The 46,378-nt window shown below is 39.7% G+C and carries 48 protein-coding genes, 1 pseudogene and 1 riboswitch (1 of these 50 cut by a window edge); of the genes and pseudogenes, 42 read left to right on the plus strand and 7 right to left on the minus strand.

All coding sequences use genetic code 11. From position 1 onward, the window contains the following. Positions 1-507 carry the 3' portion of a metallophosphoesterase gene (locus IFO66_RS02785; protein WP_192023636.1) on the plus strand. The gene continues 414 nt to the left of window position 1, outside the view, so 507 of the gene's 921 nt are visible here — the last part of the coding sequence; the start codon falls outside the window, past its left edge; its stop codon occupies positions 505-507. A gap of 138 nt (positions 508-645) precedes the next feature. Here the strand turns inward: IFO66_RS02785 and pdaA are convergent, their stop codons facing one another. Both pdaA and IFO66_RS02795 read right to left on the minus strand, forming a co-directional pair. Beyond that, on the minus strand, positions 646-1,467 hold the full coding sequence (gene pdaA, locus IFO66_RS02790) for a delta-lactam-biosynthetic de-N-acetylase (RefSeq protein ID WP_192023637.1): 822 nt from the start codon (positions 1,465-1,467) through the stop codon (positions 646-648). A 69-nt stretch (positions 1,468-1,536) separates the two neighbouring features. Next, the gene (locus tag IFO66_RS02795; protein WP_192023638.1) at positions 1,537-2,319 is read right to left on the minus strand and encodes a polysaccharide deacetylase family protein; all 783 of its coding nucleotides are present in this window, start codon (positions 2,317-2,319) and stop codon (positions 1,537-1,539) included. A gap of 333 nt (positions 2,320-2,652) precedes the next feature. Further along, positions 2,653-2,797, plus strand: a riboswitch (FMN riboswitch). 139 nt (positions 2,798-2,936) lie between these two features. Here IFO66_RS02795 and IFO66_RS02800 point away from each other — a divergent pair. From IFO66_RS02800 to IFO66_RS02840, 10 genes are all read left to right on the plus strand, one after another. Further along, positions 2,937-3,857: a DMT family transporter gene (locus tag IFO66_RS02800; RefSeq protein WP_192023639.1), complete on the plus strand. Its 921-nt coding sequence runs from the start codon at positions 2,937-2,939 to the stop codon at positions 3,855-3,857. A gap of 236 nt (positions 3,858-4,093) precedes the next feature. Then, a complete protein-coding gene (locus IFO66_RS02805) occupies positions 4,094-8,980 on the plus strand; it encodes a DUF7507 domain-containing protein (protein ID WP_192023640.1) in 4,887 nt (1,628 codons plus the stop codon). Between the two features lie 403 nt (positions 8,981-9,383). Beyond that, positions 9,384-9,569, plus strand: a complete 186-nt coding sequence (locus IFO66_RS02810; protein WP_186786037.1) for an aspartyl-phosphate phosphatase Spo0E family protein — start codon at positions 9,384-9,386, stop codon at positions 9,567-9,569. Positions 9,570-9,817: 248 nt separating this feature from the next. Next, entirely contained in the window at positions 9,818-9,940 is a 123-nt protein-coding gene (locus IFO66_RS24040) for a hypothetical protein (RefSeq protein WP_273014977.1), read from the plus strand. A 336-nt stretch (positions 9,941-10,276) separates the two neighbouring features. After that, positions 10,277-10,921, plus strand: a complete 645-nt coding sequence (locus IFO66_RS02815; protein ID WP_192023641.1) for a DUF2306 domain-containing protein — start codon at positions 10,277-10,279, stop codon at positions 10,919-10,921. Between the two features lie 107 nt (positions 10,922-11,028). Then, on the plus strand, positions 11,029-12,006 hold the full coding sequence (locus tag IFO66_RS02820) for a quinone oxidoreductase family protein (protein WP_192023730.1): 978 nt from the start codon (positions 11,029-11,031) through the stop codon (positions 12,004-12,006). A gap of 179 nt (positions 12,007-12,185) precedes the next feature. Next, positions 12,186-12,569, plus strand: a complete 384-nt coding sequence (locus IFO66_RS02825) for a GNAT family N-acetyltransferase (protein WP_225445433.1) — start codon at positions 12,186-12,188, stop codon at positions 12,567-12,569. Positions 12,570-12,741: 172 nt separating this feature from the next. Beyond that, positions 12,742-13,974, plus strand: a complete 1,233-nt coding sequence (locus IFO66_RS02830) for a hypothetical protein (RefSeq protein WP_192023643.1) — start codon at positions 12,742-12,744, stop codon at positions 13,972-13,974. A 50-nt stretch (positions 13,975-14,024) separates the two neighbouring features. Then, positions 14,025-14,501 (plus strand): GNAT family N-acetyltransferase, encoded by a 477-nt coding sequence (locus IFO66_RS02835; RefSeq protein ID WP_192023644.1) that lies wholly within the window; start codon positions 14,025-14,027, stop codon positions 14,499-14,501. A gap of 44 nt (positions 14,502-14,545) precedes the next feature. Continuing rightward, positions 14,546-15,100 (plus strand): GNAT family N-acetyltransferase, encoded by a 555-nt coding sequence (locus tag IFO66_RS02840; RefSeq protein WP_192023645.1) that lies wholly within the window; start codon positions 14,546-14,548, stop codon positions 15,098-15,100. Between the two features lie 140 nt (positions 15,101-15,240). Here IFO66_RS02840 and IFO66_RS02845 read toward each other — a convergent pair whose 3' ends face one another. Beyond that, on the minus strand, positions 15,241-16,590 hold the full coding sequence (locus IFO66_RS02845) for a lytic polysaccharide monooxygenase (RefSeq protein WP_192023646.1): 1,350 nt from the start codon (positions 16,588-16,590) through the stop codon (positions 15,241-15,243). A gap of 655 nt (positions 16,591-17,245) precedes the next feature. After that, a complete protein-coding gene (locus IFO66_RS02850; RefSeq protein ID WP_192023647.1) occupies positions 17,246-17,809 on the minus strand; it encodes a carbohydrate binding domain-containing protein in 564 nt (187 codons plus the stop codon). Between the two features lie 376 nt (positions 17,810-18,185). Between IFO66_RS02850 and IFO66_RS02855 the strand changes: the two genes are divergently transcribed. Both IFO66_RS02855 and IFO66_RS02860 read left to right on the plus strand, forming a co-directional pair. Continuing rightward, the gene (locus IFO66_RS02855) at positions 18,186-20,411 is read left to right on the plus strand and encodes a metallophosphoesterase family protein (RefSeq protein ID WP_225445434.1); all 2,226 of its coding nucleotides are present in this window, start codon (positions 18,186-18,188) and stop codon (positions 20,409-20,411) included. Positions 20,412-20,500: 89 nt separating this feature from the next. Continuing rightward, on the plus strand, positions 20,501-22,339 hold the full coding sequence (locus tag IFO66_RS02860) for an S-layer homology domain-containing protein (RefSeq protein ID WP_192023648.1): 1,839 nt from the start codon (positions 20,501-20,503) through the stop codon (positions 22,337-22,339). Positions 22,340-22,397: 58 nt separating this feature from the next. Here the strand turns inward: IFO66_RS02860 and IFO66_RS02865 are convergent, their stop codons facing one another. Then, the gene (locus tag IFO66_RS02865) at positions 22,398-23,834 is read right to left on the minus strand and encodes an aminotransferase-like domain-containing protein (protein ID WP_192023649.1); all 1,437 of its coding nucleotides are present in this window, start codon (positions 23,832-23,834) and stop codon (positions 22,398-22,400) included. Positions 23,835-23,964: 130 nt separating this feature from the next. On the opposite strand from IFO66_RS02865, the gene IFO66_RS02870 reads away from it, so the two are divergent. From IFO66_RS02870 to IFO66_RS03010, 29 genes are all read left to right on the plus strand, one after another. Further along, the gene (locus tag IFO66_RS02870; RefSeq protein WP_192023650.1) at positions 23,965-24,915 is read left to right on the plus strand and encodes a DMT family transporter; all 951 of its coding nucleotides are present in this window, start codon (positions 23,965-23,967) and stop codon (positions 24,913-24,915) included. A 147-nt stretch (positions 24,916-25,062) separates the two neighbouring features. Beyond that, on the plus strand, positions 25,063-25,497 hold the full coding sequence (locus IFO66_RS02875) for an SRPBCC family protein (RefSeq protein ID WP_192023651.1): 435 nt from the start codon (positions 25,063-25,065) through the stop codon (positions 25,495-25,497). A 99-nt stretch (positions 25,498-25,596) separates the two neighbouring features. Next, the gene (locus IFO66_RS02880) at positions 25,597-26,103 is read left to right on the plus strand and encodes a hypothetical protein (RefSeq protein ID WP_192023652.1); all 507 of its coding nucleotides are present in this window, start codon (positions 25,597-25,599) and stop codon (positions 26,101-26,103) included. A gap of 101 nt (positions 26,104-26,204) precedes the next feature. Beyond that, positions 26,205-26,567, plus strand: a complete 363-nt coding sequence (locus IFO66_RS02885) for a hypothetical protein (protein ID WP_192023653.1) — start codon at positions 26,205-26,207, stop codon at positions 26,565-26,567. 105 nt (positions 26,568-26,672) lie between these two features. Continuing rightward, entirely contained in the window at positions 26,673-28,427 is a 1,755-nt protein-coding gene (locus IFO66_RS02890) for a M28 family peptidase (RefSeq protein WP_192023654.1), read from the plus strand. 572 nt (positions 28,428-28,999) lie between these two features. Next, positions 29,000-29,371: a hypothetical protein gene (locus IFO66_RS02895; RefSeq protein ID WP_192023655.1), complete on the plus strand. Its 372-nt coding sequence runs from the start codon at positions 29,000-29,002 to the stop codon at positions 29,369-29,371. A 288-nt stretch (positions 29,372-29,659) separates the two neighbouring features. Continuing rightward, on the plus strand, positions 29,660-29,923 hold the full coding sequence (locus IFO66_RS02900; protein ID WP_192023656.1) for a MafI family immunity protein: 264 nt from the start codon (positions 29,660-29,662) through the stop codon (positions 29,921-29,923). A gap of 239 nt (positions 29,924-30,162) precedes the next feature. Continuing rightward, positions 30,163-30,669 (plus strand): hypothetical protein, encoded by a 507-nt coding sequence (locus IFO66_RS02905; protein WP_192023657.1) that lies wholly within the window; start codon positions 30,163-30,165, stop codon positions 30,667-30,669. A gap of 165 nt (positions 30,670-30,834) precedes the next feature. Continuing rightward, positions 30,835-31,560 (plus strand): hypothetical protein, encoded by a 726-nt coding sequence (locus tag IFO66_RS02910; protein WP_192023658.1) that lies wholly within the window; start codon positions 30,835-30,837, stop codon positions 31,558-31,560. Positions 31,561-32,024: 464 nt separating this feature from the next. After that, on the plus strand, positions 32,025-32,582 hold the full coding sequence (locus IFO66_RS02915; protein WP_192023659.1) for a hypothetical protein: 558 nt from the start codon (positions 32,025-32,027) through the stop codon (positions 32,580-32,582). A 181-nt stretch (positions 32,583-32,763) separates the two neighbouring features. After that, positions 32,764-33,321 carry a hypothetical protein gene (locus tag IFO66_RS02920; RefSeq protein WP_192023660.1) on the plus strand — a complete coding sequence of 186 codons (558 nt, stop codon included), beginning with the start codon at positions 32,764-32,766 and terminating at the stop codon, positions 33,319-33,321. A 359-nt stretch (positions 33,322-33,680) separates the two neighbouring features. Further along, on the plus strand, positions 33,681-33,863 hold the full coding sequence (locus IFO66_RS02925) for a hypothetical protein (protein ID WP_192023661.1): 183 nt from the start codon (positions 33,681-33,683) through the stop codon (positions 33,861-33,863). Further along, positions 33,851-34,135, plus strand: coding sequence for a type II toxin-antitoxin system RelE/ParE family toxin (locus IFO66_RS02930; protein ID WP_192023662.1), 285 nt, complete (start codon positions 33,851-33,853; stop codon positions 34,133-34,135). The genes IFO66_RS02925 and IFO66_RS02930 overlap by 13 nt, the downstream gene beginning before the upstream one ends. A 234-nt stretch (positions 34,136-34,369) precedes the next feature. Continuing rightward, on the plus strand, positions 34,370-34,768 hold the full coding sequence (locus IFO66_RS02935) for a hypothetical protein (protein ID WP_192023663.1): 399 nt from the start codon (positions 34,370-34,372) through the stop codon (positions 34,766-34,768). A gap of 265 nt (positions 34,769-35,033) precedes the next feature. Next, positions 35,034-35,483, plus strand: a complete 450-nt coding sequence (locus IFO66_RS02940) for a VOC family protein (RefSeq protein ID WP_192023664.1) — start codon at positions 35,034-35,036, stop codon at positions 35,481-35,483. Between the two features lie 119 nt (positions 35,484-35,602). Further along, positions 35,603-36,388 carry an HAD family hydrolase gene (locus tag IFO66_RS02945; protein WP_192023665.1) on the plus strand — a complete coding sequence of 262 codons (786 nt, stop codon included), beginning with the start codon at positions 35,603-35,605 and terminating at the stop codon, positions 36,386-36,388. Positions 36,389-36,738: 350 nt separating this feature from the next. Next, positions 36,739-37,311 carry a hypothetical protein gene (locus IFO66_RS02950; protein WP_192023666.1) on the plus strand — a complete coding sequence of 191 codons (573 nt, stop codon included), beginning with the start codon at positions 36,739-36,741 and terminating at the stop codon, positions 37,309-37,311. A 142-nt stretch (positions 37,312-37,453) separates the two neighbouring features. Further along, positions 37,454-37,906: a hypothetical protein gene (locus IFO66_RS02955; RefSeq protein ID WP_192023667.1), complete on the plus strand. Its 453-nt coding sequence runs from the start codon at positions 37,454-37,456 to the stop codon at positions 37,904-37,906. Between the two features lie 13 nt (positions 37,907-37,919). Next, a complete protein-coding gene (locus tag IFO66_RS02960; RefSeq protein WP_192023668.1) occupies positions 37,920-38,222 on the plus strand; it encodes an antibiotic biosynthesis monooxygenase family protein in 303 nt (100 codons plus the stop codon). 105 nt (positions 38,223-38,327) lie between these two features. Then, positions 38,328-38,873: a GNAT family N-acetyltransferase gene (locus IFO66_RS02965; RefSeq protein ID WP_192023669.1), complete on the plus strand. Its 546-nt coding sequence runs from the start codon at positions 38,328-38,330 to the stop codon at positions 38,871-38,873. A 301-nt stretch (positions 38,874-39,174) separates the two neighbouring features. Then, positions 39,175-39,624, plus strand: coding sequence for a CPBP family intramembrane glutamic endopeptidase (locus IFO66_RS02970; RefSeq protein ID WP_225445471.1), 450 nt, complete (start codon positions 39,175-39,177; stop codon positions 39,622-39,624). Positions 39,625-39,799: 175 nt separating this feature from the next. Further along, entirely contained in the window at positions 39,800-40,360 is a 561-nt protein-coding gene (locus tag IFO66_RS02975) for a hypothetical protein (RefSeq protein WP_192023670.1), read from the plus strand. A gap of 155 nt (positions 40,361-40,515) precedes the next feature. Next, entirely contained in the window at positions 40,516-40,983 is a 468-nt protein-coding gene (locus IFO66_RS02980) for an NUDIX hydrolase (protein ID WP_192023671.1), read from the plus strand. Between the two features lie 528 nt (positions 40,984-41,511). Continuing rightward, positions 41,512-42,195, plus strand: a complete 684-nt coding sequence (locus IFO66_RS02985) for a hypothetical protein (RefSeq protein WP_192023672.1) — start codon at positions 41,512-41,514, stop codon at positions 42,193-42,195. A gap of 586 nt (positions 42,196-42,781) precedes the next feature. After that, on the plus strand, positions 42,782-43,321 hold the full coding sequence (locus tag IFO66_RS02990) for an AAA family ATPase (protein ID WP_225445472.1): 540 nt from the start codon (positions 42,782-42,784) through the stop codon (positions 43,319-43,321). Continuing rightward, positions 43,318-43,890: a hypothetical protein gene (locus IFO66_RS02995; protein WP_192023674.1), complete on the plus strand. Its 573-nt coding sequence runs from the start codon at positions 43,318-43,320 to the stop codon at positions 43,888-43,890. Before IFO66_RS02990 ends, IFO66_RS02995 begins: the two co-directional genes overlap by 4 nt. A 33-nt stretch (positions 43,891-43,923) precedes the next feature. Next, positions 43,924-44,469, plus strand: coding sequence for a GrpB family protein (locus IFO66_RS03000; RefSeq protein WP_337912556.1), 546 nt, complete (start codon positions 43,924-43,926; stop codon positions 44,467-44,469). A 130-nt stretch (positions 44,470-44,599) separates the two neighbouring features. Next, a complete protein-coding gene (locus tag IFO66_RS03005; protein ID WP_192023676.1) occupies positions 44,600-45,052 on the plus strand; it encodes a hypothetical protein in 453 nt (150 codons plus the stop codon). Positions 45,053-45,081: 29 nt separating this feature from the next. Next, a complete protein-coding gene (locus IFO66_RS03010) occupies positions 45,082-45,738 on the plus strand; it encodes a GNAT family N-acetyltransferase (RefSeq protein ID WP_192023677.1) in 657 nt (218 codons plus the stop codon). 10 nt (positions 45,739-45,748) lie between these two features. On the opposite strand, the pseudogene IFO66_RS03015 reads toward IFO66_RS03010, so the two are convergent. Further along, a pseudogene (locus IFO66_RS03015) lies at positions 45,749-46,197 on the minus strand (GNAT family N-acetyltransferase). A gap of 76 nt (positions 46,198-46,273) precedes the next feature. Next, positions 46,274-46,378, minus strand: a 105-nt coding sequence (locus IFO66_RS24290; RefSeq protein WP_192023678.1) for an IS3 family transposase, incomplete at its 5' end; no start/stop codon positions are given.

Below are 46,378 nucleotides of genomic sequence, written 5' to 3' on the forward strand. Positions count from 1 at the left end.
GTATATGGTAACCACGATCGTGGTGGAGGCGGCAGCCGCAAGTATGAGGTGTACTTAGAAGAAGCGGGCTTTGAGGTGCTTGTGAATGAAACGCATCCTATCCTGTTACCTAATGGAGAAAAAATCGTGTTAGCTGGACTTGATGATGCCATGCTTGGGAAACCAGATATCCCAAATACGTTTAACCAACTGCGAGCGGAAGATTTCAACATTGCAATTGTACATCAGCCTGATTTGGCAGATGATATTGTGAAGTATCCAGTTGATTTGCAGCTATCTGGACATAGTCATGGCGGTCAAGTGCAAACACCGTGGTCGAAGCCGATTTATACACCCCCATTAGCAGTAAAATATGTAGAGGGAAAATATACAGTTCGCGGTGGGGATAAACCGATGCAGCTTTACGTAAATCGAGGCATTGGGACAACTCGATTGCCGATACGATTTATGAATGTACCTGAGTTAACAAAGTTAACCTTAGTTCGAAAGGGAGCCGCGTCCGAATGACCTAGACCTGCTTTAATTCTTGAATTTCGAATTGTATAATCTGCTTGCATACTCACAATCAACGAGTGCTGAGAAGGTAAAAGCCTCCTGCACAAAGCAAGAGGCTGTAAATAACAATGAAGTCTCGATACTGAAAAGTTACTTTGCAGGTACAGGCACAGGTGCTGGAGCGATTGGCAGCTGAGGAGGTGCCATTAGTTGGTCTAAACTTGCGAATTCATAGCCTTGTCTATGTGCTTCATCAATAATTCGGCCCAGAGCTGCTGCGTTATCTTTCGATATAGAGTGGAGCAGAAGGACTGCTCCTGGATGAAGCTGTCTAACGACATTGTCGTAGGCATACTGAGCTCCACGTTGTTGATTGACATCCCAATCTTTATAAGCGATGGACCAAAATACGTTGGTATAGCCTAGCTTATGACTAAGGGCAAGTGTACGCTCGTTAAAGATTCCGCGTGGTGGACGAAGATAGCGCATTTGCTTCTGACCGGTTACAGCTGCTACCGCGGTTTTCACTTTCTCCAACTCTTCGGTGAGACGAGTATCCGAAACTGTGGTCATATCAGGGTGGCTCCATGAATGGTTACCAATGAGATGGCCTTCGGCAATCATGCGTTTTAGCAAATCAGGTTGTGTCTCAATGTAATGGCCAGTGACGAAGAAAATAGCAGGTACTTTTTTTGATTTGAGCGTATCGAGTATGTTGGCGGTTAGTCCATTTTCATAGCCGTTATCGAAAGTAAGGTAAAGCGTTTTGGATCGAGTGTTTCCTAGGAAAACGGAGCCATGTTTTTCGATAACACCTTTAAAGCCTTCCTCATCAATGGAAGGAAGCTGACCGTTTTTGCTCTTTTTGAACCCAAAATGGAAAGTTGGGCTAGTGGCAGCTTGTACAGTAACTCCATATGCAGCAGTCAAGATGGCAATTACCAACAAAGCTGAAAAATAACGTTTTAGCATAGGTAACTCCTTACGATATAGTACCGTTATGTGCGGTTATTCTATTATTTGTAAATGGCCTGTGTTTATTCATAAACGTGGATGTTTACGACTTTCTTGGCGCTTTTGGTGAACTTTTCTTTGGGGATCCGAGTGCTTAAGCAATTCAGATACCGTTACAAACTGATAGCCTCTCCGTTTTAATTCAGGCAAAATTAATTCAAGTGCTTGTGGGGTCTGGGTGCGACCGTGTACATAATCGTGGAACAGAACAATATCGCCATTGCGTGCATTGTTCAGCACCTTGTTTTTTATTTTGTTAATGCCAGGCAGATCCCAATCTCTCGTATCTTGATGCCACGACCACATGATGCATTGCAATCCCTGTTGTTTGCTTGTAGAGACGATAAGATCATTGTAGTTCCCGCCGGGTGGTCGGAACAGAATGGCTGTTTGTCCTGTAGCGGTGTGAATGGCTTGTTGGGTCAGCTGGATTTCTTTAAGGATAACACTGTGCGATGATTTACGATTGAAATAGATGTGATTATACGTATGATTGGCGAGTTCATGACCATCTTCGACGATTTTTTTTGCAAGCTGAGGATATTTGGTTACGCGTTTGCCAAGGACGAAAAACGTACTTTTTACATCATATCGCTTCAAAATATCCAAAATAGCCACGGTCTGTTTCGGGTCAGGACCATCATCGAACGTAAGTGCCATCATTTTATGTTCTGTCTTTGCCTCCCATATAATTGAACCTTGTTGTTCATATTCGTGCCGACTTTTCTTGTTCGGAGTTGAAAATGCTGCTTGAGTGGCAATAATGAAGCAGAATAGGAGAAGGAGCCAGTACCCTGATCGTTTGCGCATGCGTATCACCTTATGTTTGATTAAGTATTAAATACCAACAACGGCATTCTTGAAATTAGATGCTTGAATTCTCCATCTATTGTGTGACCACTAGTAATCATTTAATCTGGATGATGATGGTAAGTGGTAAGTGGTAAGTGATCTGCAAGCAAAGACGTATTAAGGCAACAACGTATCAACTTGATATGGATTAGTCAAAAGTAGAGCAGGCAGCATGTTCGCTAAGGCAGAAAATGCAATAAAACGAATCATTCCCAAATCGAAAAAAATTCGTTATAATAGTGGATAGAGCTTAACGGAAAAAAGTTAAGCTACTATATATTCGTATTGAATATGGATCTTCAGGGCAAGGTGAAATTCCTTACCGGCGGTAAAGGCTGTTAGACAGCTCAAGCCCGCGACTCCCTGCGTTTACGTAGGGACTGACTTGGTGTGAATCCAAGGCCGACGGTTAAAGTCCGGATGGGAGAAGATCGCATAAGCGTTTCGCATGACCAATTGAATATTTTAGGTCTATTGTTGAGATCAGCTTATATCGAGTCATCTACTGACAGATAAGCGATGTTTGTCCTCTTCAGCTAAGATCCTATATTCAACGACCCAGGAGGTTATTGAATATGGACACGCATGCATTGGCTGATCAGCGGAGTACATTCTCAAGCAAAGGGGTGTGGCTCGTTGCACTTGGGGCCGCCTTTTGGGGATTAGGACCGCTGTTCCGCGTACTTGTGTTGGAGTATTTAACATCCACACAAATTGTATTGTTGGAGCATCTTGTATTGTTGGTGTTTGCTGCACCAATCGTGTGGAAACATCGTGCAGAGTTAAAAGGAGCCAACTGGAAACATTGGGGTGCTTTGCTCTTCATATCATGGGGAGGCTCTGTCATTGCGACTATTATGTTCACCGAAGCATTTGCGACAGGGAATGCGAACACAGTACTTCTGTTACAGAAGCTTCAGCCGTTATTCGCGGTAATACTAGCACGCTTCCTACTTAAGGAACAGCTACCGAAGCGATTTGGTTATTTATTAGTTGTAGCACTTATCGGAACGTATTTGCTTACATTTGGCTGGTCATTGCCGCAAGGCGTGATGAGTGAAGTCGTTGGTATCAGCAGTTTGCTGGCATTAGGAGCTGCATTGCTCTGGGGTGGATCGACGGTTATGGGACGGTATATGCTTGATAAAATGCAATATGAAACCGTTACGGCGTTGAGGTTTCTATTGGCGCTCCCATTGTTATTCGTCTTTACTTGGTCAGAGAATGCGAGCTGGAGCGTACCGCCTGAACAGTATGGTTCCATTACGTTCTATATTATTTTACAAGCTGTGCTGCTAGGTTTGTTCAGTATTTTGCTTTACTATCGCGGCTTGTCAGAAACAAAGGCATCCTATGCTACGCTTGCGGAGCTGTCATTCCCATTAGTAGGTATGATGATGAACTGGATTGTTTTCAACCAAATGGTTACATTTGCACAATTAACAGGCTTTGTCCTTATCTGGATTGCGTTATTCTACGTATCTAGGCAGCAATAAGGAAGCCATTAATATGGATAAATATAAACAACGAAGGAGAGCACATTGCTCTCCTTTTTTTGCATGTTCACGTAATTTATCGGATCATTCACCGTATACGGTGTAGATTGGATTTACAAAAATAAATAGATTTGTCCTTGTTTGCGGACTTGCAATTTGGAGTACTCATTTCAATATACATATAGATGATATTATGATGTTCATCGCATGAGATAGCGGTGAAAGGAGGTTTGGCGATGCCATTTGTACAGCGGTTCACCGTGACAAGTGCGGGTGCGCTCACATTCACAGGGAACGCTTTGTCTTTATCTAAAATAAACAATCAGCTGCTGCCTGGAAACTTAGATGCGTCAGGTGCTTTTATTACGACCAATACGGGGCTAACTGCTCCTGGCTGGTTCCCAGGTACAACGCTCAACTATACGCAAAACTCTTCTGCAGCTGTGTTAAGACTTCCTGCTGGGAGTACCATTGAATATGCTGAACTGATCTGGTCAGCGAACTATTCATCGGGAGTAGGCAATGTTACGCCTAATATTAATGATCCGATTCAATTCATCACTCCTCTAGGTGCTTTTACTATTTCACCAGAGACTACCTTTGACAATGTGAGTCCCTTCAATCCTACTACTAGATGGTATACACATAGTGCAAATGTAACTTCGCTCGTACAGGCCGGAGGAGCAGGGACGTATATTACGGGAAGTGTGCCTGCTTTTATATCTGCAATCGATAATCAAACAACACATTCCGGTTGGACATTGGCGGTATCCTATCGTAATTCTGCTTTGCCGTTTCGTAATAAGTCGATATTTGTAGGACAGGATTTGGTGGGTCTCAGCATAACGAATGTAGATATCACTGTATCTGGATTTTCCTCGCCTACAACCGGAAATGTAACGGGGCGGATATTGCTGTCAGCGCATGACGGAGACCCATTTGCAGGTGGGGATGTCGTACGCTTTGGACCTAATACATCTAGTTTAGTTACGTTATCTGGACCGAATAATTTAGTAAATAATTTTTTCCAAGCGCAAATCAACAATGACTCTGGTAATTTGGACACCGCAGGCACATTTGGGACGCGGAATGCAGTAGCAGGCGATCCTGGCTTCTATACGACTGGATCTCGTTTGGCCTATGATATTACCAATGTAGATGGTTCGGCAGGTTTATTTAACTCACAGACGTCGGGTGTACTTCGTATTACAACGTCTGCTGATGTTATCCTTCCGAATGGTATCGGCATACAAATTGATGTCAATCAACCTTTATTATCGATTGATAAGACGAGTAGTACTTCGACTGCACGAGAAGGGGACATTATTACTTATACTGCGGTTATTACAAACAGTGGTGCCGCTAATGCAGACAACGTTATTTTCACCGATCCCATTCCAGCGGGAACAACGTTCATTCCTAACAGCGTAACTATTGATGGTGGACCACCGCAAACAGGGCTAAGTCCTATAGCAGGCATTAATTTGGGGTCGATACCCGTTGGCGGGAGCCGGACGGTAACGTTCCAAGTACAAGTAAATACAGGTGGAGTACCGCCACAAATATCAAATACATCCAGTGCTACATTTACCTTTATAAGCGTCCCTGGAGGGCCAGTGCTTGCGGGGGATGTCGTATCGAATGAAGTAATCGTTAATTTGATTGCTGTAAGTATTACAAAGACAGCCACTCCTACGTCCGCGCTTCCAGGTCAAGATGTGCTTTATACGGTGACGGTATTTAATACGGGTGGGGCGACATTAACAAATGTGAGAGTTACGGATGCCACGTTGGGATTGAACGAAACGCTATCTATGTTAACTCCTGGGAATGGGGTAAGGTTTGAGATCAGCTTTACTATACCCCCGGGAACACCAGCAGGATCAATCATTGTGAATCGAGCAGCGGTTGTTACAAATGAAATATCAGATGAGGCATTTTTCCAAGTTAATGTGTTGGCAGCACCATCATTATCCATTAATAAAACGGCAGATCGAACGATGGCTGCACCAGGGGATACGATATTTTATACCATAGAAGTGTCCAACACAGGAAATAGCACACTTACAAATGTAAGGGTAGTAGACGCTCTATTAGGAATCGATACACTTATTGGGACTTTGCTTCAAGGGGAGAGCCAGTTCGTATTCGGTGAATTCACAGTTCCGATTGGGTCATCGGGTACAATAACAAATACGACAACGGCAACTTCGGATGAGACAACAGCGGTCAGTGACAGTGAAACGGTTATGATTACTCCACAGCCATCTCTGTTTGTGCGCAAGCGTGCCTTGGAGCCAGAGGTGGAGGCAGGATCAGCAGCCATGTTTGAGATCGAATATGGTAATGCTGGCAATGTTACTTTAACAAATGTGGTTGTGTCCGACCCTCAATTAAATATTAACGAAGTCGTTCCAGTCCTAGAACCTGGAGAAGCATTTATAATAACTGGGGCGCTGGATATTCCATTTGGCACGCCACCAGGTACGGTTATTACCAATACAGTTACGGTTTCATCCGATCAGGTTGGGACCCAGACCGCACAAGCGAATGTAACCGTTACGCAACCAGCTTTTCCTATTATAGAACTAAGCAAATTTGTTGACCGTGAGACAACAGCTCCTGGGGAAACGATAACCTATACGATTATTATTTCAAATACAGGCTTTATCTCGTTGACGAATGTTAACTTAATTGATCCGCTATTAGGTATTAATCAAGTAATCCCAGAAATATTGCCGAGTGATTCGTTCATTATCGAATCAGACTTTTTTGTCCCGTTAGATACACCAGATGGTTCCTCCATCGTTAATACAGCTACTGCTACTTCGGACCAGACGCTCCCCGTGGAAACAACTAATATTCTACCTGTGCAATCGATTTTCGGATTGGAAATTACTAAAACCGTTGAGCCAACGACTGCTCTTCCCGGTGACGAAGTTCAGTATACCATTATCGTTCGAAATACAGGCAATCGCACACTGATCAATGTTCGTATTACGGATCCGATCGTTGAACTGGATACCGTCGTGGACAGCTTAGTGCCTGGTGGAGAAATAGAAATTACATCGTTCTTCACAATTCCAGCGGGAACCCCTATTGGTAACTTTGAAAATACAGCTACAGCTTCTGCGGATAATGTGACTACACAGAGCTTCACTGCAAATGTGGAAATAGGCGCCGCTCCAGACTTAACGATTACGAAGACAGCCGATCAGACCAGCGTCGTGCCTGGTGCTACCGTTACGTATACGATTTTGGTTACCAACTCAGGCAATGTACCGCTGTCTAATGTCATCGTTCAAGATCCGCTGCTTGGTATCGATCAGACGATTCCGTTATTAGCGAGCGGGGCGGAGCAAACGATTACGCAGACGTTCCTGATTCCCGTTGCTACACCAGCTTTAACCGTATTTTTAAATACGGTAACTGCCTCTTCTGACCAAACGGCTCCAATTACGGCTCAAGAAAGAATTATTGTAGAGCCGATTGTAGGCCTGCAAGTTAGCAAGACTGTATCACCAACTGAAGCTGCGCCTGGAACGCCAGTGGAGTTCTCCATTACGGTTAGCAATTTATCAGCAGTCACGCTAACTAATATTTTAATGAACGATCCGCTTGTCGGATTTACACAGACAATCCCTTCTCTAGCACCAGGAGCCTCACAAGTACTGTTGGTTCCATTTACGATTCCTAGTAATGAATTACCAGGATCTTTTGTTAATACGGTAGAGGCGTTTGCAAATGAAACAGATACCGTAACTGGAACGGCGACCGTAGCGATACTGCCAGTATCTTTATTAACGATAGCAAAAGTGCCTTCTCAAGCTGTGGCGGTGCCAGGAGAGCCTATTACGTATACGTTCCAGATTACGAACAGCGGAAACACAGATATTACGAATGTTAGAATCACAGATCCGCTGCTTCAACTTGATAATAATATAAGCATTATTCCAGTCGGCACAACAGTTGAGCTTGTCATCCCATTTGATGTTCCACGGGACTTTACAGGGACAGTCCTTACAAATACAGCTACGATTTCTTCCGACCAAACGGCTGCACAGCAAGTGGAAGCATCGATTGAAATTATTCCAGACTTCACGGTACAGTTTACGAAGGTGGCAGATCGTAGTGTTGCATTGCCAGGAGAGCGGGTCAATTACACGATCACGATCACGAATTCGTCGACTTTCACATTAACGAACCTCAGGTTGTTTGATCCTGTTATTGATATTGAAGAGCAAGTGACTCGTTTGGAGCCGGGTGCAACGTTAACTTTTAGTGCTTCCTTTATCGTTCCGTTAGGCACGGAAGCGGGGACGGTTATTGTTAACGAAGCTGTATTTTTATCAGATGAGACGGTCGTTCAGCGTGCATCTGCAAGTGTGACTGTAGGAAGCAGTCCACAGCTTATTCTTACTAAAACGGCTTCCAAACAAACCGCTATGCCTGGGGAGCGGATCCAATTCAGACTCCGGCTGCGCAACACGGGCAATGTTCCACTAACAGGTGTTGTCGTAACCGATCCGCTGCTTAATATTCGAGTGGAAGCGAGGGCGCCAATTGGTCCTGGTGAATCAAGAGAAGCAATTGTTCCATTTACAGTTCCGAGCAATGCCGTGCCTGGTACGACAATTACGAATACATTGAATGCAACCTCCAACGAAACAGGTCTTGTAAGTACGTCGGTTTCAGTCAATGTCGCAGTGTCACCACTACAAGTTGTAAAGTCGGCTAATCGCAAGTCTGTTGTTGAATGCGAGATTGTTACGTACACGATTCTTTTACGAAATACAAGTTCCAGTACGATCAGTGGCATAACCGTAACAGACAACATTCCTGCTGGTTCCACATTTGTTGTAGGCAGCCTTAAGCTTAATGGATGTCCGGTCACGAATCAGCAGCTAGAGACGGGAATTACGATCCCAGACTTGGCTCCTGGCCAGCAGGCTGAAGTGACGTTCAAAGTGAAAGTTGAGCCAATCAAAAAGTCGAAGGTAACTCAGCTTGTGAATCAGGCAGTTGCACGATTTACATTCAGAGATTCTCAAGGAAGAACGATTACTACCAGTACACAGTCTAATCAGGTTATTGTTGCAATTAAAGAAGAGCAGGAAGAATAAATATCGGTATAAAACGTGTGGTTCATACAGCCAGAAGCTGTCTCAAGAGCAGCCATCTTGATGGCGAAGTAGTCCGTTTTTGAGCTGCTAGTATGACAAATGACAAAATAGCGGTGCAGTGCGTAGTTACTGTATCGCTATTTTTTTGGTTCGTATTTGTACTTGTTAATACGCTTTAACAAACAACTTTTAAGATAAACGCTTTTATTTTTGAATGGTTATGAGTGAATAGGAGATTGGAGTCGAGTGGTGGAATGATGGCCGCACTACACATTTCGAGTAGATAATCGTTTCCTTAAAAATATATTGCAATATCCGATAGAAACTACTACTAAAATGGTAGAAAAAATGGAAATAATTCCATTAAAGCTTGGCAATTTGGTGAAAAATGAGGGAAATACCAGTGAGAAGATTCGATGTCGTTCAAAGAGAATTAGTTAAAGCGTTTGAAGAAAGAAAGAGCTTAACCGATCAGAAAGTGGTTTCCTTAAGTCAAGAATTGGACGACCATATTGTGACCCTACAAAAGTTAAAGCAGAAGTCTGGTTGTTCGAACTTGGTGGCGAACAAATTGCAAGAGCGTTGCTAAAGCTGAGGATCGCTACTCCTATTCAAAATGAACAATCAAGTACATTGTAAGTTATATGTATATTAGTTAACCTGCACACAAGTTGGAATGGGAGGCTGGGGACGATTTTCATATCATTTGATGTTTAGCCAGTAAATGCGCATGTACATGCCGTTTGCTGGCTTATTCGTCTAGTGGTATGTGAATGTAAACTTTTCGTATGAAAACATCTGCTTGCGCCCATCTTATGAACTGTGGAGGTGATCATAATGGCAGGAAGAAATAGTAAACCGAAAAATAATGGACCAGCTTCAAGCCCGAGCCGTATTGAGCAATTTGGAGATAAGCTTGCTGATGAGAGCGGGTTCAAGCCAAAGCGTGAGGGCGGTTAACGTAACAGTAGAAACAAGTTAAGTCATGTTCGTTTTAAATAAACGAGGTCAATGAAGGGTAGCGGCTTTTAACAAAAGACCGCTACCCTTTGCTTTTTTATGAGTTGCTGCGAACTCTCTTGCTATGGTCAGAAATAGTTCCCATTTTATACGAATTTCAAGAGCCATTTGAAAAGTACTTTGTCGTATAATGAGAGCTGTCTCAAATCTTTTGTACATGCTTGGTGATATCATTTTTAGCTATAAAATGGCGTGGAATAAGGATAAAGTTCCGTATATCTGTTGACCTGGGGTTTATAAATGAAAAGGTAACAGCTACTAGAGAGGTGGTTGGCTTTGCCAAAAGGAAAGTCATTATATTTATTACTAGCGTTGATTTCATTCGGCATTATCATTTACGTTTCCTATATCAATTTTATTTATGATCCGCAAGCCGAGGAATTTTTAAGTCATAAAGAAGGGCTTAAGCGTCCGCTTCAACTTCCGTTATGGTTGAACGTGATGTATGTGCATGTTGTGTTTGCTTGTATGACACTTGTGTCTGGGCTGCTGAATTTCTCGACAAAGTTGTTACAGCGTTATCGTAAGTTTCATCGCTTCAATGGTTATATCTACGTCGTATCCGTATTTATGGTCGCGCTCACGTCAGGATATATGGCTCCTTATTCGACCGGCGGTAAGGCGAGCAGCATCGCATTCAATATGCTGAATATCATTTGGCCCTTTATGACCGGAATGGCGATTATAAGTATTCGAAAAAAGAAGCTGATTCAGCATCGTAAGTGGATGATTCGCAGTTTTGCTTATTGTTTTACGAATACATCTATACACTTGATTACATTCGTTATTCATAAAGGATTTGGCTTCACCTATGTGAACAGCTATACGATAAGCATTTATTGTTCCCTAATTATTCTTCCTATTTTAGCGGAAATCGTTATTAGAAGGACACTGCCACGTACAAAACATACTTCTCATTAGAAATAAAGCTCTCCTGCGTGGTTCGTGACTTTTCCTCTGAGCAGTTATAAAATGGAAGTTGGAAGTTGTCTCTACTTTACGAATGTACACCATTGAGGGGGAGTATGATGAAAGCTGTGGTGGTGGAGCAGTACGGCTCTACAGAACATATGAAATATGTTGACATGGATCTACCTTCTTTTCACTCCAAACAAGTGTTGGTTCGTGTTCGCCGTACCTGTGTAAATTTCGCCGATATTAAAGCTAGACATGGGAACAAAGGTAAAGGTACGCTACCCTTCATCCCTGGACTAGAGGCAATGGGAGTTGTTGAACAGGTTGGGACAGAGGTGACCTCTGTACGGGTGGGCCAGCGAGTTATCGCTTTCCCGTACAATGGGTCGTACGCACAATTTATTGTGGCTGATGAGAATTTAACTTTTGCAGTCTCAGATGATATTGATGATGATGTTGCAGGTGCATGTGGCATCGTTTCCTTGCTTTCTTACAAACTGCTAGCTGAAATAGCTCGTATCAAGGTAGGAGAATCTGTTCTTATTCATTCCGCTGCAGGTGGTGTTGGGACTACAGCCATACAAGTTGCTAGAGCGTTGGGCGCGGCCAACATTATCGGAACGGTGGGCAGTGTACATAAAATAGAAGCAGCCAAAAGTGCGGGTGCTGACCATGTATTACATAATGAATCCGAGGACTATATCGAACAGGTGAAGCAGCTTACAGCTGGTCGAGGTGTCGATATTATATTGGATTCCGTTGGTGGAGAGGTAACAGAACGAAGTGTGGAATATCTTGCTCCGTATGGACGGCTAATCGTGTTCGGCAATTCCTGTGGGGAGTATGGGAAACTGAATACGAAGGATTTCCATGCTAGCTGTCGCTCTGTGCTTGGGTACAGCTTTGGTACGACGAGGAAAGAACGACCTGAAAGCTTACGAGAAGCAGCGGCGCAAATATTTCTACTCTTCGAACAAGGGAGATTGGATATCAACATCGGCAGCCGCTTTTCCTTGCAGGATGCTGCACTTGCGCATGAATTAGTTGAAAGCAGAAATAGTACGGGGAAAGTGCTATTAGTGGTAGAGTAGCACATTACATTAGATGGTTACCTAACATACAGCGTTCCTTATAAAGAGAGGAGGAGCAGGAGAGCTGTCTAGAAGCCTGATAAGGTTGAGACAAATGGTTCGTTCAGTCAAAAAGGCTCAATAAGGCTTTAAGCGCTTCATGAGTGAAGCTCCTGCGCATTATTATGAATATCATGTATATGGACACGAAAGAAATTCAAGCAGAGGATGTTTCACGTGTATTCGAAACGTCTGGCATTAATAGGCCTTATCAGGACTTTGATAGATTGAAACGAATGATTGAGAATTCGGATATCGTTATTACGGCATGGCATGAGGGAAAAATGATTGGCATGGCGAGAGCGGTAACCGATTACTCATACTGCTGCTATTTATCTGATCTAGCAATAGACAAGGATTATCAAAAAGGTGGTATTGGAAGGAAGCTCGTCGATCTTGTTAAAGAGAAGATGGGTGAGGAATGCTCATTGGTATTGTTATCGGCACCAGGTGCTATGGACTATTATGAAAAGCTTGGATTTAGTAAAGTAGATAATGCTTTTGTCATAAAAAGAGTAAAATAGTACAAACAATTAGACGTGTACATAATTGAAAAATGTGTGGTAAAATATGTATCAATCATCACGGTATCGTTTACTGCATCATGAGCCTTAGAAGTGGAAATGTTGGTATTCTAGTTCTAAGGCTTTTTGAATTTTCACCCGCCTGATGTACGAACATAATAGGGGGAGTTCTATGAAGAAATACGTCTTGCTAGGGATAGCCTTGTTAACTCTACTCGTTGTTGCAGGATGTGCAAAATCACCATATCCAGAGGATGATGCTTATCATGCTCAATGGGACTACCCGTATATGTATGCTGGACAAGGTCTAGAGACAGCACGGACAGAGCAAGGTCATTATTTTTTGTTCAATAATTTAATTTATTTTATGGAAAATGATAGCACGAAACCGCAATTTATCGATACGCGTACTGAGGGGGAATGTACAGAAAGTCCAAACCGAAGCAATTGCTTAGCGTATGTAGAAAGAACACATCAGGCAATTGAGAGATGGAATACTCATTTTGAACCGCCACGTTATATGCAATACTATGATTCTAAATTATATGTGCTGGAAAACAAATTTAATCCCAAACAAGAGCATGAGCATTCGACCTATACGTGGCAACTAACTAGCAGGGACGTCGACGGCAGCAACCGTGAAGTAGTGAAGACATTTGAAGCTCCACCAGATTCGTTAGCGCTGCATCGTGGTTATCTCTATTATTCAATCTGGGAAAAGAATAAGGATGGTGCTGAACAAGTTAAAGTGCTGAAGTCGAAGCTTGCGAAACTCGACAGGGAGCCAGAAATTATCTATAGCGAAACGGATAACATTCTTTCAGTTACGACCATCACTCCATATGGGAATCAGCTGTATTGGACGAAGCTCACGAAAGATAATTATAAAATACAACGATATGATTTGAACAAGGAAGAGATAAAGACTCTTTTTGATCGTAAAGATGGCAGCTATAACTTTTTACTAAGTATTTCTGAGAATAGACTTTACTTCTCTTATTTATATCGAAAAATGGAGGACACAAGGTCTCACAAGTTGTATTCATCAGATCTTCAAGGCAAGAACATCGTAGAGGAGCAGATCGAGTATCCTCCTGTCTTTTCGCATATGTACAAGGACAAGAACTACTCTTATATTTATCCTTCGGCAGGCTATGTTCGTTCTTATAAGTTGGATGTGCCGCTTACCTTAAACATCTTTAAACAAAATAAAAAAGTTCATGAAGTGGATATGTCTTCTTTACCATCAGAACCTGAACTTGTCGCTGGTGATGAACGTTATATGTTTATGCGAATTAATCAGGGAACCAACAGTTCGCTATTATATTTGGATAAAAGTCAAATTGAATCTGGGCAAGCTGCTTTTAAGCCGCTGCTAGGAGCCGATCCTACTTTGGTGAAATAGACGATTTAAGACGGGTTACACTATCACTTTACTACTAGGAGATGAATGTCATGAGTGCACAATTTGAAGCGGTTCAAGCAACGATACAAGATTTAGAGGCAGTAGCGGAAATATTCGATCAATATCGTATATTTTATGGACAACAGTCGGATGTAGAGCAAGCTCGCTCGTTTTTATTCGATCGATTTGAACATCGTGAATCTATTATTTTTATCGTAAGAGATAAAGGTACAGCTGCAATTGCTGGCTTTACGCAGCTTTATCCTGTGTTCTCTTCTATTTCCATGGAGCGATCTTTACTATTAAATGATCTGTATGTGAGTGAAGCGTATCGCAGACAAGGAATAGCGCAACTGCTGCTGGATGCAGCGAAGCAATACGCTCAATCGATCAAAGCGAAGGGGCTTGAGTTGTCCACAGCGATTGATAATAAGCAAGCGCAGCGTTTATATGAGCGTAATGGATATGGTCGTGATGAAGAATACTATCATTATTATCTAAGTGTAAAAGGAAATGACGCTGTCTGACATAAAGGGTTTATTAGGTAAAGTAGAGGAATGCGTGTGGGAGGATGGTGCAGGCAGTGGTATTGTTTCAAGAACAAGAACTATCGATTAGGCAACTTGAGCGTGGTGATGTTGATTTACTCGTGAAATGGTTATCTGATCCCGCCGTTCTCATGTACTACGAAGGCCGTGATCGTCCGCATAATACAGAGATGGTCGTAGAAAGTTTCTTTGGGGATCAAGGGTCAGGAGAGGCACGTTGCATCATCCAATATGAATCCAAGGACATTGGATATATTCAGTTTTATCCAATTGATGAAGAAGAAATACAGAAGTACGGGTATGAGTCGTACCATGGTCAAGTGTATGGAATGGATCAGTTTATTGGGGAAACCGATTATTGGAATCGTGGGATCGGCACGCGTCTCGTTCGAGCAACAGTGGAGTATCTCATTGCACATAAAGGTGCAACCAAGATCGTTATGGACCCGCAAGTTCGAAATGAACGCGCATTGAGGGTTTATGAGAAAGCGGGCTTTTCTAAGAAAAAACGACTGGAGAAGCATGAATGGCATGAGGGAGAAATGAGAGATTGTTGGCTGATTGAATATGATGCGTAACCATCAGCTATACAGGGGGTCAGTGAAGGATCGTCCATTGGGGACGGTCCTTTTTGATTGGGATGCTACTTATGTAAAGGGACTAGCCTGTTAACTCGAACGAAGCTAGTCCCTATTTTATCCCAGAAATGGAGAAATGATTACTGCAGCTGCCATAAAGATGGCACGTTTGCAGGTTCCCAACCTACGAGCGACGTATGCGGCTGACGACATTTATAAACAGCTCCGTTATAAGAAACGAGGGTACCTGTTGTATAAGCTGTATTCGGTGCCCATGCTGGAACGGTTGGTTGAGAAGTAGTCGTACCTGTCACCGTGCTTGCTGTTGACTGGTTGCCCGATGCATCTAACGCAAACACATTAAACGTATAGGAGGTGGATGGGGTAAGACCTGTGACGGTGTAAGAAGTTGTCGTGCCCGATACAGTTGCGACTAAAGTAGCGCCGTTATAGACACGGTAGTTAGTTACGCCAATATTGTCTGTGGAAGGATTCCACATGAGCTGAATGCTATTAGCTGTCGGCGTTCCCATGACATGCAGATTGCCTGGTGCAGTAGGTGGTGTGTTGTCTGGTACGAGCGGATTGGTTGTGACGGTAATGCTGTTGCTATCCGGGGACAGATTGCCTGCGGCATCAAATGCTTTCACTTTTAGCGTATAGGCTGTGTTTGGCGATAATCCCGTAACATTATAGTTGAGGGTACTGCCGGAAACGGTACCTACGAGTGTGGAGCCTGAATAGACATTGTATCCTGTTACCCCTACAGCATCTGTAGATGCGCTCCAAGTTAAGGCGATGCTATTCGTTGTTTTGGATGGGGATGCTAATGCTCCAGGAGCAGTAGGTGCAGTTGTATCAACTGGATTGGAGCCTCCAAAGTTCACATCGATTACATTATAGAAGGCATTGCCTGTATCCGCGATTTCCCAAACAGCTAGAATGACATGATATCCGGAGCGAGAAGGTACATTACATGTGTCGGTATAAGTGGCAGGTGGCTGAGTGCGATTGTAAGGGACGTCACAGAATGGTGTTAAATCGAAGGAGTTGCGGCTAAGTGCGGCATTTGGATTCCAGTTTGGCTTCGTAATATAGTATTTCCAACTTGCGGTTGAGTGTCGTGCGGTAAGTGTCCATTTAAATGTGTTTGTACCAGAAGAGATATTTACTTTCGCCCAACGAGTGGAAGATTGCTCATCCAGCTTCGGGAAAATGCCGCCTGCGCTGGCTATTTTGCCATCGGCAGGACCAGCTGCTGGGAATCCTTTAGGTGCCTCTAAGCTTTGCGGCTCATATATAATTGCGCCACAATCTGTATTTTGTCCTAGTTTGCATAGATAGGCTCGGCTTGCTGGACCATCGACATAACCGTGCGCGGAAGCTTGTTGAGAGAACAGGGTGAAAGCGAGCAAGGCAACAACGGCGGCACCACAGCTAATGAAAAGGTGTTTCAAGGTGAAGCGGGACATGCTAAGCGATTTGTACATAAAACTACCTCCTTGTAATATGGGTTTTGATGAATTTGGTTGTTAGTTTGATCACTCCTCCTTTCCACAACAACATTCTATTGAACAAGGTTGCATAATATGAGGGCAATTTGAAGATTTAAGTCAAAAGCTTGTACCCAAAATGGTGGGAGTCGACGAAAAGCTTCGTATTACGAGGAATTAAATGAAGGGATTACTTTTTTTGTTTAGAGATATAGAAGTAGAGATGTGAATTGTATACGTTTTATTCACTATGGAATAAAGAAATGGGTTAAAATTTGCAGTTAGTTTACCGCATTTTGAAGGTAGGCGATTTTCCACGGTGATTATTCGCCTCATCTTCTTGTAAATGCCTTGTAGAGATGCTTGGCAAGGCAAAGGCTGTGCTTAAATAGAGTGAGAGATATGAATACAATGATATTGTTTAGTGTACCAGTAAGCACGTATTAATAAGTCTAAATGAAAAGGTGCGTGGAATGGTTTTTTCAATATAACGTACTCCATTTACAACCGTTAAAGAGTGTATGTTCAAAATTAAAAATGATGTATTCGTCACGTATAAAACAGCTGTGTCTTAGACACAGCTGTTTTCGTAAAAGTTTAGTTTCCAATATTGATTTCGGTCTAATAACGGTGTGGACATAACAAAAATAAGTTAACTGCCAAGTAGAGTAATGGAGACATCATCGATAGTTATATCTGTACCTATAGTAGAAGAAAATAAGAATATTTCTAAATCAAAAGAAGTATTCCCTCTTTCTCCTGGTATTTGAAATGTATCTATAAATTGCCTATATGTGTTCATAGGTATAGCGGATATCCCATAAATAGCTGGTAATCCACCAAGCCTTACTCTGACTTGCCCGAGCGTAGATACAACATTCCTACGTAGCCACATAGAAACTTGATAGCTTCGACCCCGCTTTAAATTCGATATTTTTTGTTTTAGTGCCATGACTGTATTTTCTACACAAAGCATTCTTGCGGCTTGTAATCCACTATGAGGGGTAACTGTTGTTACAAATATTTGCCCAAGTTGAGAAGGAGGGCCAGGATTCCAAGGGCTTAGTGTTCTGTTTTCAAATCCAGGATTTTTAATGGTAGCTTGAGTAGGCTGAGGTAGCAGTAATGTTTTATAGTTTCGTGATGACGGTACAGTTGCTTGGTGATTTTTATGCTTACGAACTGCTTTTCTATTACCTATTTTTCTACTTGGCATATTGGTTACTCTCCTCGACGTTGATAAGGTTCCTATCTATGATTATCATATTCATTCTTTTAATAGAGGTGAAATAAATAGATTAACGGCAGAGATAGGCATAAGCGATAATGAAGCTATCGGTTGCTAATTATCAGCACATTAATAATATGTCAACGTAAAAGGATCGACATGGAGTGCTCTCCATCCGATCCTTTTTATTTTGAGAGATAACACTCCCATTACATTTGCAAATAACTTTAATGCACCGTTAACAGCCGTTTGACACAATGCGAAATGAAGGGGATTACAATAAATCTGTACGAAAATGATGTGTTACATGTTACATCCTATCAACAGACTCTACAAATTCTACTGAACTAGAGGTGCCTGCGAAATGTTGAAATCCGCTTCTAAACCGATATCTGCTATGCTTTGCATCATGATTGCGTTTATGGTTATTTTTCAAGCTGTTCCTGCTCAGGTGGCCAAGGCGGCTAATCAAGCGATTACGATGGACCGATCAGCCTATTTAGAAGGTGAGTCTATTTCCATCACTTATTCGGGAGCTTCTAAGAAAGATTGGATTGGCTTATATCCAAAAGGCTCAGTACCGGAAGGGAGCAGTCCATCATTAACATGGAGCTATACGGATGTGTCGGGCCAGCCTGATGGCAAGATGACGTTCTCGAAATCATTACCCCCCGGGGATTATGAAGCAATCTACATGGAGGACGGTGGATATCACATTTTTGCACGAGTGCCATTTTCTATCGTTTCGTTAAAGTCTCCTGAAAGGCTGGACTTTGTAGATACAGACGCTGATCCAGAGCATATAGCAGGCGATCTGAACATTAAAAATCCAGCCGATGTGTCCAATATTCTCAACTATAACTTGTACTGGGGCAATGATGTGGGTAGGCTGAATGGTCAACCAGTTATCGCTAGCATTCCTTTAACCGTAACTGGTGCAACCTATTCAGAGTATGAAACCTATACGTTCGCAGTGAATACGCCGATTCCGAATGGCGCCACGAAACTATTTGTTTATGCTCATTCATTGGCAGGCGAATCGACAGAAAGTGCTGAAATCGCTATTCCAGGTGTGCCTGTGAAGAAGCTGTTAGTCAGTTTCGAAGTGATTACCGATATGCATATTACGAACAACAAGAACCATGTCCATAACAAAAATATTGAAGATGCGTTACGAGATATAATCGCTCTGAATCCAGACAGCTCTGGACTGATGATGGTTGGCGACAATACGGAAAATGGTACGGAAGCGGAGTATAAGGAACTAGAACGTATTTTTAACCTATATAAGAATGACCTGCCAGAAACGTACTTTGTACAAGGAAATCATGATGTTCGCTGGAGCGATTGGGGGAAAACTTCCGAATTGTTCGCGAAATACACGAATATGAAATCTAGTTATTTTGACGTATGGATTAACGGTTATCATTTTATTTTTATCGGTACGGAAAAAGGCTTGAAGGATTACTCCTATCTATCGGAAACGCAGTTGAAGTGGCTGGACGAAAAGCTAGCTGAGCATGCATCTAAGGATAAACCGAAATTCATTTTCCATCATCAGCCTTTGAAAAATACGGTTGCTGGGGCGAACGAGGGGACGCTGAAAACGAACTATTGGTATGGAGTAAGACAGGATACGGAGTTGAAGAAAATATTGACGAAGCATCCGCAGTCTATTTTGTTTAGCGGTCATACCCATTGGGAGTTAGGTGCCAAAGATACAATGTACAACGCGAAGTATGCAACGATGTTTAATGCGGCTGCGACTTCCTATTTGTACACGGATGAAAATAAGAGCAAAGACGGCAGCCAAGGATACTTTGTAGAAGTTTACGATGATAAGGTGCTGGTGAAGGGTAGGGATTTTAGCAATGACAGATGGATCCCGAACGCTCAGTTCGAAGTAAGTCTTGGAGCGCAAATTCCGGTTGTCGATCCAGCAACTGATCCTGACTTAACGTTAAGCAATCCAACGATCAAGATGGTCAAAGGAGCATACACGCCAGCCGAAGCGGTTCAAGTTGCTTATACAAGTTCGGTCAGAGAAGATTGGATCGGTATTTTTCCTGAGGGCACCGTTTTAAACAAAACGGAAAAACCGATTGCGAAGCAAAAAACGAACACAATCCAACAGCCGGACGGCACAGTAACCTTTGCAGGCTTGAATCTTGCACCGGGTAAATACGATGCTGTTTATGTAGGGGAAGCGGAATACCGAACAGACAATGATAACTTGGAACTTGGGCGTGTAACTTTTGAAGTATCGGATCAAGCGGTTGAACGTCCGTTTGTTGTGACTAGTGCAACAATGGCTACCAATACTGTAATGGTGGATGCTTCGCTAACGGTGAAGCCAACTGGCAAATTGGACAAAGCGGTTGTTGTCTTCCAGCTGATGAAGGGCAATACGCCAATTAGCATTGCATCCTATGAAGCGAAGGTGCCTGCCGAGGGTAGTACGTTCAATGCTAAGTTCAATGTGAATCGCAAAGATGGCTACCAAGTTCGAGTGCTTGTTGTGTCCGATTTCGGTGCTGACTTGACGAATGTAGGCACGCTGCTTGCTGAGCCAGTTACTATAAACGAATAGACGTCAGAAAAGTTGATGAGTGGCAGCAAGACTCATATGTTTGTTGCGAAACGATACTGCCTAGACAAACGAAGAAAGAGGAGATTTGCTTGGGAAACAAGAGGAGCTTTATTTCCTTCATCATGATGACGATGCTTATGGTATCTATACCAGTGGTGGCAAGTGCCACGGATGTGATGCCTGCGCTAAAGTTGGATACTTCTACGAAATATCCGGGCGATGCGATTCACATAACAGGAACATCGTCACTCAGTGATGTTATCGTGAAAATAGTCCGACCAGATGAAACGGTACTATACTACAACGCTGTGAAAGTTAATCAGAGTTCTTATAACGACTCGATTACGCTACCTACTGACGCGATGCCCGGCGATTACACGGTTGTCGTTGGTCAAGGTGGGCCAGATCAATTATTGCAGCAATCATTCACGGTTGTGAAGAAGCCTAATGGCGGCGATGGCAATTCTGGTGGCGGCGATTCAGGTTCGTCAGGTAGCGAATCTGGTGCTGGAAATAACGGTGGGGCAAATGGGAATGGTAGCGGTAGTAATAATGGACGTGATAGCAGTTCTGGCGAAACGCCACCTACTACCGAAGATGCTGCTATAACTGTGAAGGAGAATGGAAGCTCGATTACAGCTATCATTCCTTCTTCTGCGTTGAAAGTTACCAAGGAGAACGAAAATGGAGCTGCTACAACGAAGATTATTGTAGATGGAGCAGCTCTATCCGCAGCTTTCGATACGTTGAAGGTAACGTCGAACAAAAATGGAAAATCGCTGAAAGTTGGAATTACGGTTCCTGAGCGGAGCAGCGATGTTGAGCGTACTAAGGTAGAGCTCCCGGTAGGCGTGCTAAAGGACGCACAAGGCATACTGCCGCAAGCGATCGTTTCCATTCAAACGCATGGAGCATCGATGGAATTGCCGCTTAAGGGACTTAATACGGCTCATTTAGAGCGTTCCTTGAACACTTCAACTGCTAACATGAATATCGTTGTAACGACGACTACGCTGCCCGATCTGATCACGGCGAAAGACAAGCAGTCCATGTTGGCTGGAGGTATCGTCAAAGTGACAGAACCAGTCTCCTTCAATGTAGCGTGTGTTGCTCATAACGGCAAGCAAATTACGATGTCAGCTCTGGGTGATGAATTCGTTAACAAAACGTTGACGATTCGCTCAACGTTCAACATCGATCCGAAAAAGTCGACAGTCGTAGCGGTTGATCCGGGTATACGTAAAACGCGCTTTGTCCCATCTGTGTTTCAAAAGACTACCGATGGCGTAACGAACGTGCAAATCAAAGACCATGCATCCAGTGAGATTTATATGATCGTTTCATCCACAGCAGTCTTCAAAGACACGATTGGACATTGGGCACAATCATCAATCGAGCATTTGACGGCGAAGCAGATCGTCAAAGGAGTTAGCATCAACAGCTTCGATCCGAACGGTAAAGTTACGCGGGCTGAATTCGCAGCCATGCTCGTCAGAGCGGCTGGATGGAAAGGCAGTTCGCAGCTGTCAGCCTCCAGCTTCAAGGATGTACAGGCAAATGATTGGTTTGCTGTTGCCGTGCAGACGGCAGTGGAACGTGGCTTGGTGAAAGGCATGCAGGACGGTACCTTCCAACCTAATGTACCAATATCGCGCGAACAGATGGCTGGCATGCTCGAGCGATTTATGAAACTTGTTGATGCGGAACTGCAAGGAAAGTCCGAGAATGTCATACAGGTAGCTAATCATTATAAAGATGTAAGTCATATTAGTAGCTGGGCAAGGTCGTCGATGGCAGGGCTCGTTTCCAACAAGCTGATGGTTGGCATAGATGAACATAAGCTCGCACCACAAGCGCAGACCACGAGGGCGGAAACGGTCAAAATCCTTGAGCGCTGCCTGCGTTATGCGAAGTTGATTAATGAGTAAGCAACAATAGCATGCCTTGGAATGGGATCGCACACATCCTGTTCCAAGGCATATGTAGTTACAGATGTCGATCACTATGGTCTACTTGCTCTGCTAATTGCATGAGCAGCTTCATGCCGTCTTTGATCTGCTGTTCATTTATATACGAATAACTTAAACGAATCCACGATTGTAGCTCCTTAGACGGATCACATATGGAACCGGGGACAAAAGAGATGGAATGCTCGATACTCTTAGCTAGCAGCTTTTCCAAACAAAGTGTTTCTGGCAGCTGAATCCACAAGTTAAGGCCTCCGTCAGGGCTGTCCCATTTCCAATTCGTGATTGCAAGTGCTTCTTCCATAACGGTTTTGCGAATGTGTAACGCGGTTCGAAGCTTGATAATATGCTGCTGCAGACGCTCGGACATAAAGTAGTGTAGAAAAATCTTCTGATTTAACAGCGGTGTACCATTGTCCGCTAATGACTTGACCGTAAGAAGATGCTTCATAATGGATGGCTGGCAGCAAATAGCGGCAATCCGCAATCCTGGTGCAATGTACTTACTGAAGCTGCAAATATAAATGACATAACCTTCCGTACTGTATGAAAAAAAGGGCAGAGGGGGCTTATGCTGAAAGTAAATATCGTGCATCGGATCGTCTTCGATTATGAAACAGCGATACCGTTCTGCGAGCTCAACGAGTTCCTTCCGCTGTTTGGCTGGCACGGTGTAGCCAGTAGGATTGTGAAAAGTCGGATTGAGGTAGAACAAGCGCGGCTTGAACTGTTTCATATAAGCTTCTACCTGTTCCAAATCATATCCATACGAATAAATATCAATCGGAATAATTTGTGCTCCTTGGTTTCTGAACATATCAATGGCAGCACTATATGTTGGGCGTTCCATGAGAACCACGTCCATCGGTTGGACAAGCATCCGAGCTAACAAATCAATCGCTTGCTGGGAGCCTGATGTGATCATGATGTCATCTTGAGAGAGGTGAAATCCGTATTTGTTGGTGAAAAAACGAGCCAGTGACTGCCGCAGCTCTTCATCCCCCTGAGGGGTAGAATAGGTGCTGAGCATTCGCGGGTAGCGTTCAACAATATCCAGCATAGATTCAGAAAAATACCGGTTCGGCAGCAAGCTAGGATCGATAAGCGCATACGAAAATTGATAGTTTGCAGGAACGCGATGGATTTCGGATAGATGACTTTTATGTACGTAAGAAAATACGATAGGACTTTCCAGATTGTCAAAAGGCATCGTGACACCTGGTTGAACATAATAGCCCGACTTGTCTTTGACATACACTTTTTTTTCATCTTTGAGCTGCTGGAATGCTTTGAATACGGTTAATCGGTTAACCTTCATTTCTTCTGCAAGCGTGCGAATCGATGGCAGCTTATGATGTTCTGGCCATTCCCCGCGCTGAATTCGATTCCACATATATTCGTATACAAGCTTATGCAGCGGCTTGCCTTGTGAACGGTCTAGCTCGATAGAGCTCATCGCATAGTGCCTCCTTATGTAATGAACTTTTAATTTGCTTGCATATATCGAATCTGTTCTATCTAATTCAAACTGTTCTATTATTGCCTCATTATAATGGTGTCAAGTGTACTGTCAAGGAGGTAATAGAATGATTATCGTCAATTTTATTTTCATGTGCATTATATTTGGAACGACATTTTTAGCGATTAAGGTAGGTGTGGATGCGGGGGCTCCTCCTTTCTTTTCAGCAGGTAGTCGATTTGTGCTGGCAGGTTTGCTCATTCTTATCTGGATGACTTGGAAAAAGAAAGCGAGCTTTTCGCTGCTGCTGCGCAAAGAAATGTGGTTGATTGGTCTAGGGCTCACGGCAGGCACTTTTTCTTTGCTCTATTGGGCAGAGCAGTATGTGAGTTCAGGGACAGCTGCCATTCTTTCCGCAACGGCTCCCATCGTCATCATATTGCTGCAAATGGTAATGTATCGTGATCGTGTGGAGCGTAGTAAAATAGTCGGCTGCTTCATCAGCTTGGCAGGGGTAGCCGTGCTCGTTCTTCCTCAGGTATCACTCGGATCAGATAGGTTGTGGCTGCTAGGATGTCTAGCTATTTTACTAGGACAGCTTTTTTATGCAGGTGGAGCGTTGTATTCAAAAAAAGTGATAAGCCGTTTTTCCGATATTTCACCGATTGCTCAAAATGCTGCTCAAATGTGTTGCGGTGGTGTTATGATGCTTGTATTGTCTGTATGCAGCGAGCGCGTTCATCTGGAGTCGCTCTTATCCTTGCAAGCGATAGGTTCCCAAATGTATTTAATCGTCATTGGGTCTATGGTGGGCCATACGATTTTTTATTGGCTTGTTGCAAATACGAATCCGCTGTTTCCTTCGATGTGGCTGTATATTTCACCATTTATTGCAGTTGGAATTGGGAGTCTTCTCTATAACGAAGCGCTATCCATCTATACGATAATAGGAGCTGTGTTAACGATTGTAGGGCTTGTAGTTGTGAATACAGGGCTGCTCGGTGCACGTAAGAGGGAGACATTTCTAGCTAAGGGGATATCACCAGAAAGAGCTGCTCATAGATCATCCGAGGGATAACGTTTCAAAATTAGAAAGAGATGGACATTTTCCACAGAACAGCTAGGGAGATGCTGGTATGTTGCTGCTGTTTGTGGGAAAATTATCAGTAGTTGATCCACCAATAAGGATGTCCTTAATGGCAAATAAGTTGAAGGAGGAATACGATTGACCAATCCGTTCATTGTACATCATCAAATTGTTATCGAGGCGCCAGCCTCTGCAATCTGGGAGGTACTCGTGAGTCCACAATATATGAAGCAGTGGGATGATTTGCCTGAGGGATATGGCAGCGATCTGCTTGTGCTTGGAAGCATTATTGATTGGGAGGGGTATTCTCAGCTAACAGTAGTGGAGTTCGAACCAGAACAACGTCTGCGGCTGGCTCTGTACGTTCCGAAGTGGCCGCTTCCTGCGGAGCAGTATAATATCGGCTATACATACACAGTTTTGCAGCAAGGTGAACACAACTTGCTAACCGTAGAGATTGGGGATTTTGCTGCCATTCCACATGGGGAATCCTATTACGATGAATCAGTCAAATTCGCCGATTTGTCTTTGCAAAAAATAAAACAATTAGCAGAACAAATTACGCATAGCTGAGTATAAGCATGGTAATGCGGACTGCAAGAAAGGCATTTGATAGTTTAACGATCAAATGTCTTTCTTTTTTACTAACAAACTTAAGCAGGGAGGCAATCCATGAAGTACTTTCCATACGATATGTATATTGCCCAAAATACAGAGACAACGAGTGATGATCAACTAGAACGACTAGAACGGCAATGGCTGCAGAATGGTAGACAATATGGTGAAATCTATCAATCGCTATCTGAGAGGTTGCCAGAAGAAGTACATCGTCATTTCAGCAAATTGGGATTCCATGATTACCGTTTATTAAAAGTGGGTATCGATCATGAGAGCCTCCTTCGTTCGAATGCCCATTTCATACTAGCACGTAATGGAGACGATATAGCAAACCGTACACAATGGATGCTAACGCTCGAAAATATATCCTTCTTCCAATTTGAACATCATAACTATGACAACCCCAGACCAATTATGCATCCTGAGATAGACGACTGGTTGTTTGAAGAGTTTACCCCCGTCGACGATACTACGATATCATTAGAAGTTTTATTTGGTTCCGGCGGCAACATCCGCATCCATTTTCCTGATAAATCGATACGAATCGAACGTATCAAGTGAGCTGCTGGTTCTAAATGTACATAGGAAAACATGTATAGGGAAGCTTCTGTAAGCTGAAGTTTCTCTATTTTTAGTATGAAAAAGAAAAGGGAGTGTGAGCTGTGGCACTATTAGGTATAGTAATCGCCATCGGTATCAGTTTTTTGTTTGTTTATATAGCGGGCCCAATCGGCAGCGTAGTGGTTCCAGCCATTATGTTCGGCCTCATCTTCAGCACGTATATGAGAACGAAGGCAATCGAAGAGGATGTAAAGGCGATCAAGACTCATTTCGGCCTCTTAAATGAAGCAGAAAAGGCAGAGCTTCAAATGCAGCAGCAGTTCAAAAATTTGTATGAACACGAGATAGATAATAAAAAGTATAGCCCCGAATTGGAAAGGATCAACCGTGAAATCGAGCTGGAACTAGAGAACTACCAAGAGGATCGCAAGGATAAGAATGATAAGAACAATGACGAGGATTAATGGATGAATTCTACATAATAAAGACATACCCATGTGCTACTGTGAGTGTTACACCATGGGATGACATGACGTACGCCATCATTTTCGTAGAGGAGCGATTCGTTCATGGAAAGTGTAGTAAAGAAAGAACCAACAAAAAGTTTAAAGGGGATAAAGACGGTATCTATAGCATTTGTAGTCCTCATACTCATCGCAGCAACCTTATTCGTAGACCAACCACCACGACCTCAACCAAGCACAGCCCCAGCAACACAATTTTCTGCGGAAAGAGCAATGCAGCATTTACAATTCATCGCCAAAGAATCACGGCCTTCTGGCTCCGAACGAATCAAACAGGTTAGAGACTATGTAGTAGCGGAATTAACCAGCTTAGGCATTCAACCTCAGGTTCAACAAGCGGAAGGAATGACTTATGACAACAAATTATTAGAACTACACAATATTGTGGGTGTCTTAAAAGGCAAGAACAGCGAAGGCAAAGCACTTGCGCTCATGACACATTATGATTCCGTTGATTTGGGTCCGGGAGCAAATGATGCGGGCGTGAGCGTAGCTGCTTTGATAGAAACCGTGCGAGCCCTTACCAACGGTGAGCCACTCCGAAATGACATTTGGATCGTCATTACAGATGGCGAAGAAGAAGGGCTGCTTGGTGCAAAGGAATTCTGGGGAAAAGCGGAGCATCGGGAGCAAGTCGGACTTGTTGCTAACTTCGAAGCACGTGGTTCTAAAGGGGCATCGATAATGTTCCAGACGAGCGAAGAAAATGGAGCACTCATTCAACATTTTGCTGAAGCTGCTCCAGAACCAGTAACGAATTCTTTTATGGGAGATCTTTATCGCTTACTACCGAACGACACAGACTTAACCGTAACACTTCGTGCGGGCATTCCGGGAATTAACTTCGCGTATCTCGGTGGGTGGACCGCATACCATACCCCGTTAGATAATCTGGATAATGTCGAACTATCCACACTGCAGCATCAGGGAGAAAATGCGCTAGCTATGGCTAGACAATTTGGCGATGCGAATCTTGAAAATTTGCGCAGTCCAGATCAAGTGTATTTCAGTTTATTTAACCTATTCATTCACTATCCACAGTCAATCGTTACACCTATTACCATCTTGTTGTGGTTCGCAGTTGTTGCCTTGATCGTCGTTGCATATAGACAGCAGCAGATCCGGTTACGAGGAATAATGATCAGTGTACTTGCTGTTATTGGAAGTGCTATTCTTTCTCTTGGTGCTGCCTACTTGCTTAATCAGTTTATTTCTAAGTTATGGGCGGAAAAAATGACCTTGTTCAATGGTGCTACCTATGACGCTTATTTATATCATATCAGCTTCATGCTTCTAACCTTACTTGTTCAGGCTTTTTTGATGAAAAAATGGAATGACCGCACCAATGTACTTGAGATAATGCTCGTCGGGATGATGCTGTTTCTGGTCCTGCTTACTGTATCGGCTATATGGCTACCAGGTGCGAGTTACTTGTGGATGCTTCCCTTGATCATTCATACCATTGTTATTGCTTTCTCATTATTTAAAAAGGATGCGGACAAGGTATTGAACGGAGTTCCAGCCATGCTGATCACGGCTCTTGCTCCGATTGTTCTATTTACGACCTTCCTCCATCTGTTATTTCAAGCGATGCCGCTTTCGTTAACGTTAGTGCTTACGGTCATATTTACTTTTGTTTTGGCCTTGCTTAATCCTGTGTGTAGGTTGCTGACATCCCATCATCGCTGGTTCGTAATCGTTCTATCTGTATGCATGGTCGGCCTTCTTGCTTGGGGATGGATAAACGCGGTTCCAAGTGAAGCGCGGCCTATGTATGAACATTTGCTGCATGACCATTAAGCGAAAAGGGCTCGAACGTTGCTTATTTGAGGGGGAAAAGTTAGTTGGTGATCGAATTGCAATTATTTCTAATGGAATTAAAGAAGGTGCAAGTAAAGAAGATAGCGGGATCGGAACTGCGTGAAGCATTAGCTACATGAACGGATGAAACTACTCTAATGAGGATAAGAACACTTGTACGAGAAAGTATTAGACGGTAAAATATAACTATGGAAGAATCTTAAGGGTGACAATAATAAGCATGCTGGATGATGAGCAGAGGGTAAGGGTTATCATTTTTTGATGAACTAGGGGATAAGCCATCTGATTTTATTGGGGCCAAGTGTTCTAAGCACTTGGTCTTTTATTACTTGTTTAATGCGGCTGTGAAAGGTATGTAGCATCGTCCTTTTGAATACTTCGTAGATGAGTATCAAGGAGTGCTTTAAATGAAATTCGCAAATATCTCGATGATTGAGTATTTGCGAATTTCATAGATTAATAGTTAGGTGAAATGCCGAAGATAAATAATCAATATTCATATAAGTTCTAAGAAATTAAAAATTAATAGCTACTGAAGAGGATACGTTTTAATGAAAAATATAAAGAGAAAAGTATGGATAGAAGCGGAGCAGTGGGCAGAGGGAGAGTGGGATATTGAAGATGTAAATACAGATGTGATTGTGGTTTTTTCAAATCGAATGAAATGGATAGCAAGTTTTTTTACATATAAGAACATTCAAACAATAAGAGAAAATAACAGGAAGACAGGAGAATGTTTGAATGGGTCCTATTACTGGTCAAGTGATATGGTACTAATTGATATTGGGAGCAGTGAAAGAATACACGAAGTAATCAACTATTTAATAGAGTCAGAAGAGTTTGAAAATGTATTTACTAGGTATCCGGATGTTGAAATTGAAGATGAGGAGTATTATCCTAAAGGCTTTTTTGTAAAGAACTAGGCATAATTACTTGTAAGTAACTCAGGTAGCACTTCGACTAACATAGCATTCACGCATCGGGCATTTTCCCCTCGGCCTCAGAGGATGATTCGGAGAAGCAACTGTTAGGACACATCAGATATTTGTCAGACGTCGTGAATACAAAAACGTTAGCTGAAACCGTCGAATTGCTGGATAAGACTAATCATCAAACCTCATTTATAACAGTTCAATACCAATCGAACAGCTAGTTAAGTTCAATAGTATAGAAAACACAATCAAAGAAATATAACTGAGTGTGGGGTTAATATGATTACTGAAGATAGAATTAGAATTTTAATGAATTTATTGATAGAAAAACTCAAAGAAGAAGAAATACAAGAGATATATGAGTACTTAAACCATAACGAATGGGGAATAGCTTATGAGAATTTAGTATCAATCACATTGAGTAGAAAAATCATTATTAACGAGTATATTTTTAAATATCTTATAAAACTTAGGAATGACATGAAAATTGAAATTAATGAAAACGAAATGATTCAACTTAAACAATTGATAAATAAACAATAGGGATATTCTGATAGCATTTCAAGAAGTCGACGGCATCAGCTAACATTATATCCACGCATCGTAGCCTGGCGGCTCCTCGGTCCGTCCGAAGGGGATTGGCAGGGGAGTGTAAGTGTAATCAGGCGGACACATCCGCACCGACTTAAGGCTGCTGGTGCAGCCATAAGTCGGTGGGACGTCGCGGATATCGTAACGTTATATGCAATCGTGGTCAAAAACTATTTAAGAGGGGATTTCGCATGGGGGTAGGATTTACTGCACTTCTACATTTTTCTAAGGATTTAGATTATCAAAAGTTTGCAAACGATATAGGAAACAACAATTTGTTTCCTCAATTAAATCTGATAAATAATGAATATAAGAATTTGAATGCAAAATTGAGTGTCTTTGATAATAAGTATATAACTTTGGATTATGGTACGGTTGACTTATCTTTCAACGAATACAACGTTGCTTGTATCAGGATAGATCGATATTGGAGTCATTTTCTTTCTCATAATGAAACCAGATTGCTACTCAAGGGAATATGTTTTGAGATTGCAAAATATTTTAACCAGGATAGAGTCGTATATCTACCAGATCATTGGGGATTAGATTATGTATTTAGCGAATATTGCATAGAAGAAATTATTGAATCTCTAAATAAACGATTTGGTAATCCACCAAATGAAATTGAGTCAATTTATAAAGAGTTCGAAGAACATATAGAAACAGATGGGTATTATATAGAGATATTTAATAGCTAATCGAAGATGAACACGACAGCATATAACACAGCATTCACGCATCGGGCATACGCCCTCGGTCTGGAGTATGATTCGGAGAAGTAGTTGCTGCGGACACATCCGACATGTGTTGGACGTCTTGAATCCAAGAATGTTATGCGACATTCTTTTATGAGGTGAAGTAAATTGAAGAATACTATAATCCGTGATATTAGATTATTTGAAGAAAAAACTCGAAGTTCTTTTCCAAGCTATATTGGAGAGATTTATTCTATTGACAAATCAATTCATTTTCTAAGTGACAGATATTCAAGAAAACTAAGAGAATTAGAATTTGTCACTAGAGACTTTCATCATTTATATATTGTACTAACACCATTTTTGGCTGAGGGAGAGATTGAAGAATCGGCAAATAGACCTGAAAAATGGATGAAACTTTACTATATTGGAGTTTCACCTGATCTATTTAATTTAAAATCCAAAGAAGATAAAGAGAACAATATAATTGAAATTATTACTAACGTGTTAAAGTCAATCGCTATCTCAGAAGATCAACTTTGTATTGTTGATAAAGTTTTCAAGAAATTAGTAAAACTGAGAAGTAATATAGATATCATTCATCTAACTAAGGATACTAAGAAATACACAATAATTATTAGTTATCAAATAAGACCAGAAAACAAAATATCTCGAGCATCTATTGAATGTTTGGAGAAAACAACAGGAATTAAGAGGAAATCAATTCTTATTCAACTTAAGAGGTATGAAGATATTTTTTATTTGGTATCAACTATTTCCGAATCAAATCGAATTATTATTCTAAAGCCAAGAAATTCGGAAATAGCTAATTTTCATATTAAATCTTACGAAACACCATTGAAAATAAATATTGATGAAATGCCAATTGTCTAAGTTCCTCTTTGAAGAAGGACGTCGTGAACACAAGAACGTTAACTGAAGCCCCTAAAGACAATAAAGATATTTGAAACCAATTAAAAGATTGATTACCTGTGGTAAAAGTGATCGTATAGTTAATACGATAAGTAACTCAGTTAGCATTAACATGGGTATGGAGCCTGGGGCAGATATTATGGATTTAAAACCGCAAAATAAGCAGAAAAAACGAAAAATTGAATTTTATTTAAGAACATGATTTTTAAACCGAATGAATCACTAGCTCATAAATAAATGTAAAGAATTCAAAAAGATATTATTAGATGTAAGGACATGTAGAGAATTTACCATATTCACGCATCGGGCATTCGCCCATGGTCCGAGAAGAGGATTCGAAAAAGTAGATGCTGCGGACACATCCGACTGTGTCAGACGTCATGAATCCAAGAACGTTAGATGAAATATACGTGAGGAGGAATAGAATGGGTGTAAACTTCACCGCACTTTTTGAACATTGTATTAAAGTAGAAGAATTACGTGATCTCCCCATGTATTTAAATAATCAAAAAAAATTCAAATATTTTTATAGTGTGGCGAGTACTTACGATGACACAAAAATAGACGACTGGAAATGGCCAGAAGATATTATAAGAAATAGGACTGTTGAGGAAGAGTTTCTAGAAGAAGGATTTGTTAGTATGGGTGGACCAGGCGGATTTACATTTTATTTAGGCAAACATTTGTGCGAACTTCGTTCGTATGTACGATGGGGGAATTTTCTAGAAGAAGAAACTATACAGAATCACTTTCGTAAAATTTGTTTTGAATTTTCATATATATTTGGAAATCCACTATATGCTCCAGATCTTTTTTGTTTAGATTCTTATTTATTTGATGGAGAAACAATAGTTGAAGTTAGAGAATATTTGGCTAGGAAATATGGCGGGCCGTCAAAAACAATTAAGGATATGTATACAAATTATAAGTTGAATCAAGAATATAATAATTATTTTATAGAAGACTTCAAAGATATAATCTAGATATTTTGAAGAAGTCGTATACTTCATCTAACATCATATTCTCGCATCGAGCATACGCCCTCGGTCCCAGAAGTGGATACAATGAAGTAGTTTGTGTGGACACATCCGACATTTATCGGACGTCGTGAATACGGCAATGTTAATGTGAAACCTGTGCAAAACTTGAGTATAGGAGAAAACAATGAATCAATTCGCCCAAATTACAAGACCAATTAAAAGAACATACAAATTTATAATTTCATTTTTTAAATCAAACTGGGAGTTACAAGACTACCCAATTGAATTTCGACAACAACAAGTACTTGATCTATCAGAGTCTAATCTCACGATGTATCCTTGGGAAGCAAGAATAATTAATTGGTACTGGATGAATGGAGATGGACAATCTAAAGAGGAAGCTTATTTAAAGCTAAAAGAACAATTTGATAAACATAAATTAGAGGGGAATAAACTTCCTAGACCTGGTCAGAAGGTTCAATTAACTTTTGCGAGTGTTGATCGAATGGATCAATACGAGATTGAAGCAGTTCATTTCTTTAAGGAAGTACTTGAAATGGATTATTATGAAATGTTTGTGAGTGATAAAAGTTCTATGTATGATTTTTGTTGGACAGACGAGATGTTAAACGAGAAATATGAGAAAATTTCAGTAATATATGGAGTTGAAATAGAAGACATAGAAGGCTTATTAATCGTAGATATTTTACAGCGAATTCGAGAAGGCAAAGGCATCACATAACATAATACTCACGAATTGGGCATTCCTCCTCGGTCCGGCACAAGATATTGGCAGTGAGGCAGGGCAGCGGGACATTCCCAACAACATCGGAAGTCGAGAATGCAACAACGTTATGAGAAATCAATGAATTGGATTAAAAGGCAGCTAAAAATAAAAATGCACACAAGAAGGAGAAAAACATGGATGAATTTACAAAAACAAAAGTGAAGAAAATAATGGATGAGTATATAAGGGGTAAAATTCCGAAACATTAGGAGATAAGCTTATAAAAGGGAAGTTTAAAACCCATAAATAATAACACTGCGAAATAATGAAGGTGTATAATGTAAGTAACAATGAAATTCGTGAGGTGAAGTTCAATGAGTATTAAAGGTGAAGTAATCAAACTTATACAGGATCTTCCTGAGGATGTGACAATGGAGGATATTTTATACAAATTACATGTCAGGGCAAGAATAGAGGAGGGATTGTGTGAATTAAATGAAGGTAAGGGCATACCGCATAATGAAGCAATGGAGCAAATCTCTAAATGGCTAAGTTAACTTGGTCGCCAAGGTCCCTGAGTGACTTGGAATTAATTTATGAGTATATAAAGCTTGACTCAGAAGAAAATGCCAGCTACTTTATTAAACAATTAATAACTTCGACTATAGATATTACTGAATTTCCTTTCTCAGGAAGAATGGTGGCCGAATTTAAGGAAAACAGAATTCGCGAAAAAATTTATAAGAATTACAGAATAATATATAGGATAAGCACAGATGAAGTAGAAGTAGTGACGGTATTGCATCAATCTAGAAGGCTTACTAAATGATTTAGAACATCATGAATTTCTTAATGAAATCTATGATGTTTTTTTTGTGGAGAAATTCAAGCATGCTTCGGATAACAATGCATTCAATCATCGGGCACGCGACACTGGTTCCAAGAGTGGATTCAGATGAGTAGTTGCTGTGGAAACCATCCGACTTCGTCGGACATTATGAATACACGAACGTTAGGTGGAACTAATCGAGATATTTTATAAAACTAAGGGGAGTAAGAGATAATGAAAACCACTAGGATCAAAAGCGTGATGCTGATCGTAGGAGTTTTAATGGTCGTGGTCGGTATCGTTTGCTATAATTTGAGGTTGTATCTGCCTGAAGTTCCCGTTGAAGGAGTGAGCAGAAAGCAAGCATATGAAGTGATTTTCAATAAACATAATTCTTTTCAGTTTTTAACAAATAAAAGTGGTTATAACTGGTATGTTTATCAAGGCAATCAGGAAGGGGGTAAAACGGAACTCATCAAACAATTTAATACATTGGGTTTTAATTTTGTTGAACAACTAGGTTCGGGTTACATATTTATGAGAGACAAAGCGGCAGAGCAGATAATTGTGGAATCGCAGATGTGGACTGGGAAGTACATTATTTATCAATTGCCTAATGAAGTGAAGTTTTAACTTGCGAGTCATTGTAAAGTTACATCTGCACCATCTAATCTCATAGAGCAGCTCACTAGCGCTTACATAAAGTATTTGGACGCTGTGAACATGAAAATGTTATATGACCTATCAATAAATCCAATTTCTCATTCCTCGTACTAGGACTTCTCGTTATTGTCAACAATTATTACAAAGTATCATTTTTGAAATAATAAAGTAGCACTTGATTTGAACAATATAGAAGATGAACAGGTAGTAAATTTGTACATGAGGAGATAAAAGGATGACAAATAACAAATTACTAAGAATGGACAATGTCGGCATCGTTGTAGAATCCCTTGATAATGCAATCTCTTTCTTCGAGGAGATTGGCTTGGTCCTCGAAGGGAGAGCCAATGTCGAAGGGGAATGGGCTGGTCGCGTAACCGGACTAGGTTCTCAGTGTGTAGAAATTGCTATGATGGTGACCCCAGATGGCCACAGCCGAATTGAGCTTTCGAGATTTCTCACACCAGCTACTATATCAGATCACCGGAATGCCCCTGTAAACTCTCTCGGCTATCTGCGCGTCATGTTTGCAGTTCAAGACATTGATGAAATGGTATCTAGACTCAGTAAGCATGGTGCTCAGATCGTTGGTGAAGTGGTTCAGTATAAGGACTCTTATCGGCTCTGTTACATTCGTGGAGTCGAAGGAATTCTAATTGGTTTGGCGGAGAAAATAAGTAAGTAACGGCTGATAAAAAAGCCTATACTTAAGAGAGCTCCGGACACATTCAGTTTTGTCGGATGTCGTGAATACGGGAACGTTAGGCGAAATAACCAGTAACATGAGTCGAGAGGAGATAATCAATGAAGTATCAAATAATAGTCTTAGATTTAGACGGGACACTTCTCAACTCAAACAAAGAAATCTCAACACGAAATTTTAACGCCATAATGGCATGTTCAGATCTAGGTATGAAATTTATTTTTGCAACAGCACGACCACCTAGGGCAGTCAGGTCAATTATTAATGAAGAACTAAATAAAATTGGTTCATTTATATATTACAATGGTGCCTACATTAATTGTAAGCATACTGGAATTATGGCTCATGCTCCAATTGAAGTTGAAGTTACAGCTGAGGTGCTGGATTATTGTTTAAATAGTTATCCTGATCTCGATATAAGTGTAGAAGTAAAAGATGAATGGTTGAGTTTAAGAGACCACGATTACACAACACTTATGAAAGTCAAAAAAAATCCTATCGTCAAGCCACTTGAAGAACTGAAAAGGCTAGAGGCATCAAAAATATTGTTCTCAGGGACTATTGATTTGGTTGCATTCCAAGAGAAGTTTAAGAAGAAATTAAACATTTTAATAACAGACAATGGAAATTTAATTCAAGTTTCATCACTAAGAGCTTCTAAGGAAAATGCAGTAGCAGCTCTATGTAAATCAATGAATATTTCGCTCGATAAAGTTATGGTGTTTGGTGATGATTCTAATGATATTGGATTATTTACTATTTGTGGTTGGCCAGTTGCGATGGGGAATGCAATAGATGAGTTGAAATTAAAGTCTAAAGAAATAACAGAAACAAATGATAAAGATGGAGTAGCGGTAATTTTAGAAAGGCTTTGTCGGACGTCGTGATTAAAAGAATGTTATAAGAGATCGATGATAGAAGGAGTAGTGAACCCAAATAACAATGAAGTAATAGCAATAGAAATGGCGACAGTATTGCATTAATCTAGGAGGCATACTAAATAATTATTAATTTTGGAGCATCATGAATTTCTTAGTGAAATCTATGATGTTTTTTTGTGAAGGAATTCATATGCTTCGGATAATACAGCATTCATGCATTGGGCATTTGCGTTCGATCCTAGAAGTGAATTTAAGGAAGTATTTGCACAGGACAAATTCGTTTTTGTCCCACATTATGTATCAAAGAACGTTATACGGCCTGCTCTCAAAATGCTGGTTGAAAGGACTTAATTACAATGAACAATTCTTGGTCCGTTTGTATTTCAGGAGATTATGATCTAAATTTTCTTATGTTTGTAGGTAGTGCACATGGTCTATTAACAGAAGGATTCGGAGGGGCTGTTTGGCCTACTGGTCAATTTTTACATGCTGGGCGAAGTAATGAAAAATTAAAAGAGCAATGGATAGAGCTATGGAATCAAATCATCTATAAAAAGGGCATTCTGAAAAGAGAAAATCAAAAGTATCTAATTTTAGATCCTCCTAAGTTTTCAATGATTAGAGAAGAAGAGGTGAAGGCTGTACTAATAAATATGTGGCCATCATTTATAAGTTGGTGGAATATGCCTGCAGGCGGTCAAATTGCATTGCATTATTGGGAAGCTAAACCAGATATAATAGCTTTTGTGGAAGAATTCGAGAGTCAAGTCGGAAGTGAGATTAAACCATTTAAGCTAGATATCGATTTAGTATATACAGGTTTAAGAGAACCCATTGAGGTAAATCAACAATTTATACTAATGCCAATTAAAGCTGAGTATTTGTTGGAGAAGAATTGGTGGATTAAGAGATTTAATGATCATTATTGAGTGAGCACACCACACTATATAGCAGAACATGATTTTACTGGAGAAAAGTTAGACATTGTGAAGATTATTAATTTGCGAATGAAATATTTTTGAACAACAAGAACGGTATCAAAAACCAGTGTGAAAGGGATTAAAGTAGAACATGAACAAGAAATATGAAATCAAGTTACCTAAACTTGTGTATGTCCAAGTGGCTATTTCTATTTTATTTATTCCATTATTATTACTAATCATGCGAAAAGATGATTTATTGTCTGTTATTTTTTCAATTTTATTATTGTTAGCTATCTTGATACAAATAGTAGTACTTTTGAAGAGGATCTTAGGTCTAAGAAAAAATAATGAACTAGAATTCGCAGAAAATAAAATTAAGATTAATCATACCGAAATACCAGTACAAAAAATCGAAAAAATAATAATTGAAGGTTATTTTGTACAAAGTATCGCTATCAAGCTATATGGAAGTAAATTAGTTTCGATAGATTTACATTTCAGATTTAAGAATAACGAAGAGATTCATATAGAAGAATTAAAACAATGGGCAAAAATGAACAGGATAAAAGTAACTAGTGGGAAAATATTTAGATGGATATAAGGAGAAATTTTATATGATACTTGAAGTAGCTGTGCTACATATTAAGCCTGAATTGATTAATAGTTTTGAACCAGCTTTCCGTAGAGCTTCACAAATAATTTCAAAAATGAAGGGCTATATAAACCATGAATTACAGAAATGTATGGAAGAAAATAATAAATATATTTTATTAGTAAGATGGGAAACTCTCGAAGACCATACAAAGGGTTTTAGAGAATCCGAGGAATATAAAGAATGGAAAGAGATACTACACCACTTTTATGAACCATTTCCGATCGTAGAGCATTATACGAATATTCAGTTAGATGTGGATTAATTCTGTAAAGATAAGCCTGGTTGCCCCAGCGCTTTGCAGCTTAAGCTTGATGGGTACGTAGATACTATTACGTTAGATTAAACCAATCTTAAGGAGTGTATATCTATGAGAAATTTTCCAACTCTTGAAACTGAAAGACTTATACTTCGAGAATTACGAACTGAGGATGCAGTCGATGTATTTCATTATTTTTCAAAAGATGAAGTGACACAGTTTTATGATTTGGAAAGCTTCACAGAAGTAAAGCAAGCTGAAAATCTAATTACAAATTGGAATAATAGGTATAATAATCAACAAGGTATTCGATGGGGAATAGCACTTAAAACGGATAATCGAATCATAGGAACTTGTGGTTATCATAATTGGTCTAGCATTCATTATAGAGCGGAAATCGGATATGAGTTGTCTCCTGAGTATTGGCGCCAAGGAATCATGTTCGAGGCTTTAAGCAAAGTTATAAGTTATGGTTTTGATGAGCTTGAATTAAATCGAATTGGAGCGCTAGTATATCCACATAACGTTGGTTCAAGGAATCTCTTGATAAGTTCAGGCTTTAGTGAGGAAGGAATACTTAAAGACTATTATGTAAAGAAGGATCGGTTTATTGATGCTGTGATTTTTTCAATTATAAACAAGAACAAAAGACAATGAATTTTAGAAGAGTCCCATTTAGTGTAGATCACGCTTTGGGTCATTCGGGTCTCGGTCACCTGAAGGATTTTGAGGAAGTGAGCCTCAGTAGACACATCTGAAAGACTTAAAATAAAGATTTCTTAGGAGAGTTGATATGATATATCTTTTCATATCGTTAGTTTTAACTTTTTCGTACAAGCTCGTAGAAGTGGCTATTGGAATGACTCCTTACAGGAGTATTAGTAAATACACTGTATTATTATGGGCTCTAATAATTGGATTGCTCATCCCTCTATTTAATAATAACTATATTTATAATATGCCGCTTCATTATGATAAAGCGATATCGATTTTTAGTCTGCTGATTGTCATTAATGTGATCGCAGCACGATTTTCTGGCTATAACCCAACTGGGAAGTACAACATTATTAATTTTGCTATAACATATCCGGTGGTAGAAGAGATAATCTTTAGAGGGTTGATATTACCGAACATTGAACCTCTCTTTGGTAGTAATACATTATTGGAAGTATTGTATATGCCAGTAACGATTCCCGTAATCATTACTGCTATACTTTTCGCGATCTGTCATTTACAGTACTACAAATTATCAGCACAAAGTATGCGATTCATGATATTAGCATTTTTAGGTGGAATACTGTTGGGAGCTATAACAGTGATGACAAAATCAATTTTGTTATCACTAATATTACATATTGTATTTAATTCATTTTCAATTCTCTTTTCAAAGAAAATAATAAAGATTTAGAATGTGAAAGTTCAGTTAACGAACAATACTTAAAGCAGGGGAGGTTAGCAGGTTGAATAAGCAAAGTGTTTATAAAACAAACGCCCCAGCCTATGATAAGTGCTATCTATGGCTGAGGCGTTTCGTGAATAAATAACCATAACTGATATATATATGATGAAAAGGGAGTGATTTAATGAAAAAAATAATCGTTGTTATTATCAGTGCCCTGTTATTTTTAAGCGGAATAATATCAATTACAGGCAACAAAGCATATGCATGCAGTTGTGCTGGTGGAAGTACAAAAGAAATACTAGAACGATCTTCAGTTGTTTTTGAAGGTGAAGTAATAAAAAAGGGCGGCACAAAGCAATCTCAATTCCATGGACTAAGAGAGTATACATTTAAAGTAAATACAGTATGGAAAGGTAATCAATCCAATAAAGTAACGATTTACGCTTTTGATGGCAACGAGGCTTCTTGTGGAATAGGGTTTAAAAAAGGTGAATCGTATCTCGTTTTTTCATATCAAGAGGAAGAGTTATTACAAACGAATTACTGTAGTGGAAACCTACCTATTTCCGAAGCTGAAAACATAATAAAAGAATTAGGTTCTGGAACGACAATAATCCAGTCTGATCTGGAATCAAGCTCAAAAAATTGGATGATTTATTCTACAGTTGTTATTGCTGCGGTAATAATTATTTCCGTAACGATGATACGATTTTGGAAATATAAGAAGAAAAAAATTTTGTAAGCTAGTCAGGACGGAATGAATAACTGTTATATTTATGATTCGGGGCATTTGTATATGAATTTTACAGAATTATAACCGAGTGAGGATGGAGCAAACTATTTATTATAACGGAGCCTACTCATACTGCACACTACATAAAGGAGGACTAAATTGTTATGAGGATCAGATCAGTATCTTTGGGGATTGTTAGAAGAGATGAAAATATTTTAGTCCAAGTGATTAATTTCCTGGGGATCAGTACAACCTTTTATCGTCCCATCGGCGGAACTATAGAGTTCGGTGAAAATAGCAAGCAAACTTTAATACGAGAATTTAGAGAAGAACTGAATCAAGAAATTGAAGAACCTAGATTGATTTCTGTTATTGAAAACATTTTTGGCACTGCAGATGATATGGGACATGAAATTGATTTTATATACGAAGTAAATATGAGAGAGAAGTCATTATACGAACTTGAAGAAATTGAGGGAGTTGAAGGAAGCAATAATTACAAAGCCCAATGGAAACCTATAAGTTATTTCAAAACTGATGATGTGAAGTTAGTTCCAGATGGATTATTGGATTTACTTCTAGAAGAAAATAACCAATATACAAGCACAATCAAACATGTAAGAACTAACTGATGATGCTGGCAGTTTATCTGTGAAAAGAGAGCGTCGTATTTGCAATGAGGGCTTCACATTTGGTGCGCATGAAGATATAAATTCCTAGATACAAGAGATCATAGTGCGAAATTCGTCAAATACGAAAGGAAAGTAAATGAGAAACGTATACTCAAGACTATTACAGGTAGAGAATTACCTAGACGAAGAAACAGTGGATTTTTTCATTATTAAAGACGGGGACACAGTGTATGACAATTCTTATAGTATACCTACAGCAATAGTTACAAGAATGATATGCATTGGACAAGGATACGGACTTAAGTACTCTTCTTTAATTGATGTGTATGGAGATTTGAAATTGAACTTCCAACAACTAGATTGGTTTAAAGAGGAACTAATTTTCATTCTCGAATTAGTAAATGATGAAGCATTAAAACATTACATAAGTTCCTTGATTGAACTGATTTCAATTTGTCTACATGATCCCCGAAAACAAACAGGTATAGAGGTTATTGGAAATTAATCCATGAGGACGTACAAAATAAAATGATAATAACGATAAAGAGATATGAAGTAACTCTTGGTAAAAAGATTTATAAAGTGATTACAACAGCAGAACCAATACCAGATTTGTTTGTTCTTAAAACCAATACATGTGGAGGAATAATATTAGGAAATGAGACTAGTTTAAATATACTGGAAAAAATGTTCTTGCTGTCTTCCATGACAAAAGACAGTCTCGTTTATTTTAATACAAGAAGTACTGAATTGACTGATTACTTGTTGGAGAGATGGTCGATTAAAGATAAAGGAAATGATCTTGTTTTATTACATCATTCGATTCAGTTTAAAACAAATGATTGGAAAGAAATTAGAAATCTAATTAGAAAAGAAAAAGACTTTAAAATAGAACAATATGACTTTAACGATGATTTCGATAGAAAAAGCAATCTGGGGAAGTACTGGTACCGGGAACACAAAGATTATTTAGATATTACGGAGAATTATGAAACATTATTTTTAATAGGTAGTCAACATGTGTTTGAAAATATATCTAGTGATGCAAATTCAATAAAACATGAAGGAAGAGACGTATATCTACAATATCCGGGATATCATGCACATGAACACATTGATTACTACGAAAGAAGAAAATACACAAAGAATTTTCAATTAACAGGATGGTCACTTTGCTTAGATTTTTATGATAGACAGCTATGGGGGAGATAAACTTTTCAACATCATGTTCACGCCTCCGGCCTTTTGGTTCTCACTACATTAGAAGAGACAGGTAGAGTTGTTACTGTAGCGGACACATCCGTGCTGACCAACTACATTGCACTGGCTGCTGTCAAACTTTAAGTCGGTGGAATGTTATGAATATCGATATGTTATACGATATAGTTGATGAATGATGGAGAAGAAATAATGAATAAAAAGTTAGATCAAATTTGTATCTCAACAACATTCATGCTACCTGCTCTAACGGAAACTAAATCTACGTATAAGATTTTGAAGGTACTTAAAGGAAGATAGTACAATATGGAAAGAAGGGTGAGGAATGATTTTTTCATTTAGTGTGATTGTCGTTCAATTGTTTTGGCTGGCTATGATGGGTGTTTCCATTTATTTTTTGATATTACTTATTAGGCTTGCTCGAAGAGGAATCGTAGCGCTAGATATTTATATAAAAAACAACAAATAACATTGTCGAGACCGAAGATAGTGAGGCTTGTGAACAACGAAGACCTTATGTGGAAAGAGTCAATGCTTTTATCATATCAATTTCCATTACAGAGGTGATAAAGTGATCATTATGATTAATGGAGCTTATGGTTCTGGGAAGACTTCGGCAGCCAATATGCTCCAGCCATTGATAGAAAACAGCATGATATACGACCCTGAAGAAATAGGTTATATGCTTCGCAACCTCATCCCGGAAGTTGTTAGGCAAGTGGATGAACGGACGGATGATTTTCAAGATATGGAACTATGGAGAATACTAACGGTAAAGACGGTTAAAGAAGTAAAGCAGAAGTACAATAAACACTTAATCGTACCTATGACCATCTATAAGGAACAATATTTTAAGTACATTTACAACGGGTTTAAAGAAATAGATGAAGATTTGCATCATTTTTGTCTATTAGCTTCAGAAGAGACTATATATGAGCGATTAGCCAAACGTGGAGATGTACTTGGAGGCTGGCAGTATCAACAAACGCCTAGATGTGTTAAAGCTCTGCAAGACAACAACTTCCAATTACATATTACAACGGATAAACTTGAGACTAGTGAAGTAATAGAAGTAATCATCGGAAAAATAAACAAGGACAGCAGAAGGAGGCAATTATGAAAAAACAAAAGTTCATGTTAGTTGTGATGTGCCTTTCTACAATTGTATTATTGACGGCATGCTCGAATGTTGATAAGAATGAGCTTAAAGATGAAGTTACGACTAGTCATGAAGAACAAAAAAATGTAAATAACACGGATTTTAAGAGTGCCAGTGCAAATAAACATGCGCTTGAAGATGAGATTAAGCCGGTTGATGAAAAACAAGACACAGGAACCAATACGTACTTTGGAAACTGGAAGATTAGTAAAGTAGCAGGATATGCACCGATTTATGTTGATACAGATGAGAGCACTAATATTGGTAAAAAAGCTTCCTATTCAGCACAATTAGCGCGATTTGACGACACTGAGATAAAGAATCCAATATATACGGAAAAGAAATATTCAAAATCGAAGTTCTTTGAAGGTTATAGAATTCAGTTGAGCGATATTGGTATTGATGATGAAGAGGTACGGATAATTGAAATAGTAGACGGGTCACGTATAGACTCAGCATTAATTATAAAAAATGAGCAAGCTTTGATATTTGGGTGGAATGGAATATTTTACGAGCTAAACAAGGAGTGAGTAAGTATATTCAAGATAAGAAGGTGAATGTCAGTGAAAAATAAAAAATCAGTAGTTATTGAAGAATACAATGAAGAATGGCCAAAAGCATTCCATATAATTGAATCCATTTTATCAAAAAAACTTAATGATCTTGCCTTACGAATTGAGCACGTTGGAAGTACATCGGTCCCGAGGCTTGCAGCCAAGCCAATCATAGATGTTGATGTAGTAATTGAATCTATGGAGCATTTACCAGAGGTAATTAAAAAGCTAGATGAACTAGGATATGTTCATGAAGGTGATTTGGGCATTAAGAATAGAGAAGCATTTGCAAGAAAGGATGGTTATGTGCCTTACAGTAATGAAGGGATGGTAAAGCAAGAACATCATCTATATGTATGTAATAGAGAGAGTGAAGAACTAAAAAGACATATCTTGTTTCGAGAGATATTAAGAAAGTATCCTTTATTGGTTACTGAGTATACAAATGTAAAGAACCAACTGTCCCATACATTCAGAAACAATCGAACAGCATATACGGAAGGAAAGACAGAATTTATTACGCGGATCATGAATGAGTACAAAGATAGTTTGTGAAATAATCGTACTTTTATAAAGTAGGTGAATGCAACATGTATATACAAAGGTATATCATAGAGCCAGTCACACTTCACACCTAATTCTTTCGAATTCGTAGATCCAACATGTTTAGGAAAGGATGAAATGAATGAGTGTTAACAATCCTATAGGCGAATATGATTTTGTGATCCAGTCAAAAGATAGTAAATCAAAAATTATATTTACTTTCGTAGAACTCGAAGTGGAGCATCTTTCTTCAATAAATTATATTGTGAACATAATAGATCGTGGTTTCTCTGGCGAGGTAGATGTTTGGATTGAGCAAGAAGTGTTGAATGATTTTATTGAGAAATTTAAAGAAGCCAATAATAAGCGAGCAGAGGTATTAAATCTAAGATCAATGTCTCCAGAGGAGATGGAAGTCAGGTTTATTAGTCAAAAAAATGGCCGTTGTGAGATCGCTTATTCAGTCAAGAGATCTGGATATTCGGAGAATACATTTGTTGAAACCCTATTAAAGGGTGCCTTCGAAATGGATAGTGAGTTCTTACATCTGCTAGAAGAGAAAATGAAAGAAATAAATAAAATGTTGAGGGTGTGATAACTATCTCTTTAAGTGACGATGAACTTATGCAAATTCAAGCAAAAACTTTGTATTTACTTGATGGCAATAAAATTGTAGGAATTAATGATCCTGGGCAGCAAGCAAACGTGCCATTAGTCTTTTTCGGAAGAACCAGAAACTCAATCTTTACATACTTTAGAACTGACTTACCTCAATCTCTAAAAGATGAAATTGATCAGCAGATCCGAACTGATCTTAATATCATAGCGCTATGTAATATATTGCGTACATATAAGCAGCTTAAGCGTATTTGGATGGGGCCTGCTTATATGGTTCCTAAGCTGCCATCATTTATGAACCAGGATATTTGTATAATCACGGAATCAAATCGACATTATTTAAATAGATATTTCAATGATGTTAACGAACAATATGAACATAAAAGTCCAATTATCGCATTTATCGATAACGGACACGCAGTGTCGGTTTGTTGCAGTGCCCGAAAATCCAACCAAGCGATAGAAGCGAGTTTATTTACGCTTGAGCAGCATAGGGGAAAAGGGATTGCACCTAATTTGGTAGCAATATGGAGTATGCAAGTAAGAAATCTTGGTTACATTCCACTTTACAGTACGTCATGGGATAATCTACATTCACAAAGAGTTGCTCAAAAACTAGGCTTAATTCAATACGGAATAGATGTGAATATAACTGGTGAATGAGTAATAAGATTCAATTGGTTAATTTCCAATAAATCATTTTATCCGTGAGATTTACTCGTTGCATTCCTAATTTCTCAAGAACTTTAATAGATGGATGATTGTCTACAGCACATTCAGCTATCACATGTTTCACTTACTAGTTGAAAACGCCCAATTTACTAAGGCTTTAACACTCTCTGTTGCATAGCCATTATTTCGAGCTTCCGGCATGAAACCATAACCCACTTCAACAGTCTCCTTAACGGGTTTGCCTTTAAACCCAATATCACCAATTACTTCATTGGCATCTTTACTTATAACTAACCATACACCCCAACCTAATAAATCAGGATCAGTAATTAATTGTTCTATGTATAATTGAATATGCTTTTTATTGTTCATATAGTATGCGAAGATAGGAGTATGACTATGGACTATATCAATGGGGACTAATTCTAGTCGCTCTGAATGGATTTTCAATGATATCACTCCATTTTAAGTTCGGTAAATACATAATAACAGTTATAGAAAGATGGTATGGACTGTCAACAGTGAATCAGACAACTTTTTTAAGGGCCTCTGCTTTGTACTGAACTGGCGTCATGTAGCCTAGTGTGCCATGAACACGATGTTTATTAAACCAGTTTACATAATCATATAA

Origin of the sequence: Paenibacillus arenosi (genome assembly GCF_014841135.1) — a bacterium.
GTDB classification, from domain to species: domain Bacteria; phylum Bacillota; class Bacilli; order Paenibacillales; family Paenibacillaceae; genus Paenibacillus_B; species Paenibacillus_B arenosi.

Excerpts from the sequence above, each read along its gene's own strand:
- pdaA (WP_192023637.1), bottom strand. The coding sequence starts at position 1,467 with ATGCTAAAACGTTATTTTTCAGCTTTGTTGGTAATTGCCATCTTGACT.
- IFO66_RS02795 (WP_192023638.1), bottom strand. The coding sequence starts at position 2,319 with ATGCGCAAACGATCAGGGTACTGGCTCCTTCTCCTATTCTGCTTCATT.
- IFO66_RS02800 (WP_192023639.1), top strand. The coding sequence starts at position 2,937 with ATGGACACGCATGCATTGGCTGATCAGCGGAGTACATTCTCAAGCAAA.
- IFO66_RS02805 (WP_192023640.1), top strand. The coding sequence starts at position 4,094 with ATGCCATTTGTACAGCGGTTCACCGTGACAAGTGCGGGTGCGCTCACA.
- IFO66_RS24040 (WP_273014977.1), top strand. The coding sequence starts at position 9,818 with ATGGCAGGAAGAAATAGTAAACCGAAAAATAATGGACCAGCTTCAAGC.
- IFO66_RS02820 (WP_192023730.1), top strand. The coding sequence starts at position 11,029 with ATGAAAGCTGTGGTGGTGGAGCAGTACGGCTCTACAGAACATATGAAA.
- IFO66_RS02825 (WP_225445433.1), top strand. The coding sequence starts at position 12,186 with ATGGACACGAAAGAAATTCAAGCAGAGGATGTTTCACGTGTATTCGAA.
- IFO66_RS02830 (WP_192023643.1), top strand. The coding sequence starts at position 12,742 with ATGAAGAAATACGTCTTGCTAGGGATAGCCTTGTTAACTCTACTCGTT.
- IFO66_RS02835 (WP_192023644.1), top strand. The coding sequence starts at position 14,025 with ATGAGTGCACAATTTGAAGCGGTTCAAGCAACGATACAAGATTTAGAG.
- IFO66_RS02840 (WP_192023645.1), top strand. The coding sequence starts at position 14,546 with ATGGTGCAGGCAGTGGTATTGTTTCAAGAACAAGAACTATCGATTAGG.
- IFO66_RS02845 (WP_192023646.1), bottom strand. The coding sequence starts at position 16,590 with ATGTACAAATCGCTTAGCATGTCCCGCTTCACCTTGAAACACCTTTTC.
- IFO66_RS02850 (WP_192023647.1), bottom strand. The coding sequence starts at position 17,809 with ATGCCAAGTAGAAAAATAGGTAATAGAAAAGCAGTTCGTAAGCATAAA.
- IFO66_RS02855 (WP_225445434.1), top strand. The coding sequence starts at position 18,186 with ATGTTGAAATCCGCTTCTAAACCGATATCTGCTATGCTTTGCATCATG.
- IFO66_RS02865 (WP_192023649.1), bottom strand. The coding sequence starts at position 23,834 with ATGAGCTCTATCGAGCTAGACCGTTCACAAGGCAAGCCGCTGCATAAG.
- IFO66_RS02870 (WP_192023650.1), top strand. The coding sequence starts at position 23,965 with ATGATTATCGTCAATTTTATTTTCATGTGCATTATATTTGGAACGACA.
- IFO66_RS02880 (WP_192023652.1), top strand. The coding sequence starts at position 25,597 with ATGAAGTACTTTCCATACGATATGTATATTGCCCAAAATACAGAGACA.
- IFO66_RS02890 (WP_192023654.1), top strand. The coding sequence starts at position 26,673 with ATGGAAAGTGTAGTAAAGAAAGAACCAACAAAAAGTTTAAAGGGGATA.
- IFO66_RS02895 (WP_192023655.1), top strand. The coding sequence starts at position 29,000 with ATGAAAAATATAAAGAGAAAAGTATGGATAGAAGCGGAGCAGTGGGCA.
- IFO66_RS02900 (WP_192023656.1), top strand. The coding sequence starts at position 29,660 with ATGATTACTGAAGATAGAATTAGAATTTTAATGAATTTATTGATAGAA.
- IFO66_RS02905 (WP_192023657.1), top strand. The coding sequence starts at position 30,163 with ATGGGGGTAGGATTTACTGCACTTCTACATTTTTCTAAGGATTTAGAT.
- IFO66_RS02915 (WP_192023659.1), top strand. The coding sequence starts at position 32,025 with ATGGGTGTAAACTTCACCGCACTTTTTGAACATTGTATTAAAGTAGAA.
- IFO66_RS02920 (WP_192023660.1), top strand. The coding sequence starts at position 32,764 with ATGAATCAATTCGCCCAAATTACAAGACCAATTAAAAGAACATACAAA.
- IFO66_RS02925 (WP_192023661.1), top strand. The coding sequence starts at position 33,681 with ATGAGTATTAAAGGTGAAGTAATCAAACTTATACAGGATCTTCCTGAG.
- IFO66_RS02930 (WP_192023662.1), top strand. The coding sequence starts at position 33,851 with ATGGCTAAGTTAACTTGGTCGCCAAGGTCCCTGAGTGACTTGGAATTA.
- IFO66_RS02935 (WP_192023663.1), top strand. The coding sequence starts at position 34,370 with ATGAAAACCACTAGGATCAAAAGCGTGATGCTGATCGTAGGAGTTTTA.
- IFO66_RS02940 (WP_192023664.1), top strand. The coding sequence starts at position 35,034 with ATGACAAATAACAAATTACTAAGAATGGACAATGTCGGCATCGTTGTA.
- IFO66_RS02945 (WP_192023665.1), top strand. The coding sequence starts at position 35,603 with ATGAAGTATCAAATAATAGTCTTAGATTTAGACGGGACACTTCTCAAC.
- IFO66_RS02950 (WP_192023666.1), top strand. The coding sequence starts at position 36,739 with ATGAACAATTCTTGGTCCGTTTGTATTTCAGGAGATTATGATCTAAAT.
- IFO66_RS02955 (WP_192023667.1), top strand. The coding sequence starts at position 37,454 with ATGAACAAGAAATATGAAATCAAGTTACCTAAACTTGTGTATGTCCAA.
- IFO66_RS02960 (WP_192023668.1), top strand. The coding sequence starts at position 37,920 with ATGATACTTGAAGTAGCTGTGCTACATATTAAGCCTGAATTGATTAAT.
- IFO66_RS02965 (WP_192023669.1), top strand. The coding sequence starts at position 38,328 with ATGAGAAATTTTCCAACTCTTGAAACTGAAAGACTTATACTTCGAGAA.
- IFO66_RS02970 (WP_225445471.1), top strand. The coding sequence starts at position 39,175 with ATGCCGCTTCATTATGATAAAGCGATATCGATTTTTAGTCTGCTGATT.
- IFO66_RS02975 (WP_192023670.1), top strand. The coding sequence starts at position 39,800 with ATGAAAAAAATAATCGTTGTTATTATCAGTGCCCTGTTATTTTTAAGC.
- IFO66_RS02980 (WP_192023671.1), top strand. The coding sequence starts at position 40,516 with ATGAGGATCAGATCAGTATCTTTGGGGATTGTTAGAAGAGATGAAAAT.
- IFO66_RS02985 (WP_192023672.1), top strand. The coding sequence starts at position 41,512 with ATGATAATAACGATAAAGAGATATGAAGTAACTCTTGGTAAAAAGATT.
- IFO66_RS02990 (WP_225445472.1), top strand. The coding sequence starts at position 42,782 with ATGATTAATGGAGCTTATGGTTCTGGGAAGACTTCGGCAGCCAATATG.
- IFO66_RS02995 (WP_192023674.1), top strand. The coding sequence starts at position 43,318 with ATGAAAAAACAAAAGTTCATGTTAGTTGTGATGTGCCTTTCTACAATT.
- IFO66_RS03005 (WP_192023676.1), top strand. The coding sequence starts at position 44,600 with ATGAGTGTTAACAATCCTATAGGCGAATATGATTTTGTGATCCAGTCA.
- IFO66_RS03010 (WP_192023677.1), top strand. The coding sequence starts at position 45,082 with ATGCAAATTCAAGCAAAAACTTTGTATTTACTTGATGGCAATAAAATT.